The following is a 55,507-nucleotide window of genomic DNA, read 5'->3' on the forward strand; positions in this document are numbered from 1 at the left end:
GCTCGCCGGTGCGCCGGTTCACCTTGAGCTGGACGGCGCCGGTGAACGGCAGCCAGTAGAGGTCGCAATGGTCCTCGCGGGCGAGGTCGTCGAACCGCTCCAGCACCTCGTCCAGCGTCGACGGCTCCTCCGTCGCCCGCAGTGTGAACGCCGGCTCCACCCGCAGCGTGACGGCGGTGATGACGCCCAGGGCACCGAGACCGAGCCGGGCGGCCTGGAACAGCTCGCCGTCGTGGCCGGTGGACGCGCCCGACACGTCGACCAGCGAACCGTCCGGCAGGGCCAGCTGCACCGCCGTGACCTGGTCGGACAGCGACGCGGTGGCGCGGCCGCTGCCGTGCGTCCCGGTCGAGATGGCGCCGGAGACGGTCTGGACGGCGACGTCGCCCATGTTGGTCAGCCCGTAGCCGCGAGCCGCCAGCGCGGTGTTGAGCTCGTGCAGGCGAGTGCCGGCGGCGACGGTGGCCGTGGCGGACCCGTCGTCGCCGGCGGGGTCGAGCGAGATCAGGCCGCTGAGGCGGTCCAGCCGCACCTGGACACCGTCGGTGGCGGCGATCGGAGTGAAACTGTGGCCGGCACCGACCGGACGGACCCGCAGACCGTCGTGGGCGGCCCGCCTCAGGACCTCGGAGACGCCGGCGGCACTAGCCGGCCGCTCGACCCGGTGCGGCCGCGCCTCGACGGTCCGGGCCCAGTTCCGCCATGTCATGGGCGTTAGGCTCTCATGGTGAGCATCACCGATCCGTACGACGCCCTGCTGGTCGTCTCCTTCGGCGGCCCGGAGGGCCAGGACGACGTCATCCCGTTCCTCGAGAACGTCACCCGCGGCAAGGGCATCCCGCCGGAGCGGCTGGAAGAGGTCGGCGAGCACTACCGCGCATTCGGCGGTCGCAGCCCGATCAACGACCAGAACCGCGCGCTGATCGCCAACCTCGAGCACGAGCTGGCAGAACGGAACATCTCGCTGCCGGTCTACTGGGGCAACCGCAACTGGCACCCCTACCTCGCCGACGAGCTCGCCCGCATGCGCGACGACGGCGTCACTCGTGCCGCCGCGTTCATCACCAGCGCCTACGACTCCTACTCCGGCTGCAGGCAGTACCGCGAGGACCTGTGGCGTGCCGTCGAGGCGGTCGGGCCGGGCGCGCCGCGGATCGACCGGCTGCGGCACAGCTTCGACCACCCGGGCTTCATCACCGCGAACGCCGACGGCGTCGTGGGCGCTCTCGGCGACCTGCCGCCGTCGACGACGCAGCGCGCCCGCATCGTGTACGTCACCCACTCCATCCCGGTGACCATGGCCGAGACGTCCGGCCCGACCGGCGGAGCCTACGTCGCGCAGCACCTGGCGGTCGCCGACGCCGTCAGCGCCCAGGTGGCCGCCCGCACCGGCGTGACCCGCGAGTACGACCTCGTCTACTGCTCACGCAGCGGCCCGCCGTCCATGCCGTGGCTGGAGCCGGACGTCAACGACCACCTGGCGGCGCTGGCCGCCGACGGTGTCGACGCTGTGGTCCTGGCGCCCATCGGCTTCCTGTCCGACCACATGGAGGTCGCGTACGACCTCGACACCGAGGCGCTGGCGACGGCCAAGGACCTCGGCATGGCCGCCGCCCGGGCCGCGACCGCCGGCACGCACCCGGACTTCGTCGACACCGTCGTCGACCTGCTGCTGGAGCGGGCCGCGGTCGAGCGCGGCGAGTCGGTGGTGCGGGCCAGCATCGGCGCGCCCGGCCCGGCTCGCGACGTCTGCGCGCCCGGCTGCTGCCCCAACCCGCGCGCGGACATCCCCGCCCTGTGCGGCGAAGACACGCCCCCACTGCCGTGGGCCGCCACGAAATGATCACGTGCACCATGGGTCCTCCCGCTTCACCAGCCATGCGTTCCCCCGGAGGGTCGGGCAAGACCGGCGGTGAGAGGCGGCCGGAGGCTTCCTCGAATCGTCGGTGCGTCGCACGGATCAGGCTGACTCGGTCTGGTGCTTGTCCGACCCGACGATCCGGAGCTGCTGGTGAAGCGGGAGGACCCATGGTGACGTACTCCTCTGGAGGTTCTCTGTGACGACGGCCGATCCCGCCGACCTGCTCGCCCTGGCCGAGAAGACCGCCCGCGAAGCGGGACAGCTCGCCCGCGAGCGGCGCGAGGCGGTGGAGCGCATGGACGTCGCGAACACGAAGTCGACGCCCACCGACGTCGTGACGGAGTCCGACACCGCCGCCGAGGCGCTGATCCGCACCCGCATCCTCGACGCCCGCCCCGACGACGGCTTCCTCGGCGAGGAGGACGGTCACGTCGCCGGCACCTCGGGCGTCGACTGGGTGGTCGACCCGATCGACGGCACCGTGAACTACCTCTACGGCATCCCGCAGTACGCGGTGTCCATCGCGGCGCGCATCGACGACGTCGTGCGGGCCGGCGTGGTGCACAACCCGGCCAGCGGTGAGACGTGGACGGCCACGTCCGGCGGCGGGGCGTTCCTGGACGGCCGCCCGGTGCGGGCGTCGGCGTGCGCGGACCTGTCGCTGGCGCTGGTCGGGACCGGCTTCGGCTACGACGCCGACCGGCGGGCTCGGCAGGCGGCCGTGATCCTCGAGCTGGTCCCGGTGGTGCGCGACATCCGGCGGGCCGGCGCCGCCGCCCTGGACCTCTGCGCGGTCGGCACCGGCCGGCTGGACGCGTACTACGAGCGCGGGCTCAACCCGTGGGACCTGGCGGCCGGTGGCCTGGTGGCGGCCGAAGCGGGCGCCGTCGTCAGCGGCCTGCACGGCGAGGAGCCCGGCAACGCGATGACCCTGGCGGCGACGCCCGGGGTGGCCGCCGAGCTGCGGGCGCTGCTGGAGCGGCTCGGCGCCGACCGCGACGCCCCCTGACGGCGCGCTGAGCAGCCGGCCGGGCCCTGGCCGCACTCCAGGTGCGCGCTGCGTCAGGCCACCCCAGGCGTTCTCCCGCCCCACCAGGCATGCATGCGTGGTGCGGCGGGAGGACCCATGGTGGACGTGATCATTTCCCGGGCGGGCGAAGTGCGTCGCGCAGCGATACCTTGGCGCCCATGCGCAGGACGGCGCCCTCGTAGACCCGGGCGGCCAGCAGGACCAGGACCGCGATCAGCGCGAGCATCAGCGCCAGGGCCAGCCCGACCTCCCAGCCGGCGGCGTCGCCGCGGGCCATGCGGATGGGCATCACCAGGGCGCTGAACGGCGGCACGATGCTGGTCACGGACGCGATCGGGCTCTCGGGGCTCAGGAACGCGAAGAAGCTGGCGAAATACGACACCATCGTGAGCATCGTCACCGGTGTGGTGACGTTCTGCAGCTCCTCCTGCCGCGAGACGCGCGCGGCCGCGGCACCGGACAGGCACGCGTAGGCGGCATAGCCGAGCACGAACCAGCCCAACGACAGCAGGACCGGCGTCACCATGGGTCCGGTCAGCTCCACTGCGCCCAGTGCCGCCGCGAGACCGAGCCCCAGCCCGCCGATCAGCACCAGCTGGACCAGGCCCAGCAGGCCGATGCCGAGAATCTTGCCGGTGAGCAGCGCCCGAGCCGGGATCGCGGCCAGCATGACCTCGACCACCCGGCTGGACTTCTCCTCGACCACGCCCATCGCGACCCACATCGAATAGCCGACCAACTGGCCGAACAGCACCATCGAGCCGAAGAACGCGATGACGCCGCGCGCCTCCCGCTCCTCGGCATCCGGATCGAGGGTGACCGTCCGCAGGCTGGCGGAGCTCAGCGCCTCGGTGACCGCCGCCGGGTCCATACCGGCCTCGGCCAGCGCCCGGGTCCCTTCGACCTGGTTGTAGGCGTTCTCCAGAACCGCGCGCAGCGAGCTGTCGAGGGACCGGTCGACGTAGACGGAGTCGCCGTCCACGTAGGCGTCCAGGTCGCCGTCGCTGACGGCCTGCTCGGCGGCCGCGGCGTCCTCGACGTCGGTGAAGCCGACCTCGATGTCGGCGGTCTCGGCCTGCCGCTCGACGGCGCTGCGCAGCTCGCCGGAGTCGCCGACCAGCGCGACGTCGAAGCTGTCACCGCCGAAGTCCGCGAAGCGGGGGAGCAGCACGACCAGCCCGATGATGCCGACGGTGATGGCCGTGGAGATGAAGAACGAGCGCTCGCGGATGCGCTGGCTGAACTCGCGCCGGGCGACGAGTGTGCTGGCCTCGCGGAACGACAGTGCACGCGCCATCAGGCGGCCTCCTCCTCGGCCGGGTCGCCGTCGTCGGCGACCACCGAGCGGAACAGCTCGGCCAGCGACGGCCACACCGGGGTGAACTGGCGGACCGGGCCGAGGGCACGGGCCGCGTCGAGCAGGGCTTGGTCGTCGGTGCCGGCCGGCAGCTCGACGAGCACACCGCCGGCTGCGCTGCCGCGAGTGTCGTCGATGACACGGAGGCCGGGTAACTGCCCGGCCAAGGCGTCGACCCACCCGGGCGCTGTGTCGACCTGCAGCCGGTAGCGTCCGGCGGCGTCGCCGCGCAATGCCTCGACGGTGCCGTCGGCCACCATGCGGCCGGCCCGGATGATGCCGACGGCGTCGCACAGCCGCTCCACCAGGTCGAGCTGATGGCTGGAGAAGACGACGGCGGCACCGGCGTCGACCCGGGAGCGCAGCACCGCGGCCATGGCGTCGACGCCCATCGGGTCCAGGCCGCTGAACGGCTCGTCGAGCACCAGTACCGCCGGGTCGTGCACCAGAGCGGCCGCCAGCTGGACCCGCTGCTGGTTGCCCAGCGACAGCGACTCGACCCGATCGGAGGCGCGTTCGCTGAGGGCGAGCGACTCCAGCAGGTCCGTCGCGGCCGTCTCGGCTGTGAGACGCGCCACACCGTGCAGCTGGGCCAGGTAGACGAGATGCTCGTGGACGCGCATCTTCGGATAGAGGCCGCGCTCCTCCGGCATGTAACCGAACTCACGCCGGATGCCCGCGTCGAGTTCACGCCCGTTCCAGCGGACCACGCCGCCGTCGGGCTCGAGGACCCCGAGGACGATGCGCATCGCGGTGGTCTTGCCGGCACCGTTCGTGCCGACGAAGCCGTACATCTGCCCAGGTCGGACCGTAAACGAAAGGTTCTCGAGCGCGACGACGTCACCGTAGCGGCGGGAGATGCCGTCGATCTGGAGCATGCGGTTCCTCTCGTCTCCGGTGCTGGGCCGCTCCCAGCCTGCAGGGTGGAATCCTCGCAGGTCTCATCCTGTGGGACGGTGCTCCGGATCGGTCCTGAGGACGACCGGGCGCACGCTCGGAGGAGGTGCGGCGCAGCACACAGCGGACTCACCGGAGGGGTGCCGTGCGAAACGGGGTACCGATCAGGCAGAATCTGCCGCTCGGAGCGGGCACAACCTTGGGTCGCTGTGCGTTACACGACGGACCACTACGCGCCCAGTGAGGGGGATCGAACATGGCAACCGACTACGACGCGCCACGCAAGACCGACGAGGAAATGTCGGAGGACTCGCTGGAGGAGCTCAAGAATCGGCGGATGGACAAGGCGTCGGGCATCGTCGACGTCGACGAGTCCGACCTGAACGAGTCGATGGAGCTTCCTGGTGCGGACCTGTCGAACGAGGAGCTGGCGGTACGTGTGCTGCCGCGGCAGGCGGACGAGTTCACCTGCTCGCAGTGCTTCCTCGTGCATCACCGCAGCCAGCTGGCGAAGGAGAAGAACGGGCAATTGATCTGCCGCGACTGCGCAGCCTGAGTTGGCAGCTTGGGCGCGGTCGCGTTCGTGTGCAGTCATCTGCCGCGACCGCGCAGCCTGAGTTGACAGCGTGGGCGCGGTCGCGTTCGTGTGCAGTGATCTGCCGCGACCGCGCAGCCTGAGTTGCCCGCCTGATTGCCCCGTCAGTGGCCGGTGGTCTGACGCGCCGCCTCGAGCACGGCCTTGAGCCGCTCGGGGCGGCGCGTCGACACCAGCCAGTACGGCGTCGGGTCGGCGGGGTCATCGACCCCGATGCGGACGACGGCGGGCAGGTAGCCCCTGATCGTCAGGTACGCGCGCGGGTCGAGTTCCGGACCACGAGCCGCCCGAGCCGCCTCGCCGTCCAGCGCCTCCACGGTGCCGACGACCGACAGCGGCAGCCGCGCCCGTCCGACTGTCAGCGTCGTGTCGTCGACGCTGACAGCGGGTCTGCTGTAAGCGAACAGCACGCACGCCCCGATCACCAGCACGATGCCGCTGACCGGCGCCCCCACCTGCGGGCCGTAGGCGTAGTAATAGACGATCCACGCCGAGACGGCCAGGCCCAGCAGGTAGAGCCACCACCGCACCGGCGCGGTCAGGCGTTCGTGGTAACGAGTCACTCCAGCAGGGTGCCACGGATCGCGGCACGCGGACCGGTAGGGTCGACGTTCGTGATCGAACGGCATCCCGACGCGCCGGCGCCCGGCGCCCCGATCGCCTCGCACTACCGCATGTGCGTCGGCTGCGGACCGGACCACCCGACCGGGCTGCACGTGACCGTCACCGCCGGTGAGGGCCTGACGGTCTCCGGTCGCTTCACTGTCACCGACGACCACCAGGGCGCTCCCGGTCTCGCGCACGGAGGCATGCTGTCGCTGGCGTTCGACGAGGTTCTCGGCTCGTTGATCTGGCTCATCGGCAAACCCGCAGTCACCGGACACCTCGAGACGTCGTACCGCCGGCCGGTCCCCGTCGGCACCACCCTGTACATCGACGCCGTCGTCGACGGCGCGGAGGGCCGCAAGATCTACATGTCCGCAACCGGCCGCGAGAACGCCGCGGACGGGCCGGTGAGCGTCACCGCGTCCGCCATCTTCGTCGTCGTGCCGGCCACCCACTTCGTCGAGCACGGCCGCGCGGTGGCCGCGTCCGACCTGTCCGACGCGGCCGCCAGGGTCGCGGAGGTGAACCCGTGAGCGCAACTGCCGAGACACGCGACGACGGTGCGGCGGGAGCCCGCCCCGTGGACGTCCTGATCACCCGCCTGGACCCGGATGTGCCGCTGCCGGGCTACGCCCATCCCGGCGATGCCGGCGCCGACCTGGTGACCACCAGCGACGTGACCATTCCGCCGGGCGACCGGGCCATGGTCGGTACGGGCATCGCGATCGCGCTGCCGGCGGGTTACGCTGCATTCGTCCACCCGCGCTCCGGACTGGCGCATCGGCTCGGGGTGAGCATCATCAACACCCCGGGCACGGTCGATGCGGGGTACCGCGGCGAGATCAAGGTGGTGCTGGTCAACCACGACCTACGCGAACCGGCCGTGTTCGGGCGCGGCGACCGGGTCGCGCAGCTGGTCATCCAGCGGGTCGAGCGGGCCAGATTCCACGAGGTCGAGCGGCTACCCGGGTCGGCACGGGGCGACGGCGGGTACGGGTCGACGGGCACCTCGTCGGCCGCCAATGGGCCGGCGGACATGCCGGTCACGCAGGGGCCGGCGGAGACGCCGGCCACCGACGACGGAAGGAAGTAATCCAGGTGTTGGGACGGCGGCGCCGCGGCGGCGATGACGGCCAGGAGCTGGCCGAGCAGGCCGCGAATGACACGTCCGGCGGCGAGCCCGGCCAGGGTGCCGGAACGGACGCCGACGACGCGGGCGAGTCGCCCAAGGCCGACCGTACCGGCGGACCGTTCGACGAGTCCGAGGTGGATCTGGACGAGGCCCGGTCCGGCCGCATCGACCTCGGCGGCATGCTCGTCAAGGGCGCCGCGGGCATGAAGCTCCAGCTCCAGGTCGACCAGCGCACCGGCAACGCGACCAGCGCCGTGCTCACCGTCGGCGAGGCCGCGGTGCAGCTCATCGCGGTGGCCGCGCCGCGCAGCAGCGGCCTGTGGGGGCAGACCCGGCTGCAGATCGTCCAGGACGCCAAGCGCCGCGGAGGCCGCGCCGAGGAGGCGTCCGGGCCCTTCGGACCCGAGGTCCGGGTCGTGGTCCCGGTGCAGGCGCCCGACGGCAAGCAGCGGCTGCAGCCGTCGCGGGTGTCCGGCATCGACGGGCCGCGCTGGATGCTGCGCGCGACCTTCCTCGGCAAGGCCACCACGGACGCGGCAGTGTTCAGCCAGCTCGTCGAGCTCGTCCGGCAGACCGTCGTCATCCGCGGGTCGCAGCCGATGGCACCCGGCGACGTCATCGCGCTCAAGCCTCCGGCGGGCAGCCAGGCACCGGTGTCGCCGGACCAGCCGCTGCAAGCCTGACACTTGAGCTCACCGGCGCATTAGGCTCGATGTCGTGAGTGGGAACTCCGGGCGCAGAGGAATATGGGGCGCCATCACGCGGTGGGCCGCCTCCGACCAGGAGGTCGAGGCCGAGGAACTGCGCGACGACGCACGGGAGGCCGGCTGCCAGCCGCTGGCGAACGTCGACGACCGCACCACCGTCCGGGTGCGCGGGGTGCTGCAGTCGGTCACGCTGCAGCCTCGGCTCGGAACCCCGGCTCTGGAAGCCGACTTGTTCGACGGCTCCGGGTCGGTGACACTGGTCTGGCTCGGCCGCCGGCGCATCGCCGGCATCAGCTGCGGGCGCCGGCTCGTCGCCACCGGCCGGGTGGCCACCTTCGACGGACGCAGGGTCATGTACAACCCCCGATACGAGCTGCTGCCCGCAGGGCTGGAGTGAAGAGTTGAGTCAGAGCGAGTCCGGGCCCGAGGGCGACGCCCACCAGCACGTCGACGGGGCCGGGGGTGGCGCCGGCACCGGGACGAGCGCCAGCCCGGCCAGGCAGAGCTGGGTGCAGGCCATCACCGCCGACGAGCGGTTCCGCCCCCAGGACGCGCTCGGCCCCGCGGCCATGCTCGATGCCGGACTGCCGCTGGCCATCTTCACCGTCGTCTACACCGCGGCCGGCCGCGATCTGCAGCTGTCACTGTGGGTCGCGCTCGGCGCCGGGGTCCTCCTGGGCGTCGTGCGGCTGCTGCGCCGGGAGCGGCTGCAGAACGTCGTCGCCGGCTTCCTCGGCCTGGGCATCGCCGCGTTCCTGGCCAACCGCACCGGCCGGGCCGAGGACGTGTTCCTGCCCGGCCTGCTCATCAACGTCGGCTACGGCCTGGCCTTCCTCGTGTCGGTGCTGGCCCGCTGGCCGATGATCGGCGTGTTCGTCGGCTTCGCCACCAACCAGGGCACCGCCTGGCGACGCGACCTCGCGTTGGTGCGTGCGTTCACCCTGGCCACGCTGCTCTGGGTGGGCATGTTCGCCGTCCGGCTGGCCGTCCAGGCGCCGCTGTACTTCGCCGGTGAAGACCAGCTCGGCTGGCTCGCCGGGGCCCGGCTGGTCATGAGCTGGCCGCTGTTTCTGCTGGTCGCCTACGCATCATGGCTGATCGTGCGGCCCGCGTACCGGGCACACCAGGCGCGGCAGGCCGCGCCTGACCCCGCGGGGTGATCAACAGGGAGCCAGAAGCCCTGCGCCCGCCTGACCTGATCAACCTCAGGTCACGTCACCCGCCGCAGGGACGTACCGGGTGGGTTTCGTGGCCGGGTGCGACCACGCGGCGAGTGACGTGCGGTGAGGTGCGCACCCTGCCGGGGTGGCAGCGCCCTGAACGCTCAGGCGTCGTGCGGGGAGAGGAGGTTCTCCAGCTGCTTCTCTCGCTCCGGCGCGGCGACGAACAGCAACTCGTCGCCGGATTCAAGCGGCAGGTCGGGTAGCGGGGTGTGGACGTGCTTGCCGCGGATGATCGACACCAGCGACGTGTCGACGGGCCAGGCGACGTCGGCGACCGCGGTCCCGACGATGGGGGAGTCGACCGGCAGCGTCAGTTCGACCAGGTTCGCCTCGCCCTGGCGGAAGCTGAACAGGCGCACCAGGTCGCCGACGCTCACCGCCTCCTCGACCAGCGCGCTCATGATGCGCGGGGTGGACACGGAGACATCGACGCCCCAGCTCTCGTTGAACATCCACTCGTTGCGTGGGTGGTTGACCCGCGCCACCACCCGCGGCACCCCGAACTCCGTCTTGGCCAGCAGCGAGACGACGAGATTGACCTTGTCGTCGCCGGTGGCGGCGATGACGACGTTGCAGCGGTCCAGCGCCGCCTCCTCGAGCATGGACAGCTCGCACGCGTCCGCGAGCAGCCACTCGGCCTCAGGGACGCTGGCCGCCTTGATGGCCTTGGTCTCCTTGTCGATGAGCAGGACGTCGTGGCCGTTGGCCAGCAGCTCCGCGGCGATCGAGCGCCCGACGTTGCCGGCGCCGGCGATGGCTACCCGCATCAGTCCTCCACCTCCGGGGCGGTCGCGAAGACGTGGGTGACACGCGTGACCTCGTCGGAGCGCACCAGCACATGGACGAGGTCGCCATCCTGGATGACGGTGTCGGCCTGCGGAAGGATGCCGTCGCCGTAGCGGGTCAGGAACGCGACCCGGGCGTGGGCGGCCTCCTCGAGCTTCGCCACCGAGCTGCCGATCCAGCCGGTGGCGACCGGCAGCTCGGCCAGCTGGATGGTGCCGGTCGGGTCGACCCACTCGGTCTGTGCACCCTCCGGGAACAGCCGGCGCAGGATCTGGTCGGCGGTCCACCGCACCGTCGCGACAGTGGGGATGCCCAGTCGCTGATAGACCTCGGCGCGCCCAGGGTCATAGATGCGGGCGACCACGTTGTCGACTCCGAAGGTCTCGCGGGCCACCCGCGCCGCCAGGATGTTGGAGTTGTCGCCACTGCTGACCGCGACAAAGGCGCCGGCTCGTTCGATGCCCGCCTCGACGAGGACGTCCCGGTCGAAGCCGACTCCGGACACCGTCGAGCCCTCGAAGCCCGGCTGCAGCCGCCGGAACGCCTCGGGGTTCTGGTCGACGATGGCGACGGTGTGATCGTGCGACTCCAGGATGTGCGCGACGGTCGACCCGACCCTCCCGCAGCCCATGATGACGACGTGCACTGTGGTCCTCTCACGCGAGGTCAGGCGAGGCCGTACTCGCCGTGTCGCGGTCGACGTTACACGGCATGACTTCAAGGCATACCATTGCCGATCGTGCCGAAGCTCGGCGATATTTCGAAGCGACTGATCATCGGCCGGAAGCTGGCCAGTGATCGGATGGGCCATACGCTGCTGCCCAAGCGGCTGGCGCTCCCGGTCTTCGCCAGTGACCCGCTGTCCTCGGTCACCTATGCGACCCAGGAGATCCTGGTCATCCTGACCCTGGGCGGGCTGGCCTTCCTCCACTTCACGCCCTGGGTCGCCGCCGTCGTCGTGCTGCTGCTGGTCACGGTCGTGGCGTCGTATCGGCAGCTGGTACGTGCCTACCCGACCGGTGGTGGCGACTTCGAGGTCGCGAACACCAACCTGGGGCCCACCGCCGGCCTGGTCGTCGCCAGCGCGCTGCTCATCGACTACGTGCTGACGGTGGCGGTGTCGGTGTCGGCGGGTGTGGACAACCTGATCTCCGCGATACCGGAGCTGGCCGAGTACCGGGTGGGCATCGCGCTGGGCATCGTGGTGCTGCTGGCCGCGGTGAACCTGCGCGGCATCAAGGAGAGCGGCAAGGCGTTCGCGGTGCCGACATACCTGTTCGTCGTGGGCATCGGCGCGATGATCGTGTGGGGCCTGGGCAAGACGGCGTTCGGCGACGACCCGGTCGCCGAGTCGGCAGCGTACGACGTCGAGGCCGAGATGACGAACCTGGGCGGCATCGCGCTGATGTTGCTGGTGCTGCGGGCGTTCGCGTCCGGCTGTACGGCGTTGACCGGGGTCGAGGCGATCGCCAACGGGGTCCCCGCGTTCCGCAAACCCAAGGCGAAGAACGCCGCGACGACGCTGGCGATCATGGGCGCGCTGTCGATCACGATGTTCGCCGGTATCACCACGCTGGCGGTCATCGCGGACGTCCGGTACGTCGAGTACCCCTGCGACCTGGTCGGCTTCGACTGCACGCAGCCGCAGCCGACCGTGATCTCACAGCTGGCCGCGGCAGTCTTCGGCGGCGGGAGCATCCCGTTCTACTACGTCCAGGGCGCCGCCGCGCTGATCCTGATCCTCGCCGCGAACACCGCGTTCAACGGGTTCCCGCTCCTGGGGTCGATCCTGGCGCAGCATCGCTACGCGCCACGGCAGCTGCACACACGCGGGGACCGGCTGGTCTTCAGCAACGGCATCATCATGCTGGCGGTCATGGCCGGGGTGCTGATCGTGGTGTTCGACGCCTCGGTGACCCGGTTGATCCAGCTGTACATCGTGGGTGTGTTCACGGCGTTCACGTTCGGGCAGACCGGCATGGTGCGGCACTGGAACCGCCTCCTGGCCGCGGGGCCGACCAGCGTCGAACGCCGGTCCATCCTGCGCTCGCGGGTCATCAACGCCACCGGGGCGTCACTGACCGGCGTCGTGTTGGTGGTCGTGCTGGTCACGAAGTTCACCCACGGCGCCTGGCTCGTCGTGGCGATGATGCCGGTGCTCTTCCTGCTGATGCGCGGCATCCGGCAGCACTACGACACCACGGCCACGGAACTGGAGGTGGAGGACTGGCCGGCCGAGTCACTGCTGCCGTCGAGGGTGCACGCCGTCGTGCTGGTGTCGCGGCTGCACAAACCGACGGTTCGGGCCATCGCGTACGCCCGGGCGGCCAGGCCGGACATCATCGAGGCCATCACCGTCGAGGTCGACGCCGACGCCACCGCCGCGCTGCTGGACGAATGGGACCGGCACGACATCCCGGTGCCGCTGCGGGTGCTGGACTCGCCGTACCGCGAGATCGCCCGCCCGGTCGTGGAGTACGTCCGGGCCATCCGCCGCGCCAGCCCGCGCGACATCGTCACCGTCTATGTGCCGGAGTACGTGGTGGGCCGTTGGTGGGAACGGCTGCTGCACAACCAGAGCGTCTTCTGGCTCAAGGGCAGGCTGCTGTTCACCCCGGGCGTGATGGTGACGAGCGTGCCGTGGCAGTTGCGCTCGGCCGTCGGCGCCGGCCAGCCGAAGAACGCCCGGCAGGCGCCGGGCGACGTGCGACGAGGGGAGATCCGCCGGGGTGGTGGGTCGTCCTGACCGGTCGGCAGCGCAGAGTCCGGGGCACCTCCGCCGTCGGCACCGAGGTGGTGGTCGAGGTCGGCCCGGTCGCGCACGGCGGAAGTTGCGTGGCCCGGCACGAGGGACGAGCGGTCTTCGTCCGGCATGCCCTGCCCGGTGAGCGGGTCCGGATCCGGGTCACCGAAGGTGGTTCGGAGGACCGGTTCTGGCGGGCCGACGCCGTCGAGGTGCTGTCCGCGTCGCCGGACCGGGTGGAGCCGCCGTGCCCATGGGCCGGACCCGGGCGCTGCGGCGGCTGTGACTGGCAGCACGCGACGCGCCCGGCACAGCGCCGGCTCAAGGCCGCCGTCGTGGCCGAGCAACTGCGCCGGCTGGCCGGCATCGACCGCTCGGTCGAGGTCGAAGCGGTGCCGGTTCGATCGTCGGCCGCGGCCGAGGAGCGCACCCCGGCCGGCGACGACGACGGGCTCGGCTGGCGCACGCGGGTCACGTACGCGGTGGACCCGGCGACGGGCCGGGCCGGGTTGCGGGCGCACCGCTCGCACGCGGTGGTTCCGATCGACACCTGCCTGATCGCGCACCCGGAACTCCGGGCGGCGGGCGTGGAACAGCAGGAGTGGCCGGACGTGTCGGCCGTCGAGGTCGTGGTGTCGAACACCGGCGACCGCCAGGTCATCGCCGACGGCGTCGTGCGCAGCGGCCGTGGTCATGTGGTCGAGGAGGCGGCCGGGCGTCGCTGGCGGGTCAGCGGCGGCGGGTTCTGGCAGGTCCACCCCGGTGCGGCCGCCACGCTGGTCGCCGCCGTGCTCGATGGGTTGCGCCCGCAGCCGGGGGAGCGGGCCATGGACCTCTACAGCGGCGTCGGGCTGTTCGCCGGAGCGCTGGCCGAGGCGGTCGGGCCGAACGGGTCGGTGGTGGCCGTCGAGGGGTCGCGCCGGGCCGTCGCCGACGCGCGGCGCAACCTGCATGACGTCGGCTGGGTGAAGCTGGTCGAGGGGCGGGTCGACCGGGTGCTGGCCACTGACCCAGCGCAGCGCGGCCCGATCGACATCGTGGTGCTCGACCCGCCGCGCGACGGCGCGAAGTCCGCCGTCGTGCGGGCGATCGCCGAGCGCGCCCCGCGCGCCGTCGCCTACGTGGCCTGTGATCCCGCGGCGCTGGCCCGCGACCTCGCGACCTTCGCGCAACACGGCTACGAGCTGACCAGCCTGCGGGCGTTCGACCTGTTCCCGATGACGCACCACGCCGAATGCGTCGCCGTCCTGCATCCGCCGCGGCCGGAATGATCATCGTGCGGAGCTGATCGCGGACCGTCTCCGCGTGAACTATCCTTGACCGTGGCGACAACCGTACGGGTCAGGAGGAGGTGGGTACTGCCATGCGTAGTGAGCCTCCTAGTCATGCGCCGCAGGGCGCCACGGCCGTCGCGGGCAGATAAGGGCCGGCGGTCCGGGTCGTCCTGCGTCTCTAGACACCCCCGCACCGTCAGCCACACCGTTTGGGAGCGACGCCATGCCTCCTCGTCGTCAGCGCGCACTGCGTGTCATCCGCCCGGCCCTGCGCCGGCAGAGCCGAGTCGGCACCATGGCCGGCGATTTCGACCAGTCGGCCAGCGAACCTGAAACGACCGAGCCGCGTTCCAGCGTCGTCGACGCGGCGCTGTACCGCGACGGCAAGCGCATCAGCACACCCAGCTCCCTGGCCGAGACCTACCGGCAGTTGCGTGAGGACGCCGGCGCCATGGCGTGGATCGGCCTCTTCCGGCCCAGCGACGCGGAGCTGATGTCACTGGCCGACGAGTTCGACCTGCACCCGCTGTCCGTCGAGGACGCCATGGAGGCGCACCAGCGTCCCAAGCTGGAGCGCTACGGCGAAACGCTGTTCGTCGTACTGCGGGCGGCCCGTTACCTGGACGCGGTGGAGGAGGTCGACTTCGCCGAGTTGCACCTGTTCGTCGGGCCCGGCTTCGTCATCACCGTCCGGCACGGCGCCGCGCCCAACCTGTCCGCCGTGCGCCGGCGCATGGAGGACAGCCCTGACCTCCTGCGGCTCGGCCCAGAGGCCGTCCTCTACGCCGTGCTCGACGCCGTCGTCGACGGGTACGTCCCGGTGGTCGCCGGTGTGTCGAACGACGTGGACGAGATCGAGACCGAGGTGTTCGGCCGCGACCCGAGCGTCTCCCGGCGCATCTACGAGCTGTCCCGCGAGGTCCTGGAGTTCCAGCGCGCGACCCGGCCGCTCAGCGTCATGATGCGCGACCTCGAAGCCGGCTTCGACAAGTACTCCACCGACGAGGAGCTGCAGCGCTATCTGCGCGACGTCGCCGACCACGTCGTGGAGGTCACCGAGCGGGTGGACGGGTTCCGCCAGGTGCTGCAGGACATCCTGGCCGTCAATGCCACCTTGGTGACGCAGCAGCAGAACGAGGAGATGAAGGCGCTCACCGAGGCCAGCTACGAGCAGAACGAGGAGCTCAAGAAGATCTCCGCATGGGCGGCGATTCTCTTCGCCCCCACCCTCGTCGGCACCATCTACGGCATGAACTTCACCCACATGCCGGAGGTCGACTGGGTCTTCGGCTACCCGATGGCGATTCTGCTCATGGCGATGGTGTGCGCCGGCCTCTTCGTCGTCTTCCGCCGCCGCGGCTGGTTGTGAGGTCGGGCCGAGGCACGCCTCCCAGGCGAGGCCGTGGATGAATGCCGTGATTTGCTTGATGACATGCAGCTGAGGATCTTCACCGAACCCCAACAGGGCGCGAGCTACGACGACCTCTTGCGAGTGGCGCAGGCCACCGAGCGGCTCGGATTCGATGCCTTCTTCCGCTCCGACCACTATCTGGCCATGGGTAGCGGGTCCGGCCTGCCCGGGCCGACGGACGCCTGGACCACGCTGGCCGGGCTGGCCCGCGAGACTTCCCGCATCCGTTTGGGCACGCTGGTGTCGTCGGCGACGTTCCGGTACCCGGGTGTGCTGGCCATCCAGGCCGCCCAGGTCGACCAGATGTCCGGCGGCCGGGTCGAGCTGGGGCTCGGTGCGGGCTGGTTCGAGCGCGAGCACGCCGCCTACGGCATCCCCTTCCCGCCGAAGCGGTTCGGCCTGCTGGAAGAGCAGCTCTCCATCATCACCGGGCTGTGGTCCACACCGGAGGGGTCACGCTTCGACTTCGCCGGAGACCACTACACGCTGACCGATTCACCGGCACTGCCGAAGCCGGTGCAGCAGCCGATCCCCGTGATCATCGGCGGCAACGGCCCGCGCCGCACGCCGGCGCTGGCCGCGAAGTTCGCCGCCGAGTACAACACCTCGTTCCCGCCGAAGGACGAGATCGCCGGCAAGTTCGGCAACGTCCGCAAGGCCTGCGAGGACGCCAGCCGCGACCCTGATTCGCTGGTCTACTCCGCGGCACTGATCGCGGTCTGCGGCAGCGACGAGGCCGAGTTCGCTCGCCGCGCCGCCGTCGTGGGCCGTGAGCCCGAGGAACTGCGGCGCAACGGCCTGGCGGGCAGGCCGCAGGAGCTGGTCGACGGCATCAACGCGCTGAAGGAGCTGGGCGCCGGGCACGTGTACCTGCAGATCCTGGACCTGTCCGATCTAGACCACCTGGAGCTCATCGCGGCCGAGGTCGCACCGCACGTCTGACGGACGCCCCAGCCACACGCGGGCTGCTCGGCTCGGGCCCTCCGGCCCAGCGGCTCCACACCCGCCTCCGCCGCGTTGATCTTGGAGGAAACGCAGAATCCCCGGGCGAAATGTCCGATTGATTCCGCAGAAAGTCCAAGATCAACGCGGCTCGCGGGTGCCTGGAAGGGGCTGGGGCGGCCGTCCCGGTCACTCCACGGTGACGGACTTGGCGAGGTTGCGCGGCTTGTCCACGTCGTGACCGAGTTCGCGCGCGGCGTGGTAGGCCAGGAGCTGGAGCGGGATCGTCAGCAGGACCGGATCCAGCTCGGGCTCGCTCTTCGGCACCGTGACCACGTGCCGGGCCCGCACACCGAGGTCGACGCCGTCGTGCGTCACCACGCACAGCGGCCCGGACCTCGCGGTGATCTCATGCAGCGCGCCGAGGTTGCGGTCCAGCAACTCGTCGTCGGGCACGATCGCGACGGTGGGCAGGTGCGGGCCGACCAGCGCGAGCGGGCCGTGCTTGAGCTCGGAGGTCTGGTACGCCTCGGCGTGCCGGTAGGAGATCTCCTTGAACTTCTGGGCGCCCTCGCGGGCGACGGGATACCCCCGGGTCCGCCCGACGAAGAACAGGCTCGGCGCCGCGGCGAGGTCGGCGGCGATGCCGGCGAGGTGGTCCTCGTCGGCGAGGATCTTCTCGATCTGCTCCGGAAGCCGCTGCAGCGCGGTGAGCAGCCGCCGTCCGTCCGCCGGTGAGACGTCGCGGATCCGGCCCAAATGAATGCCGAGCAGCGCGAAGGCGATGTCCATGGTGGTCAGCGCCTTGGTGGAGGCGACCGCGATCTCGGGCCCGGCATGCAGGTAGATGCCGCCGTCGCACTCCCGGGCGATGCTCGACCCGACCACGTTCACCAGGCCGATGACGCGGCCGCCCTTGCGCTTGAGCTCCTGGACGGCCACCAGGGTGTCGTAGGTCTCGCCGGACTGGCTGACGGCGACGTAGAGGGTGTCCTTCTCGATGACCGGGTTGCGGTAGCGGAACTCGGACGCGGGTTCGGCGTCGGCGGGGATGCGGGCCAGTTCCTCGATGAACTGGGCGCCGATCTGGCCGGCGTAGTACGCCGAGCCGCAGCCGAGGATCTTGACCCGGCGGAACTCGCGTGCCTCTCGCGCGTCCATCTCCAGGCCGCCGAGCCGGACGGTGTGGAACCGCTCGTCCAGCCGTCCGCGCAGGCTGCGGCGGGCCGCCTCGGGCTGCTCCAGGATCTCCTTGCGCATGAAGTGCTCGTGCGCGCCCTTGTCGTACTCGCTGCTCGACCAGTCGACGGTGACGGCGGTCTTCGTCGTGCGGGCCTCCCGGGTGAACGTCTGGTAGCCGTCGGCCCGGACGGTGGCCAGCTCGCCGTCGTCGAGGTGGACCACCTGCCGGGTGTACCGGACCAGCGCGGCGGCGTCACTGGCGACATGCATCTCGCGCTCGCCGATCCCGAGGATGATCGGACTGCCGTTGCGGGCGACGACCAGCCGGTCCGGGTGCGCGAGGTGGGCGACGGCGATGCCGTACGTGCCGTCGACGGTGGCGAGTGCGGCGAGGACGGCGTCCTCGAGAGTCTCGGCGTCGGCGCGGGCGATGAGGTGGGCCAGCACCTCGGTGTCGGTGTCGGAGCCGAACGTGACGCCGTCGGCGGCCAGCTCGGCGCGCAGCGGGCCCGCGTTGTCGATGATGCCGTTGTGCACCACCGCGACGCGTCCGTCGGCACTGAGGTGCGGGTGTGCGTTGCGCTGCGACGGCACGCCATGGGTGGCCCAGCGGGTGTGACCGACGCCGACCTTCCCGCCGAACCGCTTCGGCAGCGTCGACTCCAGGTCACGCACCCGCCCGACGTCGCGGTGCACGCGCACGTGGTCGGGTGCGAGGACGGCGACTCCGGCGGAGTCGTAGCCGCGGTACTCCAGCCGGGCCAGCCCGTCGACGAGGATGGGCGCGGCCGGCTTGGCGCCGACGTAGCCGACGATTCCGCACATGGTGGTCTGTCCTCTCGGGTTCGCGTTCGTGGTCAGCCGTAGACCATGCGGCGCAGCTGACGGGCCGACAGCTGGGGCGCGCGGACCGGCCGGTGGGTCAGCTCGGCCTGGATGCGCTCGAAGATGTCGTCGTTCCTGCCGCCGCGCAGTCGCAGCTCCTGGTGGCGCCGCCGGACGTACTCGTCGACCGTCTCGGAGAAGTAGGCGGCGACGTCGGCGACGATCCGGCTCGCGTCGCCCGCCGGTAGTCCGGTGCTCCGGACGATCTGCTCCACCAGATCTTGGGTCATGGCGATACCCTGCCTGCGATACGCGGAATCGCCAAGAATCTGCCCGGAATCGGGCAGGAAACCACTTTCGCCGGCCCTTCATCCGCCCGTCTGGAGCAAGCCGGTCGCGTAGACGACGACCTGGGCGCGGTCGCACAGATCGAGCTTCATGAGGGCGCGCGCCAGGTAGAGGCTGGTGCGGCGGCGCGCGGATCTGCTGCTCGTGGCCGCCGCGGTGTTCGAGGGCGCGGTGAGCGGCATGTCCGGCGGGCCGGGGCGAGGGCGGGGGCTGTGTGCTCATATTTGCTGTGGGTACGGTCCGGACCGCGAACGTGACATCCTCGCGGAGAGTCGTGATATCTTGACCTCAAGAGACTTCCGGCGCGGGGCGGCGGGATCCGCAGCTCGGTGTTAGGCGACCCTCATCGCCCATCGGCTGCCGGCGTTGCGCGACGATGAACGGCATCACACGGACGCGAGAGGTTGGGGATCGAACGTGACCAGCAAGGACAGCTTCGGTGCGAAGGGGACACTCCAGGTCGGGGACGCCTCCTACGAGGTGTACCGGTTGGCGGCGGCCGGAGACGTTTCCCGGCTGCCGTACAGCCTGAAGATCCTGCTGGAGAACCTGCTGCGGACCGAGGACGGCGTCAACATCACCGCCGACCACGTCCGCGCCGTGGTCGACTGGGACGCGGAGGCGCAGCCGAACACCGAGATCCAGTTCACCCCCGCGCGCGTGGTCATGCAGGACTTCACCGGCGTTCCGTGCGTGGTCGACCTCGCCACCATGCGCGAGGCCATGAGCGCTCTCGGCGGTGACCCGTCGAAGATCAACCCGCTGGCGCCGGCCGAACTGGTCATCGACCACTCCGTCATCGCCGACGTGTTCGGCGCTCCCGACTCCTTCGCCCGCAACGTCGAGCTGGAGTACGGCCGCAACAAGGAGCGCTACCAGTTCCTGCGCTGGGGCCAGGGAGCGTTCGACGACTTCAAGGTCGTCCCGCCCGGCACCGGCATCGTCCACCAGGTCAACATCGAGCACCTGGCCCGCACTGTCATGGTCCGCGACGGTGTCGCCTACCCGGACACCTGCGTGGGCACCGACAGCCACACCACCATGGTGAACGGCCTGGGTGTGGTCGGCTGGGGCGTCGGCGGCATCGAGGCCGAGGCCGCCATGCTCGGCCAGCCGGTCAGCATGCTGATCCCGCGGGTGGTCGGCTTCAAGCTGTCCGGCTCGCTGCCGGAGGGCGCGACCGCCACCGACCTCGTCCTCACCATCACCGAGCAGCTGCGCAAGCACGGCGTCGTCGGCAAATTCGTCGAGTTCTACGGCCCCGGTGTCGCCGAGGTGCCGCTCGCCAACCGCGCCACCATCGGCAACATGAGCCCCGAGTACGGGTCCACCATCGCGGTCTTCCCGATCGACGAGGAAACCGTCCGCTACCTGCGCCTCACCGGCCGCAGCGACGAGCAGGTCGCCCTGGTCGAGGCGTACGCGAAGGAGCAGGGCCTCTGGCACGATCCGGCCCAAGAGCCCACCTACTCCGAATACCTCGAGCTCGACCTCGGCACCGTCGTCCCGTCCATCGCCGGCCCGAAGCGCCCGCAGGACCGCGTCTCGTTGACCGACAGCAAGACGGCGTTCCGCAAGGCGCTGCGTGACTACGTCGCGCACGAGGACGGTCCGCACACCGAGCTGGACGACGCGGTCGAGGACACCTTCCCCGCCAGCGACCCGGTGGCCGTGCATCCCGGCAACGGTGCCGAGGACACGCCCGCCGTGGCCTCCGCCGCCAGCACCGCGCAGGGCCGGCCGTCGGCGCCGATCAAGGTCACGCTCGACGACGGCACGGAGTGCGAGCTCGACCACGGCGCGGTCGCCATCGCCGCCATCACCAGCTGCACCAACACCTCCAATCCCTCGGTCATGATCGGCGCGGCGCTGCTGGCCAAGAAGGCCGTCGAGCGCGGGCTCAACCGCAAGCCGTGGGTCAAGACGACGCTGGCGCCCGGCTCGAAGGTGGTCATGGACTACTACGAGCGCGCCGGCCTCACCCCGTACCTGGAGAAGCTGGGCTTCCACCTGGTCGGATACGGCTGCACCACCTGCATCGGCAACTCCGGCCCGCTGCCGGAGTCGGTGTCGGCCGCGGTGGATGAGAACGACCTCGCCGTCGTCTCGGTGCTGTCGGGCAACCGCAACTTCGAGGGCCGCATCAACCCCGACGTGAAGATGAACTACCTCGCCTCGCCGCCGCTGGTCGTGGCGTACGCGCTCGCCGGCAGCATGGACGTCGACATCACCACCGAGCCGCTCGGTACCGACGCCCAGGGCGAGCCGGTCTACCTGCGCGACCTGTGGCCGTCGCCGGCGGAGATCGAAGAGGTCGTCGAGTCCGCGATCGCCAGCGAGATGTTCACCCGCGACTACGCCGACGTGTTCGCCGGCGACGACCAGTGGCGGGCGCTGCCGACGCCGGAGGGCGACACCTTCGCCTGGGACGCGTCGTCCACCTACGTCCGGAAGCCTCCGTACTTCGACGGCATGGGCGTTTCGCCGTCGCCGGTGAGTGACATCGCGGGCGCCCGGGTGCTCGCCAAGCTGGGCGACTCCGTCACCACTGACCACATCAGCCCGGCCGGTGCCATCAAGGCCGACTCGCCGGCCGGACAGTACCTCTCCGAGCACGGCGTGCAGCGGCGCGACTTCAACTCCTACGGGTCTCGCCGAGGCAACCACGAGGTGATGATCCGCGGCACGTTCGCCAACATCCGGCTGCGCAACCAGATCGCGCCCGGAACGGAGGGCGGCTTCACCCGCGACTTCACCCAGGCCGACGCCCCGGTGACCACCATCTACGACGCCTCGGTCGCCTACGCGAAGGCCGGGACACCGCTGGTGGTGCTGGCCGGCAAGGAGTACGGCTCCGGTTCCTCGCGCGACTGGGCGGCCAAGGGCACCGCGCTGCTGGGCGTGCGCGCCGTCATCGCCGAGTCGTACGAGCGCATCCACCGCTCCAACCTCATCGGTATGGGCGTGCTGCCGCTGCAGTTCCCGGAGGGCCAGAACGCCGAGTCGCTCGGCCTGACCGGTGAAGAGACGTTCGACATCAGCGGCGTCACCGTCCTGAACGACGGCTCGACCCCGGCGACGGTGCGGGTGCGGGCGGTGCGACCCGCGGCCTCGGCCGAGGCGAGCGGCACGGCCGACGAGGTCGAGTTCGACGCCGTCGTCCGCATCGACACCCCCGGCGAAGCGGACTACTACCGCCACGGCGGCATCATGCAGTACGTGCTGCGCAGCCTGCTGTAGCGAGCACCACCGCCCCGCTGTCCACAGCGTCATCGTCGCCGCCCCGGTTGTCCACAATCGGGGCGGCGACGCTTTTCCGGACCGGGTGGTGCCCGCACGCTGGGCACATGGTCGTCGATCGTGAGCCGCTGCCGGCGGATGTCCAGCGCCTCCTGCGCTCCGGCCACGGCGTCTTCCCCGTCCGTGAAGCCGAGCGCCTCCGGATCAGCCGCGGCCGCGTTGCCAGGCTGGCCCAGGCAGGAGTCCTGACCCGGTTGGCCGACGGCGCTTATGCCGACGCGTGGGAGTACGGCAGGGCGGGCGAGTGGACGGCGTTCGCGTTGAGGTCGCGGGCTTTCACCCTGGCCTGTGGGCCGGGAGCGGTCGCGGCAGCGTGGTCGGCGGGCGCGCTCCTGGACGTGCCGACCATCAGCAGCCCTCCGAGCCTGCCGCTGGCATTCGTCCCTCACGGCGTTCGCGCAGGCAGCAACAATGTGTACGGGTGCGTCCGGGCGGTCGACCTACCGCGGTCCCACTGTGCTTTCGCGGGCGGGTGCTGGTTGACGCCCCTGCCGCGGACCGTGGTTGACATCGCTCGGACATCATCGCGTGCTGACGCTCTGGTCGTTGCGGACGCCGCCCTCTCGACCCGGATGAGCGAGGTGGCATTGCGGACGGTTCTGGACTTCGAGGCGGGATGGCGAGGGGTTCGCGACGCCACCTGGGTGGTGGACCACGCCGATCCCTTCGCCCAGAGTCCACTGGAGACCCTCGGTCGCCTGACATTCATCGAATACGGTCTGCCGATGCCGATCTCGAACGCTTGGGTCGAGGTGGGCCGGGATCGCTATCGAGTCGATCATCTCCTTCCGGACCGGTGGTTGGCGTTCGAAGGTGACGCCTCGTTGAAGTACGACGGTCGTGACGACGCTGGGCGTGTCGTGGCCGAACAGCGAGAACGCGAGTGGCGGCTGCGTGACAGCGGCGTGGAGGTGGTCCGCTACGGCTGGGATCTCGCTCGCCACGACCGAGGTCGGCTTGCCGCTCGGTTTCGGCCGCACAGCGGAACTCAGCCGCAGCACGCGACCCAGACCCAGGACGTTACGGAAGGTCAGGGGGCTCGACGGGGTCGGGTGCGACGGTGTCGCGATCCCGGCCGCGCAGGGCAACGATGCCCGCCAGCATGACCAGCAGCGCGGCCGCGCACACCCACGCGCCGGCCTGAACATCGCCGACGGAGAACGCGATGGCGTCGTCGGCCGAAGACATCACCGCCCAGAGCACCAGGACCGCGACGCCGATCAGCCAGCCCAGGCTCAGCACGAACCGCGACAGCAGCAGTGCCCCAACGATGCCGAGCACCGCGACCACGGCCAGCGGCATCGCCATGGAGTTCCAGTAGGACGTCGGCTCACCGGTCGCGTCGGTCTGGAACAGCCGCTCCAGTCGGAACTGGGTGGCGTCGTCGCCGTCGTACCAGTTGAGGTAGGCGCTGGCGGTGACACCGAGGGCGCCGACGGCCGCGACGACTGCGGCACCCGCGCGCTGGCGTGTGATCATGTGGATCGCCTCCTCATCGAGGGTCCCTATGGATCACTCTGCCACGCGGGTGAGCCCGTGCGACGCGGATCGGACGATCAGGAGTCGCCGTCGAACATCGACAACGGCGCGTCGACCTCCTCGCGGCGCGGTCCCATGACCGCGACGCCCACCAGAAGGGTCACCAGCCCCGCCACGCACACCCACACGCCGTAGCGCACATCGGCCCAGGCTGGTGCGTTGTCGGTGGCGTCGCCGATGGCCCGCATCAAGCCCCAGAGGACGACCGTGGCCACGCCGATCATCCAGCCCAGCCCGATCAGCAACCGGAACCGGACCAGGGCGCCGAACGCTCCGAGCGCACCCACCACCGCGAGCGGAGCGGCGACCGACGCCCAGTACCCGGTGGCCATCGCCGGAGGCCCGGTCTCGACCAGGTGGCGAATGGGCAGCTCGCGGGGTGCGCGGTCGCCGTACCAGCTCAAGTAGGCGCTGCCGGCGCACAGCACGCTGCCGGCCGCGGCGATGATGGCGCCGATGGCTCGCCGGCTCATCCCACCGAGCCGGCCCGTCGCGCCGGCCCCGTCGGCTCCCGTCGGCACCTCGTCCTCGTGTTGCACAGCGGAAGGCTAGTGGCCGCTGCCGCGCACAACAACCTGCGACGCGGCGCGCACCTGGACGTGATCGCGAAGGCCGGGCCATCTAGACTCGACAGTCAGCACCGGCGCGACAGGAGGCGGCACGCGTGGGACTTCTCGACCGTATCGAACATCCGCGCGACCTGCGGGAGATGTCCGATGCCGATCTCGAGACCTTGGCCGCGGAGATCCGTGACCGGATCGTGTCCACGTGCGCGCCCAACGGCGGGCACCTCGGACCCAACCTCGGCGTGGTCGAGTTGACCATCGCCGCACACCGGGTGTTCGACTCACCGCGTGACCCCATCGTCTTCGACACTGGTCACCAGGCCTATGTGCACAAGATGATCACCGGCCGGCACGCCGACTTCGGGCGGCTCAAGCAGGCGGGTGGGCTGTCGGGTTACCCGAGCCGGGCGGAGAGCGAGCACGACTGGGTCGAGAACTCGCACGCCTCCACGGCGCTGTCCTACGCCGACGGCATGGCCAAGGCGTTCGCCGTGCGGGGCGAGCGCGACCGCACCGTCGTCGCGTTCATCGGCGACGGCGCGCTCACCGGCGGGATGGCCTGGGAGGCGTTGAACAACATCGCCGGCGGCCCGCAAACCGGTCCGGACCGGCGGCCACTGGTGATGGTCGTCAACGACAACGGCCGGTCCTATTCGCCCACGGTGGGCGGGCTCGCGCGGCACCTCTCGGGGTTGCGCACCGACCCCCGGTACGAAGAGGCCCTCGACGTCGTCAAACGCACCCTGGGCCGCACCGCGCTGGTCGGGCAGCCGCTGTACGAGGCACTGCACGGCATCAAGAAGGGCCTGAAGGACCTCATCGCGCCGCAGGGCATGTTCGAGGACCTCGGGCTGAAGTACATCGGCCCCGTCGACGGGCACGACCGCGCCGCCGTCGAGCAGGCGTTCACCCAGGCCAAGAAGTTCCGCGGGCCGGTGCTGGTGCACTGCCTGACCCAGAAGGGCTACGGCTACGACCCGGCCCTGCGCGACGAGGCCGACCAGATGCACAGCCCGGGCGCGTTCGACCCCGCCACCGGTGCGCCGGCCGGCGGCCCGGTGCGCGGCTGGACCGACGTGTTCAGCGACGCGCTGGTGCACGCGGGGCGGGAACGGCCCGACGTCGTCGCGATCACCGCCGCGATGCTGGGCCCCACCGGCCTCGAGCCGTTCGCCCGAGCGTTCCCCGACCGTTGCTTCGACGTCGGCATCGCCGAGCAGCATGCGGCCACCTCGGCCGCCGGCATGGCCATGATGGGCCTGCACCCGGTGGTCGCCGTCTATGCGACGTTCCTGAATCGCGCTTTCGACCAGGTCCTCATGGACTGCGCGTTGCACCGCGCCGGTGTCACGTTCGTGCTCGACCGCGCCGGCGTCACCGGCAGTGACGGGCCGTCGCACAACGGCATGTGGGACCTGTCGATCCTGCAGGTCGTGCCGGGGCTTCGGTTGGCCGCACCCCGCGACGGCGCCCAGCTCACCGAGCAGTTCGCTGAGGCACTCGACGTGGACGATGCCCCAACCGTGGTCCGCTTCCCCAAGGGGCCGGTCGGCCACGACATCCCGGCGTTGGAACGCCAGGGCGGTGTCGACGTGCTGGCCCGTTCACAGACGACGGATGTCCTGCTGGTCACGGTCGGCGCCATGGCCGGAATCGGCGTCGACGCCGCGAACCGGCTGGACGCACAGGGCGTCGGCGTCACCGTCGTCGACCCACGCTGGGTGAAGCCCGTCGACGACGCCCTCGTGTCGCTGGCCCGTCAGCACCGCCTGGTGGTCACGGTCGAGGACAACGGACGCGTCGGGGGCTTCGGCACCGTGCTCGCGCAGGCGCTACGCGACGCTGACGTCACCGTGCCGTTCCACGGCTACGGCCTGCCGCAGGAGTTCCTGCAACACGCCAAGCGTGGCGAAATCCTCGCCGCGGCGGGCCTGACCGCGCAGAATCTGGCACGCGAGGTCTCCGGCCTGGTGGCGGCGCTGGACAGTGCCGCGTCGCCCCACGATCGAACGACGGTGTGACGGTGCCCGACATTCCTCCCAGCCGGCCGCGGGACGACCCCGACTGGCTGCGCCCGGAGGCGATCATCGCCGGGCGGTTGCTGATCATCGGCTTGGCCCTGGCTGCCGCCATGTGGCTGGTACTGCAGGTGCAGTTCATCGCGACGGCGGTCGTGCTGGGCTTCGCCGAGGTGGCGCTGCTGTGGCCGCTGGCTCGCTGGTTGCGCAGCAAGCGGGTGCCGGCAGTGTTCGCGGCGCTGCTGTGCGTGCTGCTGTTCCTGGCGTTCTTCGCCGGGCTGCTGGTGTTCGTGATCACCGAGGTCGTCGACTCCTGGCCGCGGATGGTCAACGCGATCACGGGCTCGGTCAACGAGATCAACGCGTGGCTGGAGGACGGCCCGTTCGGCCTGGACACCCAGAATGTGCAGGACTTGCTCGACGAACTGGAGTCGCGGCTGGGTGACGTGCTCGGCGGAGTCACCAGTGCGGCGGTCGGGGGGTTGTCGTTGGTCGGCAACTTCGCCACCGTCATCCTGATCGCGACGTTCTTCGCGATCTTCGCGCTGACCAGCGGCGACAAGCTGTGGAAGCAGTTCGTGGGCGTGCTGCAGCCGCACCAGCGCGACCCCGCCGACGCCGCCTTCCGCGGGTCGATGCGCACCGTGGGCAACTGGTTCTACGCCTCCACCATCACCGGGCTGGTGGACGGCGTGCTGATCGGCGTCGGCCTGCTGATCCTCGACGTCCCGCTGGCGGTGCCGATCGGTGCCCTGACCTTCCTGATGGCCTACATCCCGCTGGTCGGTGCGACCCTGGCCGGCGCGGTCGCGGTGCTGGTGGCGCTGTTCTCCGGCGGGTTCACGACGGCGATCTGGGCGCTGGTCATCGTGGTGATCGTGCAGCAGATCGAGGGCAACGTGCTGTCGCCGCTGCTGATGTCGCGGGCGCTGAACTTCCACCCGGTCGTGACGCTGATCCTCACCACCGCGGCGGCGGCCGCGTTCGGCCTGATCGGACTGTTCCTGGCGGTGCCGGTCACGGGCGCCATCGCCGCCGCCGTCCTGGCCTGGAAGCGGACGGTCCGGGCCCAGCAGCTCGCCGCTGCCGCACCGCCGCCGGAGGACGAGCCCTCACCAGCGTGAGCGGTTCCTCCCCGGCGTGAGTGGTTCCTCACCGGCAAGCAACGGCAGCGGGCCGGCCTGTGACGTAAGCGAGCCGCGCCACCTCGATGAGGCGGCGCGGCTCGCGGTGTTCTCAGGACGAGCGGACGCTCGCCGTGCCCGGCGGGAGGAAACGCCGCCCGGTGGCGCGTTCGGCGACGCCACTGCGGTCCAGGTAGGGCGTGATGCCGCCGAGGTGGAACGGCCAGCCGGCGCCGAGCAGCAGGCACAGGTCGATGTCCTGTGCCTCGGCGACGACGCCCTCGTCCAGCATGAGGCGAATCTCCTGCGCGACGGCGGACAACGCCCGCTCCCGCACATCGTCGCTGGTCAGCACCGTGTCGCCCTGTTCGAACAGGGCGGCGGTGTCGTCGTCGAGGAACGGCTTGCCCTGCTGATCCCACGACCAGATGCCGGGTTTGCCGGCGGCGACCAGCCGGCGCAGGTTTTCCGACACACCGAATCGATCCGGGAAGGCATCGTGCAGTGTCTCGGCGACGTGCAGGGCGACGGCCGGACCGACCAGCTGCAACAGGACGAACGGCGACATCGGCAGCCCCAGCGGCGCCAGCGCGTTGTCGGCGACGTCGAGCGGGGTGCCTTCGTCGGCGGCGGCGGTGACTTCGCCCATGAGCCGGGTGAGTACGCGGTTGACGACGAACGCCGGCGCGTCCTTGACCAGGACGCACGACTTCTTCAGCGTCTTCCCGACCGCGAAGGCGGTGGCAAGGGTGGCGTCATCGGTGCGATCGGCCCGCACCACCTCGACCAGCGGCAGCACCGCGACCGGGTTGAAGAAGTGGAAGCCGACCGCCCGCTCCGGGTGCTGCAGCTTCGCGGCCATCTCGGTGACCGACAGCGACGACGTGTTCGTGGCCAGCACGCACTCCGGCGACACGACGGCCTCGAGTTCGGCGAACACCTGCTGCTTGACCTTCATCTCCTCGAAGACGGCCTCGATGACGAAGTCGGCGTCGGCGAAGACGGCCTTGTCGGTGGAGCCGGTCACGAGAGCGGTGAGGCGGTTGCGTTGGTCGGGCGAGATGCGTCCCTTGGCGAGCAGCTTGTCGATCTCGCCGTGCACGTGCTGGACGCCGCGCTCCACCCGTTCCTCGTCCAGGTCGGTGAGGACGACCGGCACCTCGAGGCGCCGGACGAACAGCAGCGCCAGCTGGCTGGCCATCAGCCCGGCACCGACGACGCCCACCTTCGTGACCGGCCGCGCCAGTGCCTTGTCCGGAGCACCGGCGGGACGCTTGGCCCGGCGCTGGGTGAGGTCGAAGGCGTAGACGCCGGAACGTAGCTCCTCGCTCATGATGAGGTCGCCCAGCGCCTCGTCCTCGGCGGCGAAGGCTTCGTCGCGGGTGGCGGTGCGCGCCGCGGCGATCAGCTCCAGCGCGCGGTACGGGGCCGGGGTGGCGCCGCGCAGCCGGCCGTCGGCGATGGCCCGCCCACGGGCGACCGCGGCGTCCCAGGTGGCTTCGGAGCGGTCCACCTCGGGCCGCTCGACCGTGACGTCGCCGCGTACCACCTGCGCGACCCACCGCAGCGACTGTTCGATGAAGTCGGCCGCGTCCAGCGCGACGTCGGCGATGCCGAGCTGCGCCAGCTGCGGCCCCTTGAGCATGCGGTTCTGGTTGAGTGCGTTCTCGATGATGACGGTGACCGCGGGATCGGGGCCGATGAGGTTCGGCAGCAGCCAGGCGCCGCCCCAGCCGGGGACGAGGCCGAGGAAGACCTCGGGCAGCGCGATGCCCTGTGCGGCCTTGGACACCGTCCGGTACGTACAGTGCAGCGCGATCTCCAGCCCGCCGCCCAGCGCCAGGCCGTTGATCAGGGCGAACGTCGGCACCGGGCCGTCGGCGAGTCTGCCGAACGCCCGATGGCCCAGCCGTCCCAGTTCGACGGCCTGCTCGCGCTCGGTGACCAGGGCCAGCCCTTTGAGGTCGGCGCCGGCGGCCAGGATGAACGGCTTGCCGGTGAGGGCGACGGCGACCACGCCCGGCTCGGCGTACGCGGCGTCGATGGCCCGCTCGAGGCCCAGCATCGTGGCCGGGCCGAGCGTGTTGGGCTTGGTGTGGTCGTGCCCGTTGTCCAGGGTGATGAGCGCGGCCTTGCCGGCGCCGAGCGGCAGGTCGACGAACCGCAGGTGCGCGGCGGTGACGACCTCGTCGGGGAAGACCGTGGCCAGGTCGGTGGTCATCAGGCAGCAGCCTCCTCGATGTACTCAGCGTGGTGCGGGTTCTCCCAGATCACGGTGCCGCCCATGCCGATGCCGATGCACATGGTGGTGATGCCGTAACGCACCTCCGGGTACTCGGCGAACTCGCGCGCGAGCTGGGTCATGAGCCGGACGCCGGACGAGGCCAGCGGGTGCCCGACGGCGATGGCGCCGCCGTACGGGTTGACCCGGGGGTCGTCGTCGGCGATGCCGAAGTGGTCGAGGAACGCCAGCACCTGCACGGCGAACGCCTCGTTGATTTCGAACAGCCCGATGTCGTCGATGGACAGACCGGCCTTGGCCAGCGCCTTCTCCGTCGCGGGGACCGGGCCGACACCCATGACCTCCGGCTCGACGCCGGCGAAGGCGTAGGAGACCAGCCGCATCTTCGGTGTGAGCTCGAGCTCGCGCGCGGCCTCGGCGCTTACCAGCAGCGCCGCGGTGGCGCCGTCGTTGAGGCCCGCGGCGTTACCGGCGGTGACCCGGCCATGTGGGCGGAACGGCGTCTTGAGAGCGGCGAGGTCGGCGACGGTGGTGCCCGGGCGTGGCGGCTCGTCGGCGGTGGCCAGGCCCCACCCGTTCTCGGCGCTGCGGGTGGCCACGGGCACGAGGTCGGGCTGGATCTTGCCGTCGGTGTAGGCCTGGGCCAGCCTGGCCTGGCTGGCCGCGGCGAACGCGTCGGCGCGGTCCTTCGTCAGGTGCGGGAAGCGGTCGTGCAGGTTCTCCGCCGTGGTGCCCATGACCAGCGCGGACGGATCGACGAGCTTCTCGGCGAGAATGCGCGGGTTGGGGTCGACGCCCTCACCCATCGGGTGCCGGCCCATGTGTTCGACGCCGCCGGCGATGACGACGTCGTACGCGCCGAACGCGATGCCACCGGCAGTGGTGGTGACCGCGGTCATGGCGCCGGCGCACATCCGGTCGATGGCGAAGCCCGGGACGCTGCGCGGCAGGCCGGCCAGGAGAGCGGCCGTCCGCCCGATGGTGAGGCCCTGGTCGCCGAGCTGGGTGGTGGCGGCGATGGCGACGTCGTCGACCCGCTCCGGCGGCAGGGCGGGGTTGCGCCGCAGCAGCTCACGGATGCAGTTGATGACGAGGTCGTCCGCGCGGGTCTCGTGGTACATGCCCTTGGGGCCCGCCTTGCCGAACGGGGTGCGTACCCCGTCGACGAACAGCACGTCGCGAACAGGCCTGGGTGGACGTGGCACAGCGGCCCTCCTCGATCTGGAAGCTACTCACGAGTAACAATACTCGGAACGACGATGTTACGCAGCGCCTCGCGGCGTGACAACGGGGACAGGCGGGCCTCGTGGTCGGCGACGAACCGCCGCACCCAGCCCGGGTCGGTCTTGGAATGCTCGCGCAGTGCCCAGCCGATGGCCTTGCGCAGGAAGAAGTCCCGATCGGCGGCGTTCGCGAGGACGGCATCGGTGAGCAGGTCGACGTCGAGACCGCCTTTCGCGCCGATCTGGCAGATGACCGACGCGCGGCGGCGCCAGCGGTCCGCGTCGCGGGCCCACTCGCGCATGACCGGGCCGACGACGTCGTGGTGCGCGCGCAACAGCGGGCCCACCGAGTGGATGGCGACGTCGTCGACGTGGTCCCACCAGGCGCCGCTGACGATCTGGTGCTCGAACAGGGGGAGGGCGTCGAGCTGGATGGCATAGGCGGCGTAGGGGCGCAACTGCGCGAGCTGGGTGGCGGCATAGCGCTCCTCCCGGTACGTCGCGTCGTCCCAGAGCGTCCGGACGGTGGCCCGCCAGCCGGCCGCGTCAGGGAGCGGATGATCGCGCAGGACCGGCCGCAGCGCCGCCGTGCGAGCCGGCTTGGGCACGCCGAGAAACGGCATCGACGACTTCAGGTAGGCGCGCATGGGCTCGGCCTTCGCCGGGTCGGCGACAGCACGCAGTGCGGCCCGGACCGCGTCGATGAGGGCAGTGTCGGCGGCGCTCATGGTCGCAACGCTAGGCGCTGGCGCCGACGACGGCACCCCGCCACCAGGCGTTCTGGCGCTCCACCAGGCATGCAATGCCCCGTGGAGCGGGTGCACCCCTGCCGGACGTGATCATTTTGGTCCGAGGCGGGTGTCCGCGGCGTGTCGCGGACCGGGTCGGCGCTAGGCTGAGCGCTTACATGAGCGGCTCTTACGATCTGATCGTGATCGGCGCCGGGCCCGCGGGGCTCGCCGCCGCGTGGCGTGCTGCCCAGCGGGGTATGAAAGTCGCCCTGCTGGAACGGGCCGACCACGTCGGCGGCATGGCCGCGTCGTTCGACGTCGGAGGCATCCGCGTCGACCAGGGCTCGCACCGGCTGGCTCCCAGCACGCCGGCGCCGCTCCTGGCCGACCTGCACGAGCTGCTCGGCGACGACCTCCAGCGCCGCCGCCGCACCAGCCGCATCCGCGTCGGCGACCAATGGGTCGCGTTGCCGCTGCGCGCCGACGAGGTGGCTCGCCGGCTGCCGCCGTCGCTGCTGGCGAAGGTGGCTCGCGACTCCACCGTGGCGAAGTTCCGCCGGCAGTCGGCCGACACCTACGGCGGCCTGGTGCGCAGCCGGGTCGGCCCGGCGCTGTACGAGTCGGTGTACGGACCACTGGCCGAGAAGCAGTGGGGCATGCCCGGCGACCGCATCAGCGCGGACCAAGCCCGCCGGCAGGCCGACCGTATGGGCACCTGGCGGGTGGCCGCCCGCGCGCTGGCGCGTACCCGCCGTGGCCGCGGCGGCGCCGGGACCGGCGGGTACCTCTATCCGCGCACCGGCTTCGGGCAGCTCGTCGAGGCGCTCGCGGACGCCGCTGTGGCAGCCGGGGTGGAGATCCGTTGTGAGGCCGAGGTCGACCGGGTCCGCGTCACCGAGGACGAGGTCGAGGTCAGCACGCAGGACGGCGACGTCATCACCGGCGGGCTGGTGTTCTCGACGCTGCCGCTGCCGGTGCTGGCGCGCATCTCCCGGCCGGCGCCGTCGCTGACCTCCATCGAGTCCTCGGCGCGGCTGCGGTATCGCGCGTTGCTGCTGGTGTACGTCGTGCATCAGGGCGGGCGCTGGATGCCGCACGACTCCCACGACATCCCCGACCCGCGTACGCCCGTGTTGCGCATCTCCGAACCCGCCAACTACCGCAACAATCCCGACGACCCCGCCGACCGGTCGGTGTTGTGCGCGGAGATCCCGTGCTCCATGACCGACGACGTGTGGGGACTGGACGACGAGTCGCTGGCCGACCTCGTCGACGAGACCCTCGGCCTGACCGGCCTGCCGAAGGTCAACCGGGTGCACGTCGAGACCCGCCGTATCGGGCAGGTACACCCGATCTACCGGGTGGGATACGAGCGCGACCTCATCGACGTCGACACGTGGGCACGCATGATCCGCCGGGTCGTGACGCTGGGCCGGCAGGGCCTGTTCGTCCTGGACAACATCGACCAGGCGCTGCTGATGGCCTATGACGCCGTCGACGCCATCCGCGACGACGGCCGGTTCGACCGGTACGCGTGGACGGTGGCGCGGGAACGGTTCGCCCACACCGGCCCGGACGCCTGAGCGTCGCCGCGGCCGTCGTTTCAGGCGCTCCGACCGAAGCCGTGGTGCTCACCGGCGAGGAGGGCGACCCGGCGGACCCGCACCGGTGCAGGCAGCTTCCCGCTCCACGCGGCAAGCATCCCTGGTGAGGCGAACACACCCATGGTGGACGTGATCATTTCGCTTCGACGGGCTGGGTGAACGCTTCGGCGACGGCCGCGGCGGTGAGCTCGATCTGCCACTCCCGAGCGCCGCGGGACCGGAACAGCTCGCCCACCGTCTCCGGGGTGATCGGGTCCGGCGGCGCCCACGCGGCCCGGCGCAGGGTGTCGGGCGTGAGCAGGTTCTCGACCGGCAGTTCGTGCTGCTCGGCGAGTTCGGCCACCCGGGCCCGGGCCGCGGCCAGCCGGACCGCGGCATCCGGTTGCCGCGACGCCCAGGCACGCGGCGGGGGAGGACCGTCGTACGGCGCGGTCTGCGGCGGCAGCTGGGTCTCGGGCAGCGCCCGTGCCTCGGCCACCGCGCCGAACCAGCGCGACAGCTCGCGGCGCTGCGACCGGCCCCGGTAGACGGGCATCGCGGCCATCGCCTCGGCACTGGTGGGCATGGTCATGGCAGCCTCGATGATGGCGGCGTCGGGCAGTACCCGGCCGGGAGAGAGGTCGCGCTGCTGGGCCAGCTGGTCGCGGGCCTGCCAGAGCTGCCGGACGACGGCGAGCCGGCGACGGTCGCGGACGCGATGCAGCCCGGAGGTGCGCCGCCACGGGTCGGCACGCGGCTCGTTCAGCGGCGCGGCCAGCACGGCGGCGAACTCTTCGTGCGCCCAGTCGAGTTTGCCGGCGGCGCGCAGCTGTTCCTCCAGCGCGTCGCGCAGTTCGATGAGCAGCTCGACGTCCAGGGCGGCGTAGCGCAGCCAGTCCTCCGGCAACGGCCGGGTGGACCAGTCGGCGGCGGAGTGCCCTTTCTCCAGCGTGTAGCCCAGGATGCTGTCGACCAGCGCGCCGAGGCCCACCCGCGGCAGCCCGAGCAGCCGGCCGGCCAGTTCGGTGTCGAACAGCCGGGCCGGGCGCATGCCGACCTCGTCGAGGCAGGGGAGATCCTGCGAGGCGGCGTGCAGCACCCACTCGGTGTCGGCCAGCGCGGCGCCGAGCTCGGAGAGGTCCGGTAGCGGGATCGGGTCGATCAGTGCCGTCCCGGCGCCCTTGCGGCGCAGCTGGATGAGATAGGCGCGATGCCCGTAGCGGTACCCGGACGCGCGTTCGGCGTCGACGGCGACGGGGCCGTCGCCGCCCGCGAAGGCGTCGATGGTGGTGCGGAGGGTCGCGTGGTCGACGACGACCTCAGGTAGGCCGTCGCGGGGTTCGAGCAGTGGGGTGGAGTCTTCGCCGGTCAACGGCTCCGCCTCCGGCGCGTGGAAGGAATGGCGACGACACCGGTCGGCAACGGCTCCAGGCCGGCCGCGGTGGTGAGGGCGTCGCCCCAGGCCAGGGCGTGCGGGGTGAGGTCGGGCTCGAGCGGCGTCCAGGACGCGCGGATCTCGATCTCGGCGCTGGCGAGCTCACCGGCCATGCCACCGAAGCCCTCCGACGCGACCCTGGTGACGGTGCCGCTGGCCGCGGTGTAGGGCGCCAGCCGGGCGCCGAGCGCGTCGATCATCCAGGTCCACCCGACCGCGAGGAGCAGCGGGTCGCTGCCCATCTCCGGCTCCAGGTTGGCCCGCAGGTACGTGACCAGCCGAAACTCTCCGTGCCAGGCCTCCTGGCCGGCAGGGTCGTAGAGCAGCACCAGGCGCCCGGTCGCGGTGGCGTCGTCGTCGGCCTCATCGACGACGACGTCAGCGCTCAGCGCGTGTGTATGCGGGGCCAGCCGCTTCGGGGCGGCCGTCTTCTCGAGGTGGACCTCGGGCCGGAACCGTGCGGCGTGCAACGATTCCACCGCACGTTCGAAGACAGCCGGCACCCCGGGCTGGATGCCCTCGGTGCTCCTTGCCACAATTGGCAGACTAGGCCCGTTTGACGGTCGCGTCAGGCAGGCACGCCCGGCATGCGACGATCAGTGATGTGACCGTGACCTTCGACGACAACTCGTCCAGCTCCTCGTCTTCCCCGTCCGATCCCGCCCAGAGCCTGTTCGCGCGCGCAGCTCGTGGCGAACGCACGAGCCGCCCACCAGTGTGGTTCATGCGCCAGGCCGGGCGGTCTCTGCCGGAGTACCGGCGGCTGCGCGAGGGGGTGCCCATGCTGGAGTCGTGCACCCGCCCGGACATGGTGACGGAAATCACGTTGCAGCCCGTGCGCCGTTACGGCGTGGACGCGGCCATCTTCTACTCCGACATCGTGGTCCCGCTGCGAGCGGTCGGCATCGACGTCGACGTCAAACCCGGAATCGGTCCGGTGGTCGCCAGCCCGATCCGCGCCGCGGCCGATCTCGAGCGGCTGCGCCCGCTGGAACCCGGCGACGTCACGTACATCGACGAGGCGGTTCGTTCCCTGGTCGGTGAACTCGGCGGCACCCCGCTGATCGGTTTCGCCGGCGCGCCGTTCACCCTCGCGTCCTACCTGGTCGAGGGCGGGCCGTCGAAGAACCACGAGGTCACCAAGGCGCTGATGCACAGCCACCCGGAACTGTGGCACGAGCTGCTGAGCCGGGTCGCGGCCATCTCCGCGGCGTTCCTCGACGTTCAGGTGCGGGCCGGCGCGACGGCGGTGCAGCTGTTCGACTCGTGGGCCGGCGCGCTGTCGGCCGCCGACTACGCGAAGTTCGTGCTGCCGCACAGCGCCACCGTGCTGGACAGCGTCATCGACGTGCCGCGCATCCACTTCGGCGTCGGGACATCGGAGTTCCTGCCGTTGATGGCCTCGGCCGGGGCCGACGTCGTCGGCGTCGACTGGCGGCTGCCGCTCGACGAAGCCGCCCTGCGGGTGCCCGGCAAACCGCTGCAGGGCAACCTCGACCCGGCCATCCTGGGCGCGGACTGGCCGGTCATCGAGCGCGAGGTCGACCGCATCGTCGCCGAGGGCCGCCGCGCACCTGCCCACATCTTCAACCTCGGCCACGGCGTGCTCCCCGGCACCGATCCCGGCGTGCTGGCCCGCGTGGTGGAGAAGGTTCAGACCGCCGGGGCGTCCGGCGCGGCCTGACCCTGGCCCCGTCGCCGGCGGAGGACAACATAGGCGGGCACCGCGATCATGGCCGCCACCACCGCGAAGGGCAGCACCGCGCCGATCACGGTCAAAGCGCCACCACCGACGGTGAGCAGCGCCTTCCAGCCGCCGGACAGGCCGGCGAGGAAGCCGCTGTCGTCGTCATCGGGGGGCGGCGCTTCGCCGGCGGCGTGCAGGCTGAGCGTCACCGTCGCCATCGCCGTCAACCCGGCCAGTTCTTCCTGCCGGCTCAGCAACGCGTCCAGGTCGGCCTCGCGGCGGGCCAGCTCCGACTCGATCTCCACCACCTCGGCCAGTGCCGTGGCCTCGGCCAGCAACGCCCGGATGCGGGCGATGCTGGCGCGCTGCGACTCGATGCGCGAGGCGGTATCGACGACCTCCTGGGTGACGTCCTCGGTGCCGCGGGAGCGGTCGGTGACCTCACCCAGCGTCTCCAGGTCGGAGACCGTGTCCTGGTGGCCGTCGGACGGCACTGAGAGGGTGAGCGTGGCGTGATCGTCGCCGCTGACCTGCTCATGGGCGACGAAGCCGCCGGCAGCGGTAACGATGCTCGCCGCCTGCGCGGCCGCCGCGGGCACGTCGTCGGCGACCACGGTCAGCTCGACGGTGTAGATGATCTGCCGGCCGGTGCGGACCTGGGCCGCCTGGAGCATGCCGCCAGCCTCGTCCGCGCCGGAGTCGGCGCTGTCGCCGGCGTTGTCGGCCGCTTCCTCGCCACCGGCGGGCGCCGCTCCATCGCCCGCCTCGGCCGCTGGAGCGTCGTCGGCGCCGCCGCTGGTGGCGCTGTCAGCACCGCCGCCGCTGCACGCGCCCAGCGCCAGGGCCGCCGCCAGAATCGTCCCGATCGAGCCCACTGCCGTTCGCCGTCGCATGCTGACCTCCGAACCGCTCGCCCGTCGCTGTCATGAGGTGGGACGGCAGCGGACGGCGCCGGGTTGCCGCCAGGCCGGTCACGATCGGGAAACGAGCAGGTCACGACGGCACCGGCGGGCCGGCGACGGGGTGGAGATCCCTGCTCGTGCCGTGGACCCGTGCGGGTGCGATGCTGGAGGACGTGACCAAGGTGCGGATCGGCGTCGTCGGCGGTGGCATCAGCGGGCTCGCGGCGGCATGGTTCCTGCGGCGGTCCTTCGGGCCCGACGCCCAGATCATCGTGTTCGAGAAGAAGCCCGACGTCGGCGGCCACCTGCGGGTCTCCGACGTCGCCGGCGTGCCGGTCGACGAGGGCGCAGAGTCGTTGCTGGCCCGGCGCCCCGAAGCGGTGGAACTGGCCACGGAGGCCGGCCTGGCCGGCGACATCGTGCATCCGGCGGCCGTAGGAGCGGGACTGTGGAGCGGGGACCGCATCCGGCCCATGCCCACGGGCACGGTCATGGGCGTGCCGGCCGACCCGGCACGACTGGCCGGCCTGCTGTCGTCGGCCGAGGTCGCCGCCGCCCGGGCCGCCGACGCAGAATCAGCCGGGCTGCCGCTGACGGAGGACGTCGCGATCGGCCGGCTGGTGCGCTCCCGGTTCGGGGCGGCCGTCGCCGACCGGCTGGTGGAACCGCTGCTCGGCGGGGTCTACGCGGGCCGGGCGGATGAGCTCTCCCTGGACGCGACCGTGCCGGCGCTGGCGGCGGCCGCCCGGACCCACACCTCGCTGGCGGCAGCCGTGGCGGCGGCCGGCGCGGCGGCTCGTCCGCCGGACTCCACGGCCGGCCGGGCACCGGTCTTCGCCGGGCTGCGCGGCGGCGTGGGCAGGCTGCCAGCCGCGGTCGCGGTGGCCGCCGAGGCCGACGTGCGGACCGGCGTGACGGTGCGTTCGCTGGAACGCCGCCCCGACGGCTGGCGGCTGATCACCGGCCCGGTGCCGGACCCGGTTGCCGTGGACGTCGACGCCGTCGTGGTGGCGACGCCTGCGAGCGCGGCGGCCCGGCTGTTGGGACCGGTGGTACCGGCCGCGGGAACGGAGCTGGCCGGCATCGAGTCCGCGAGCATGGCCATCGTGACGCTCGCGGTGCCGGCCGCGGGATTCGGCCAGCCGCCGTCGTCGTCGGGATTCCTGGTGCCGCCGGTCGACGGACGCGCCGTCAAGGCGGTGACGTACTCGTCGGTGAAGTGGCCCTGGCTGGGCTCGCGGACCGGTGACCTGGTCCTGCTGCGGGCATCGCTGGGCCGGCACCGGGAGGTCGCGCAACTGCAGCGCGACGACGACGAGCTGGTGGCGGCCGTCCGGGCCGACCTGCACGCCGCGGTCGGGTTCAGCGGCGAGATCGTGGACGCGCGGGTCACCCGGTGGGGCGGTGCGCTGCCGCAGTACGCCGTCGGGCACCTCGACCGGGTGGCCCGGGTGCGCGCCGCCGTCGCCGAGGTGCCGGGGCTGGCCGTCTGCGGCGCCGTGTACGACGGCGTCGGCGTCGCGGCCTGCGTCGGGTCGGCCCGCGACGCCGCGGCCAGGGTGGTCGCGGACCTGTCGGAGCGGCGTGTCAGGATCGACTCATGACCGACGCGCCCACCCCGTCCCGGCCCAAGGCACGGGAGCTCAACCAGGTGATCCGCTACACCATGTGGTCGGTGTTCCGGCTGCGTGCGCCGCTGGGTCCGGGCGACCGGTCCGGGCTGGCCGCCGAGGTGTCCGACCTGTTCGCCGAGCTCGCCGGCAAGGACGTCGTCGTGCGGGGTACGTACGACGTCGCCGGGCTGCGCGCCGACGCCGACGTCCTGGTGTGGTGGCACGCACCGGCCGTCGAGGAGCTGCAGGCCGCCTACCAGCGGTTCCGCTCCACGGTGCTGGGCCGCCAGCTCGACCCGGTGTGGTCGCAGGTTGCGTTGCACCGGCCGGCGGAGTTCAACAAGAGCCACATCCCGGCCTTCCTCGCCGACGAGGAACCGCGTGCTTACGTGTGCGTCTACCCGTTCGTGCGCTCCTACGAGTGGTACCTGCTGCCGGACGCCGAACGGCGCGGCATGCTCGCCGAACACGGCCAGATGGCCCGCGACTACCCGGACGTGCGTGCCAACACGGTCGCGTCGTTCGCGCTGGGCGACTACGAGTGGATGCTGGCCTTCGAGGCCGACGAGCTGCACCGCATCGTCGACCTCATGCGCCATCTGCGCGGGTCGACGGCGCGGCGGCACGTCCGCGAGGAGACGCCGTTCTACACCGGCCGGCGGCTCGAGGTCGCTGAACTCGTCGCAGGGCTGCCGTAGGGGCGGTCACTCGATCTGGATCTCGACCGGGCCGCCGTACAGCATGAGCTCGCCGATGGCGCGGTCGGACGTGCTGGCGGCGTTGCTGACCCGCAGCTCGACGTAGACGTCGTAACGGCCGGGTTGGAGTGGTTCGTGCCACGGCTGGGTGACGTCGGACGGAACGCACTGGCGCACGAACGAGTGCACGTCGTAGGTGGCGCTCTCGCCGGGGGCCAGGCTCAGCGGCTGGGCGACCGCACGTTGGGGACCTGGCTCGGTCACGACGGTGCCGTCGCGGGTGACCCAGCTGTCGGGGCCAGGGCTGGTCGAGCCGGTGATGTGCTCGTCGCCGGTGTTGGTGACCGTCGCGGTGCCGATCGGGCCCTCGTCCCCGGGATCCACCACCGGTTCGAGGTCGATCTCCAGATCCAGTGGGCCGTCGGGCGCGGGGTCGTGGGTGCGAAGCTGCGAGCCACAGCCCAGGGCGCTGAACGTGAGCTGTTCTGGATCCGGCGCGGGCGTGGCGACGACAGGCGGCGGTGTTGGGCCGTCGCCGGTGAGGAGGGCTGTACCGGCCACGGCGGCGCCCGTGACGGTGAGCACGGCGGCACCGCCGGTCGCGGCAAGCCGGGTCCGTCGGCGGCGGACGATCCGGTGGCGCACGCCGTCCAGGTCGAGCCGGCCGGCGCCGGGCGCGCTGTCCGCCCCTGCACCAGGTCCGCGGCGTCGGCGGCATTGCCGGTCAGCAGGTACGCGTACCGCAGCAGCGCCGGCCCGCGCGTCTCGGCCAGCTCGGTATAGACCCGCTCCCAGCTCGCCACCCCGTCACCTCCCGCCCTCACCTACTGAGACGAACGGCGCCGCCGATCGGTTGGGGGGCTGGGGGCGCGGTCGCCCGGTGATCGACAGGGCGTCACCACCTGCCCAGGGGTGGCAACCCTCTGTCGATCACCGAGGGTGGCGCGCCATCGGCAGGTGCGGGATGTGCCCGTCCAGGAACTCCGGCCCCGTGACCTCGTAGCCGTAGCGGCGGTAGAAGTCGGCCAGATGCGACTGGGCGGCCAGCACACTGGTGCGGGCACCGATGTGCTCGATCGCGGCGGCCATGAGCCGGCCCGCCAGGCCGAGCCCGCGAGCGTCGGCGGCCACGACGACCCGGCCGATCCGGGCCGTTCCGTCCGGGTCCTCCAGGACACGCAGGTAGGCCACCGGCTCGTCGTCGCGGGCCAGCCAGATGTGGGTCGCCTCGGGTTCGAGGTCGCGGCCGTCGAGTTCGGCGTACGGGTCGCCCTGCTCGACGACGAAGACGTCGACGCGCAGCCGCAGCAGGCGGTACAGCGTCGCCGCGTCCAGGTCGCGGAACGCAGCCACCCGGAGCGTGAGGTCGTCGGCGAGTGTCACGCCGCCCGCCGCTGCAACGCGATGCCGTTGATGCAGTAGCGCAGGTCGGTGGGGGTGGGGAAACCCTCGCCGGAGAACACGTGACCCAGGTGCGAGCCGCACCGGGCGCAGCGCACTTCGGTGCGGACGCTGCCGAAGCTGCGGTCCTCGATGTACTCGACGCGGTCCTCGGCGAGCGGGGCGTAGAACGACGGCCAGCCGCACTGGGCGTCGAACTTGGTGCCCGTGGCGAACAGTTCCGCGCCGCAGGCCCGGCACGAGTACACATAGGGCTGGTCGTCGGCGTGTTCCAGCGGGCTGGTGCCGGCCCGTTCGGTGCCGGCCTCACGCAGCACGTGGTACTCCTCGGGCGTCAGTTCCGCCCGCCACTCGGCATCGCTCTTGTCCACCTCATAAGGCATGACACCGAACCTAGTCGGGTCCGGCCGGAAAGGCGGCATGGCGTCGGAGATCAGGGGGAATCCTGACCATGGAACCCCTGATCTGGGAGGCGTCATGGACGTGCTGATCCTCATCGGGCGGATCCTGTTCGCTGTCGTCTTCGTCGGCAGCTCAGTGGCCCATCTCACCGACAAGGGGTCGATGGCCGGGTACGCCGAGAGCCGCGGTGTGCGGCCAGACGCCCCGTTCACGCTCACCGATCCGCTGTTCGACGTGTAGCGGTGCACCGTCCCCACGGGGCGGTCAGTCGAAGGTGGCGCGGCGGGAGGGCTGCACGCGCAGGGGCTCGCCGGGCATCTTCGGGTACTCCGGCGGGTACGGCATGTCGCCGAGGTCGTGGTCGCGTTCGTCGCGGGCGGCCAGTTCCAGCAGCGGCTCCAGGGAGTACGCGACCTCCGCCACCGCAGCGTGCGGGTCGCCGACCGAGGCGAACCGGGCCGGCATGGTGGTGATGTCGAAGTCCTCGGGCCGGGCGTCGTCGACCTCGTCCCAGCGCAGCGGCGCGGAGACCGTCGCGCGCGGCCGCGGCCGCACAGAGTAGGCCGAGGCGATGGTGCGGTCGCGGGCCATCTGGTTGAAGTCGATGAAGATGCGCTCGCCGCGTTCTTCCTTCCACCAGCTCATGGTGACGTGGTCGGGCATGCGCCGTTCCAGCTCGCGCCCGAACGCGATGACCGCGCGCCGGGCCTGCACGAAGTCCCACTCGGGCCGCACCGGCACGTACAGGTGCAGGCCGCGACCGCCGGACGTCTTCGGGAAACCCTCCATGCCCAGGTCGTGCAGGAGCGCCCGGGCCTCGTGGGCGACCTTGATGGCGTCGGCGTAGTCGGTGCCCGGCTGCGGGTCGAGGTCGATGCGCAGCTGGTCGGGATGATCGACGTCGCCGCGGCGCACCGGCCACGGGTGGAACGTCAGCGTGCCCAGGTTGGCGGCCCAGGCGACGACGGCCACCTCGGTGGGGCAGACCTCGTCGGCGGTGCGTCCGCTCGGGAACGTCACCTGCGAGGTCTCGACCCACGACGGCGCACCCTTCGGCACCCGCTTCTGGTAGAAGGCGTCGCCGCGGTTGTCCTGCCGGGTGGAGAGCCGAGCGCCTTCGAAGACGCCGGCCGGCCAGCGCTCCAGGGTGGTGGGCCGGTCGCGCAGCGCGCCCAGGATGCCGTCGCCCACGGCGAGGAAATACTTGACGACGTCGCGCTTGGTGAGCCCACGCTCGGGAAAGTACACCTTGCTGGGGCTGGACACCCGGACAGTGCGGCCGCCGGCCTCGATCTCGATGGCTTCCTTCATGCGGTGTCGTTGTCGATGCGGTGGTTGTGCTCCTGCGCGGCCTCGGCCTCCCAGTCCGGTTCGCCGCGGGCCAGCAGGTGGAGCACCGGCACCTGGAGCCGGCGGCGGGCCCGCGCGGTCCAGTCGACGTGGAACAGCTCGGCGATCACGTGCGGCCGGGTGAGGATGATGACCTCGGCGGCGCCACACTCCTGCACCAGGGTGCACAGGCGATCCAGCGGATCGGTCGCGGTGACCTCGCCGCCGGCCTGGGCGCCGACACCGGCGAACGCGCGCAGCGATTCGGCCAGCGCCTGCTTGCTCGCCTCGCGGATCTCCTCGTGCACCCGCTCCAGGTCAGCCTCGTCGACGTACATGGCGGCGGTGCCCATGACCTCGCTCGCCGCGAGGGAGCCGATGGTGGATTCGACCCGGCTGGCGGCATCCTCGACAGGGATCAGGACGTGGTAATGCACCGGCTCAGGGGTATCGGTGTGGAGCGCGACGATCTGCCGGGCATCCCACTCGCCGACAGGCTCTTCGACCAGTACCACGATGTTGTACGACATGGCCCACCTCCACGGGTCGGCGCCGGGCTCGGCGTCGGCATGGTCCGGCACCATACAGGGCTGCCTCCATTGTCCCTCAGACCCGGCAGCATAGGCGAGACCGACGTCCGGTGCGGGCCGGACGCGCCAGCGTTGACCGGCCGGCGGGGGCCGCAGGCGCCGCCCGGTGCGCGCCGGCCGCGCGACGCTTCACCGGCCGCGGCCAGGGGTTCAGACGCGGCCGGTGGCAAGGACGTCGGCGAGGTCGAACTTCACCGGCTCCTCCAGTTGGGCGTACGTACACGATCGCGGCTCGCGGTCGGGCCGCCAGCGCACGAACTGCGCCGTGTGCCGGAACCGCACGCCTTCCATGTGGTCGTACCGCACCTCGACCACCCGCTCGGGGCGCAGTGGCACGAACGAGAGGTCCTTGCCAGCACTCCAGCGGCTGTACTCGGCGTTGCGCGGGGTGCGGGTGCCTTCCTCCTGCTTCGCCCACGACCAGGGGTGGTCGTCGAACGAGGTGACCAGCGGCTGCAGCTCCTCGAAGAGCTCCTGGCGCCGTGCCATGGGAAACGCCCCGATGACCCCGACGCTGGCCAGGACGCCGTCGTCGTCGTACAGGCCCAGAAGCAGCGAGCCGATGCGGTCCGGGCCGCTCTTGTGCACCCGATAGCCGGCGACCACACAGTCGGCGGTGCGCTCGTGCTTGATCTTGAACATGACCCGCTTGTCGGGCTGGTAGGTGCCGTCCAACGGTTTGGCGATGACGCCGTCGAGCCCGGCGCCCTCGAACTGATGGAACCACTGCTCGGCCAGCGCCTTGTCGGTGGTGGCGGCGGTGACGTGGACGGGGGCATCGGCGCTGGCCAGCGCGTCGACGAGGGCGGCGCGCCGCTCGCGGAACGGCCGGCCGGTGTAGTCGGTGTCGTCGAGCGCCAGCAGGTCGAACGCGACGAACCGGGCGGGGGTGGTCTCGGACAGCATGGTCACCCGGCTGACGGCGGGGTGGATGCGCTGCTGCAGCAGTTCGAAGTCGAGGCGGTCGCCGGACGGGCCGATGAGCACGATCTCGCCGTCGATGACGCACCGCGGCGGCAACTGCGCGCGGAAGGCCTCGACCAGCTCCGGGAAGTAGCGTGTCATGGGCCGCTCGTTGCGGCTGCCGATCTCGACCTTGTCGCCGTCGCGGAAGATGACCGAGCGGAAGCCGTCCCACTTCGGCTCGAAGCTGAGATCGCCGTCGGGGATGCCCTTGACGGGCTTGGCCAGCATGGGCGCCACGGGCGGCAGGACCGGGAGTCGCATGCGGCTCAGTCTGGCACGCCGTTCCGACAGGGCAAGCCGCCATGCGGGCTTCTCCCGCTCCACCGGGCAAGCATGGGTGGTGGAGCGGGAACACCCCAACAGCCACGTGATCATGTGAGGGTCAGTCGCGCCGCGCCAGCCACCGCGACAACAGCGTGCCGCCGTCCTCCAGCAGGTGCCCGAGCGTCCAGTCGCTCTCCAGCGCCTGCGGGGTCTCGACCAGACGCGCCGACCGCCCGCCGACCATGGCCGGGGTCATCGTGTAGCACAGCTCGTCCAGGCAACCGGCGGCCACGAGGTGCCCGAGCAGGTACGGACCACCCTCGCAGAGGACGCGGGTGAGGCCCCGGTCGGTGAGTTCCCGCAGCGCCGTGTGCACGTCCACCGAGGTGTCGCCGGCGACGACGACGTCGGCGACCTCGGCGAGCGCGGTGCGCCGCTCAGCCGGTGCGGCGTCCACGGTGAGGATGATGGTGCGGTGCGTCGCCTCGGTGAACAGCGCAGCCGCGGGGTCCAGGTCCAGCCGGGCGCTGACGACGGCGATCGGCCGGGCGGCGGGTCCGTACTTCTCGGCGCGCACGGTGCCGGCGCCGGCCAGCACGACGTCGGACAGCCGCCGCAGCAGGGACAGGACGACGCGGTCCGGTGGGCTGGACACCGTCGCCGACCGGCCGTTGGGGCCCTGCGTCGCGCCGTCGAGGCTGGTGACCATGTTGGCGCGCACCCAGGAGGCCGTGCCGGAGAGCGCAGGGTAGGCGTAGGCCGCCTCGAGGTCGACGGGTCCAGGGGCCTGGGGCGGATAGAGCTGCTGCACACCAGAACCCTACGATCGAGGCCATGCCGCAGCGCCTCGCCGACCGCCGGCCGGACGTCCCCGTGTCGCGGCTCATCGCCGACATGGTGCCGCCGCCCCGGTTCGACGCCGTCCGGTTCGAGACCTATCGGGCCGACCCAGCGGTGCCCAGCCAGGCGGCCGCGGTGGAGGTGGCCCGGGCGTTCGCGGCCTCCGTGGGCAGCACCGCGGGGCGGACTCGCGGCTGGCTGCGGCGGCGCGCCTCGTCGCCGGCGTCCGCACCGGCCGTCACCGGGCTGTACTTCGACGGCGGCTTCGGGGTCGGCAAGACGCACCTGCTGGCGTCGCTGTGGCACGCCGCGGAGCTCCCGGCGGAGCAGAAGCTGTTCTGCACGTTCGTCGAGCTGACGAATCTGGCCGGGGCGCTCGGCTTCGCCCCGGCCGTCAGCGCGTTGAGCGCGCACCGGCTGGTCTGCGTCGACGAGTTCGAGCTGGACGACCCCGGCGACACCGTCCTCGTGTCCACCATGCTCGGCCGGCTCGCCGAACAGGGTGTCCGGCTCGCCGCCACCAGTAACACGCTGCCCGACCAGCTGGGGGAGGGCCGGTTCGCCGCGGCGGACTTCCTGCGCGAGATCCAGCGCCTGGCCGACCGCTTCCAGGTGGTGCGGGTCGAGGGTGAGGACTACCGGCACCGCGGCCTGCCACGCGCGCCCGACCCGGTCGCCGATGCCGTCGTCACTTCCAGCGCCACCGGCGACGACGTCACGCTCGACGACTTCGACGCGCTCACCGCCCACCTCGCCACCGTGCACCCCTCGCGGTACGGGCCGTTGCTCGACGGCGTCCGGCGCGTGCACGTGCGCGGGGTCCGGACCGTCGACGACCAGGCGACGGCGCTGCGACTGGTGGTACTGGCCGACCGGCTCTACGACCTCGACGTACCCGTCGTCGCCGGCGGGGTGGCCCTGGACCGGCTGTTCACGCCGGAGCTGCTGGCCGGCGGCTACCGCAAGAAGTACGTCCGGGCGATCAGCCGGCTCACCGCGCTCAGCCGGGACGGCGCGGCATCAGCCGGGTGATCGACAGGGCGTCACTACCCCTCCACGGACAGCAACCCCCTGTCGATCACCGGCGGGAGCGGCGCCGTGTGCACCAGGATCAGCCGCTGCGTCGGCCGGGTGACGGCGACGTAGAGGTCGGTGGCGCCGCGCGCGGACTCCACCAGGAGCTCCGCGGGCTCCACCACGACCACCACGTCGAACTCCAGCCCCTTGGCCTGGCTCACGGTCAGCACCGTGACCGGCGCGTCGAGGGCGTCGGCGCTGGTGGCCTGTGACACGGCGTCCGGCAGCGCGTCCGCCAGACCGGCGTGCACCGTGTCGAGCCGGGCGGCCGGGACGATGACCGCTACCCGACCCGGCCCGATGGCGTCGATCTCGGCCCGTGCCAGGTCGGCCAGCCGGGGGAGCAGGTCGTCCGCGCCCACGCGTACCGACCGCGGCCGTTCCCCGGTGGAGCGCACCGAGGTGGGCGGGTGCAGGTCCGGGGCGATCGACGCCAGCACGCTGGCAGCCAGGTCCATGACCTCGCTCGGTGTGCGGTAGTTGACCGTCAGCGTCTCCTGTCGCCACCGGCCCGGCACGTGCGGTTCGAGCACGTCCGCCCACGAGCGGGCGCCCGCGGCAGCCCCGGTCTGGGCGATGTCGCCGACGACGGTCATGGAACGGCCCGGGGCCCGGCGCATGACCATCCGCCAGGCCATCGGGGACAGTTCCTGTGCCTCGTCGACGATGACGTGCCCGTACGACCAGGTGCGGTCGGCGCCGGCACGTTCGGCGACGCTGCGACGGGCCTCACCACTGCGGTAGCGGGCCGCCACCACCTCCGGGTCGACCGGGACGTCCAGGTCCAGCTCGTCGAGCAGTTCGCGGGCGTACTGGACCTCGGCCTCCTCACGCAGCCGGGCCAGCCGGGCGGCCTCGTCCGGGTCGTCGACCTCGCCCAGCAGTTCGGCCGCCTCGTCGAGCAACGGAACGTCGGCCGTGGTCCAGGCCGCGCCGTCACGGTCCTCGGTGCGCAGGAGCAGCGCCCGCTCGGCGTCGGTGAGCGCGCCCGCGGCGGCGTCGAGCCGGCGCTGCGAGCCGAACAGGTCGGCGAGCAGCCGCTGCGGCGTCAAGGCCGGCCAGAGCTCGTCCAGCAGCGCGGCGATCGCAGGCTCATCGGCGAGGTCCCTGCGGATCTCGGCGAGATCGTCGTCGTCCAGGGAGTCCCCCAGCAGCCGGGCCTGCTCGGTGGCGAGGTGATTGAGCAGCTCACGGACGAAGACACTGCGCGCGATGTTGTGCGGGCGCCGGGATCGCCGGGCCCGGGTGCGCGCGGCCCGGACCGCCGGCGGCTCGAGGGTCAGCTCCAGCCGGTCGACCTTCAGCTCCACCGGGCCGTCCAGGAGGCGCTGCCGGTCGCGCACCGCGGCGGCGATGACCTCGGCCATCCGCGGGTCACCCTTCACGACGGCGACGGCATCCGGCTCGCCCTCGCCGTCGGCCTCGACCCCGGGTACCAGTTCGCCGACGGTGGACAACACCACGCCGGTTTCGCCCAGCGACGGCAGCACCTGGTCGATGTAGTGCAGGAACGTCCGGTTCGGGCCGACCACCAGGACGCCGTTCGAGCTGAGCCGGTCGCGATGGGTGTAGAGCAGGTAGGCCGCGCGGTGCAGCGCCGCCACCGTCTTGCCGGTACCCGGGCCGCCCTGGACCACCAGCACGCCGGCCAGGGGCGAGCGGATGATGCGGTCCTGCTCGGCCTGGATGGTGGCGACGATGTCGGACATGCGGCCGGTGCGGTGCGCCGTCAGGGACGCCAGCAGCGCGGCCTCGCCGCGTAGCGTGCCCTGACCGCCGGCCGGCATCGCATCCAGGTCGAACACCTCGTCGTCGACCGACAGCACGGTACGCAGCTTCGTCTGGATGTGCCGGCGGCGCACCACATCGCCGTGGTCGGCGGCGGTGGCACGGTAGAACGGTTCGGCGGCCGGAGCGCGCCAGTCGATCAGCAGCTGCTCGTATTCGTCGTCGGACAGGCCGATGCGGCCGATGTACGACGTCGGCCCGTCGCGGAAGTCGAGCCGGCCGAAGCACAGCCCGCGGTCCACGCTGCCCAGCCGTTCCAGCCGTTCCAGATCCCGCGCCACGAACGCCTCGCGGTCCCATACCGCCTGGTGTGTGCCGCCGCGTTCGCGGTACAGCGTGGCGAGCCGTTCGGCGAGCCGGGCCCGGAGTTCGTCGAGCCGTTCGTACAGCCGGGAAATGTACGGCTGTTCTTCAGCCACCGCGTCGTCGCGCCGCGCCGGTTCCTGTGCCGTGCCGTCACCCGAAAGGCGATTTGACAGATTCGCTTCCGTATTCATAGGCTGGATGACGTTCCCTTTCCTGGGCCCACATTCGACTCCCGTTGAGTCGCATCGACTTCCGCCGAATCGCTGATTATAGCGCTACTCTCCGGCCGCATTCGTTCTCGGTTAGAGTTGCCCGATGACGCAGGCTTCCTGGTCGCAGCTGCTCCGCCCGCCGGCCGGCCCGGTCGACCTCACCGCCGTCGACCCGCGCGCCACTCCCGGCTTCACGGGGAAGAAGGCCGACGGGCAGGCGGCGCTGCTGGCGCTCGAGCCCACCATCACCGACCTGCAGGAGCGGCTCTACGCCCACGGCCGCACCGACGGTCAGCGTCGATTGCTGCTGGTCACCCAGGGTATGGACACCTCCGGCAAGGGCGGCACCATGCGCAAGACGGTGGGCCTGATGGACCCGCAGGGCGTGGTCATCAAGGCATTCGGCGCGCCGACCGACACCGAGAAGCGGCGCGGGTTCCTGTGGCGCATTCGCCAAGCGCTCCCACCTGGCGGAAAGGTGGGCGTGTTCGACCGCAGCCACTACGAGGACGTCCTGGTGGCGCGGGTGCGCTCGCTGGCCTCGAAGGCCACGATCGAGCGGCGGTACGACGCCATCAACGAGTTCGAGCAGGAGTTGGCGGAGTCCGGCTGTGTCGTCGTCAAGGTCATGCTGCACATTTCTCGCGATGAACAGAAGGCGCGCCTGGCCGAGCGGTTGGACAACCCCACCAAGTACTGGAAATACAATCCCAAGGACATCGACGACCGCAAACTCTGGGACGACTTCCAACACGCTTACGAGATCGCGCTGGAGCGGTGCAACACCGACACGGCGCCATGGCATGTCATCCCCGCGGACCGCAAGTGGTACCGCAACCTGGCGGTCGCCCACCTGCTCGTCGAGCACCTGGAGGGCATGGGGCTCAGCTGGCCCCCGGCCGACTTCGACATCGAGGCCGAGAAGGCCCGTCTCGCCGTGTCCTGAGCCGGTTCGCGAGCCGCCGCCTACTCCCAGGGGAGTAGCCGGCAGCGCGTCGGCTACTCGAACCTGCGTACGTGGGGGCCGTCCCCGAGCGGACGACCTCCGCGAGCGAGACGACGAGGATCACTGCCGTGAACGCGGTCATCACCGAAGGTCGCCCGGCCGGCCCGGCCGGAGCGGACGTGGGTACGAGCATGGTCCCGGGCGTTGACACGTCCACCCTCACCGCCGAGCTACGCGAGCGCAGTGCCACCGTCATCGGTGCTGAGCTCCGGCGGCTGGCCGGCCGGGCACAGGGTCTGAGCGAGCGCGACCTGGAGGTGGTGGAAGCGGCGCTGGCCGAGCTCACCGAACGCCTGATCCTGGCGCCGCTGCGTGCGCTCCCGGGCCGGGCCGATCAGGTACGACAACTCTTCGGCCTCGAGGCCGGATCATGACGGCCCATCAGGCGGCGGGATGGTGGATCGATCGGGCAGCCTGCCGTGACGCCGACCCCGACCTCTTCTTCCCGCTCGGAGCCTCTGAGCACTCGCCGGTGCAGGTCGAGGCTGCCGCCGCCGTCTGCGCGGGATGCCCCGTCACCGCGCAGTGCCTGACCTGGGCACTGGACACCGGTCAGGACCACGGCATCTGGGCCGGGACGACGCCGGAAGAGCGCCGGACGATGCGCCGGGCGCTCAGCCGCCGGTGACCGCCAGCGCCGCGACGTCGCCGACGACGACGACGGCCGGCGGCCGGACGCCCACCTCCGCGGCCCGTCGGGCGAGCTGCGACAGCGGGGCGGTCGTGACCCGCTGACGGGGGCCGAAGCCGTCCTCGACCAGTGCGGCCGGCGTCGCCGGGTCCATGCCGTGCGCGATGAGCTGCGCGGTCGTGTCCGCCAGCAGGCTGACGCCCATGAGGAACACGAGCGTCCCCTCGGTGCCGGCCAGGTTGGCCCAGTCGAGGCCCTCGTGTCCGGACACGACGGTGAACTGCTTGGCCAGGCCGCGGTGGGTCACCGGGATGCCAGCCGCGCCCGGCACGGCGATCGCGCTGGTGACGCCGGGAACCACGGTGACGTCGACGCCGGCGGCCCGGCAGGCGGCGGCTTCCTCGCCGCCGCGGCCGAGCACGAACGGGTCGCCGCCCTTGAGCCGGACGACGCGGCGGCCGGCCTGCGCGTGCTCGACGAGCAGCCGGTTGATCTGGTCCTGCGGGATCGGATGGTGGCCCGGCGTCTTGCCCACGTCGATGACCTGGACGTCGTCGTCGAGCTCGTCGAGCAGTGAGCGCGGCGCCAGCCGGTCGACGACGACGACGTCGGCTTCGGCCAGCAGCTGCCGGCCGCGGGTGGTGATGAGGCCCGAGTCGCCCGGGCCACCACCGACCAGCGCCACCGATCCGCGCAGCGGTGGCCGGGCCGGCCGCGTCGGCAGCTCGCCGGTCTCCAAGGCGGTCTGGACAGCGGTGCGCAGCCGGGCAGCCCGGCGCGGGTCGCCGCCGGTGCTGACCGCGACGATCACCTCGCCGACGCGGGCCACCGCCGGGGTCCACGCGGCCGAGCGGCCGGAGTCGTCGGCACGGACGCACCAGACCCGCTGGGCGTCGGCGGCCGCCGCGACGGCGTCGTCGACGTGCGCGTCCCCGGTCGCGGTGTGCACCAGCCAAGCGCCGTCCAGGTCGCCCTCGGCGTAGTCGCGCGGCGCCCACGACGCCCGCCGTTCCGCGATGAGCTCGGCCAGCGACTCGCAGACGAACGGCGCGACGACATGCAGGTCGGCGCCGGCGGCCGCGAGCGGACGGGCCCGCCGCGCCGCGACCGGCCCGCCGCCCACCACGACGACGCGCCGGCCCGTGACGTCGAGCAGCAGCGGATACCGGGCCGCGTCCCGGCTCATCAGATGTTGATCCCGCACTCGGTCTTCGACCGGCCCGCCCAGCGGCCGGCGCGGGCGTCCTCACCCGGCGCGACCGGCCGGGTGCACGGCTCGCAGCCGATGGACAGGAAGCCCAGCTCACGCAGCGGGTTGATCAGGATGTCGTGCTCGGCGACATACGCGTCGACCTGCTCGTCGGTCCAGGTGGCCAGCGGGTTCACCTTGACCTTGCCGCGCTTGGGGTCCCAGGCGACGACAGGGGTGTCGGCGCGGGTCGGCGACTCCGACCGGCGGACGCCACCGGCCCACGCGTCGTACGGCTTCAGCGCCCGGTCCAGGGGCCACACCTTGCGGATGGCGCAGCACAGGTCCGCGTCGATCTCGTACAGCTTGCCGTACTCCGCCTCGTGCTCAGGGACGCGCAGTGGGTGGGTGATGGTCTCGACCTCGACGTCGTACGTCGCCGCGATGGCGTCGCGGGTCCCGATGGTCTCGGCGAAGTGATAGCCGGTGTCCAGGAACAGCACCTTGATCCCCGGCACCGCCGTCGACGCGACGTGCGACAGCACTCCGTCGGCCATGGAGGCGGTGATGGCGAAGCGTTCGCCGAACGTCTCGTGCGCCCACCGGACGATCTCGCCGGCCGGAGCGTCTTCCAGGTTGCGTGCGGCGTCCAGAGCCAGTGCTTCCAGGGAGTTCGTCGGGCAGAGGGTCATCCTGCGCTCCTTCTGGTCGAGAGGCCGAGCAGCTTCACCGAGAAAACCCGCAGACAGGACCGGCACTCCCACGCGCCGTGCTCCACCGGCCGGCTGCGGCCCTCGGCTGAGGTGCTCACCTCGGCCCAAGGATGCAGATCCTCGTCGGAGCAGTAGGGGCAGTGCATGATCGCGGCCCTGGTCTCGCTCATCGTCATCGCCTCACTGCAGCGCCGAGTCGTCGGCCCGGGCCACCCACTGGGCGAACCGCTCACCGTCAGCGCGCTCGTCGACGAACCGCCGCACCACCCGCTCCACGTACTCGGGCAGCTCCGCGGCCGTGACCTTGTGGCCGCGCAGCTTGCGGCCGAACCCGGCGTCGAGTCCGAGGCCGCCGCCCAGGTGCACCTGGAAGCCTTCCTCGCCCTTGACGATCTGACCCTTCAACCCGATGTCGGCGACCTGGATGCGCGCGCACGAGTTCGGGCAGCCGTTGACGTGCAGCGAAATGGGCACGTCGATCTTGTCGGCGACGTCGGCCAGCCGGGTCTCCAGCGCTGTGACCGTGTCCGCCGCGAGCCCCTTCGTCTCGACGATGGCCAGCTTGCAGTACTCCAGGCCGGTGCAGGCCATGGTGTAACGGCGGAACGTGCTGGGGCGGGCGGCCAGGCCGATCGCGTCCAGTTCCGTGATCAGGGACTCGACCTGGTCGCCGTCGACATCCAGGATGACGAGCTTCTGGTGCGGCGTCGTGCGGATTCGCCCCGAGCCGTGCGCGGCGACCGCGTCGGCCAGCTTGGAGAGGATCGAACCGGACACCCGGCCCACCATCGGGGCCACCCCGATGTAGAAGCGGCCGTCCTTCTGCTCGTGGACGCCGACGTGGTCGTACGGCTCGACGTGCTCGGGCGGCGGCGGACCGTCCACGAGCCGACGTCCCAGGTACTCCTGTTCGAGGACCTCCCGGAACCTTTCGGCACCCCAGTCGTCGAGCAGGAACTTCAGTCGGGCCCGGTGCCGCAGCCGCCGGTAGCCGTAGTCGCGGAAGATGCCGACCACACCGGCCCACACCTCCGGGACCTCCTCCAACGGCACCCATGCGCCGAGCCGCACCGCGAGCTTCGGGTTCGTCGACAGCCCGCCACCGACCCACAGATCCAGGCCGGGACCGTGGTCCGGGTGGTTCACACCGACGAACGCGATGTCGTTGGCCTCGTGGACGATGTCCGGCAGGCCGCTGACGGCCGACTTGAACTTCCGCGGCAGGTTCGAGAACTCCGGCGAGCCGATGTAGCGGCGCTGGATCTCGTCGATGGCCCAGGTGGGATCGAGGACCTCGGCGGCGGAGATGCCGGCGACGGGGGAGCCCAGGATGACGCGCGGGGTGTCGCCGCACGCCTCCGTCGTGGACAGCCCGACCGCCTCCAGCTTCTCCCAGATGACGGGCACGTCCTCGACCCGGATCCAGTGCAGCTGGATGTTCTGCCGATCGGTGACGTCAGCGGTGTCGCGGCCGTACGTCGTCGAGATCTCGGCGATGGTGCGCAGCTGCTCCACCGACAGCGCGCCACCGTCGATGCGCACCCGCAGCATGAAGTACTCGTCGTCCAGCTCGTGCGGCTCCAGCACCGCCGTCTTGCCGCCCGGAATGCCGGGACGACGCTGCGTGTACAGCCCCCACCAGCGGAAACGGCCCCGTAGATCCTGCGGATCGATGCTGGCGAAACCACGCTTGCTGTAGACGTTCTCGATGCGGGCCCGGACGTTGAGCCCGTCGTCGTCCTTCTTGACCCGCTCGTTCGGGTTGAGCGGCTCAAGGTGGCCGAGGGCCCACTGCCCCTGGCCGCGAGGGCGCTTCTGGGTCGGCGTCTGGGTCGGAGGCATTCGCAGGCAGTCCTCGATGGAGTCGGGGACGCACGGTTCGCGCGGGTAGCGCTGCAGGTCATCGGCGACCTGGAGGATGCCGGCGCGACCGCGCGCCCGGCGGGGAAACCGGAGGGCGGTCTAGAGCGCCTGACAGAGCATGCTGTCCATGCGGCCGTAGTCGACGTGGCGTCGACTCACCAGCAGCAGCGGCAGGGCGGACAACATGTCGGTCATCGTGGCACGCGGCCGCGCTGATGACGAACCAGTCGTCCATGATGCGGACACCTGTGTCTCACATGCAGAGAAGTCCTACCAGTCCTATAGGCATTTCGGCCGGCCTGGAAATGATCACGTCCACCATGGGTGTTCCCGCTCCACCAGGAATGCTTGCCCCGGGACGTGTGAAGACGCCTGTGGGCGGGCGACGGTGATCGGCGCGCCGCGGTCCGGCGGGAATCCGGGCAAAACCTAGGATCGGCGGATGCAGCGATCGCTCCGCGTCACCGTCCTCCTCGCCGCCGGCGTCCTGTCCGGCTCCCTCGTCCTCTCCGGATGCGGCGAACAGCTCGATCAAGGACTGAACAACGTCGCCGCCAGCGCCCTCGAGGATGCCGTCAACCGGCAGCTCTCCGACGCCGGCATCACCCTCGAAGACGGGCCCGACTGCAGCACGGACCTCGCCCGCGACGGCGCGTCCCTGTCCGGCGACGCGACTTGCGATGCGGTCGCCGTGGACGGGCGGGCGGTGCGTGCGGAGTTCGACGGGACGCTGTCCAGCTCCGGCTGCAGCGGCTCCCTGGCCGTGTACGTCGACGACGCCGCGATCGCCCAGATCGACCAGATCCCGGACTGCTCCGTCTCGATGTGACGTCCGACGCCCGGCGCCGGCCTTCACCCGCGCCGGGCGGTTCCGCGTGCGCCGGGCGGTTCCGCGTGCGCCGGGCGGCCCACCAGGCGTACTCCCACTACGGGAGGCAAGCATTCCTGGTGGAGCGGGTACACGCATGGTCCACGTGATCATTTCGGACCGGCAGGCGCGGATCACTCGGAGGCGTGGCCGGTCGCCGGCTCGACGGGGCGCTGGTCGGTCTGGTGCTGGCAGTCACACCAGCTGCGGCCCTTCTGGTGGGCGGGGCAGTCGTCGTGCCGGTTCTGGGCGCAGGCGGTGCAGATCATGGTGCCTCCGGGGTGGCTCGGCGGATGATCGCGACCGTGTCGACGGCGTCCGGAAGCGTGCCGTACACCCCGTGGCGGCCGTCCAGGCGGCTGCCACAGAAGGCGTCCGCGACGGCGGCCGGCGCGTATCGGACGAGCAGACTGGCCTGCAGAAGCGCTGCCATGCGGCCGGCCAGCTCCCTCGCACGGCCCGGCGACGGTGCCGCTGCCAGC

The 55,507-nt window shown here is 71.6% G+C and carries 56 protein-coding genes (2 of these 56 cut by a window edge); 25 read left to right on the forward strand and 31 right to left on the reverse strand.

The window, feature by feature from the left end; translation table 11 throughout:
- Nucleotides 1-709 carry the 5' portion of a D-arabinono-1,4-lactone oxidase gene (locus JIAGA_RS0112625; protein WP_026875942.1) on the reverse strand. Its footprint begins 602 nt before the window's first position, so only the first 709 of its 1,311 coding nucleotides appear in the window; it begins with the start codon at nucleotides 707-709; its stop codon lies beyond the left edge, outside the window.
- A 15-nt stretch (nucleotides 710-724) separates the two neighbouring features.
- Between JIAGA_RS0112625 and JIAGA_RS0112630 the strand changes: the two genes are divergently transcribed.
- A complete protein-coding gene (locus JIAGA_RS0112630) occupies nucleotides 725-1,843 on the forward strand; it encodes a ferrochelatase (protein WP_026875943.1) in 1,119 nt (372 codons plus the stop codon).
- 214 nt (nucleotides 1,844-2,057) lie between these two features.
- Nucleotides 2,058-2,870: an inositol monophosphatase family protein gene (locus JIAGA_RS0112635; protein WP_026875944.1), complete on the forward strand. Its 813-nt coding sequence runs from the start codon at nucleotides 2,058-2,060 to the stop codon at nucleotides 2,868-2,870.
- A 130-nt stretch (nucleotides 2,871-3,000) separates the two neighbouring features.
- Here the strand turns inward: JIAGA_RS0112635 and JIAGA_RS0112640 are convergent, their stop codons facing one another.
- Together JIAGA_RS0112640 and JIAGA_RS0112645 are read right to left on the reverse strand one after the other, a co-directional pair.
- Nucleotides 3,001-4,188 carry an ABC transporter permease gene (locus JIAGA_RS0112640; RefSeq protein ID WP_051426022.1) on the reverse strand — a complete coding sequence of 396 codons (1,188 nt, stop codon included), beginning with the start codon at nucleotides 4,186-4,188 and terminating at the stop codon, nucleotides 3,001-3,003.
- A complete protein-coding gene (locus JIAGA_RS0112645; protein ID WP_026875946.1) occupies nucleotides 4,188-5,126 on the reverse strand; it encodes an ABC transporter ATP-binding protein in 939 nt (312 codons plus the stop codon). Before JIAGA_RS0112645 ends, JIAGA_RS0112640 begins: the two co-directional genes overlap by 1 nt.
- Before the next feature lie 275 nt (nucleotides 5,127-5,401).
- Between JIAGA_RS0112645 and JIAGA_RS0112650 the strand changes: the two genes are divergently transcribed.
- Nucleotides 5,402-5,701, forward strand: coding sequence for a DUF4193 domain-containing protein (locus JIAGA_RS0112650; RefSeq protein WP_026875947.1), 300 nt, complete (start codon nucleotides 5,402-5,404; stop codon nucleotides 5,699-5,701).
- 143 nt (nucleotides 5,702-5,844) lie between these two features.
- On the opposite strand, the gene JIAGA_RS0112655 is transcribed toward JIAGA_RS0112650, so the two are convergent.
- The gene (locus JIAGA_RS0112655; protein ID WP_026875948.1) at nucleotides 5,845-6,303 is read right to left on the reverse strand and encodes a DUF3093 domain-containing protein; all 459 of its coding nucleotides are present in this window, start codon (nucleotides 6,301-6,303) and stop codon (nucleotides 5,845-5,847) included.
- A 51-nt stretch (nucleotides 6,304-6,354) separates the two neighbouring features.
- On the opposite strand from JIAGA_RS0112655, the gene JIAGA_RS0112660 reads away from it, so the two are divergent.
- From JIAGA_RS0112660 to JIAGA_RS29460, 5 genes are read left to right on the forward strand one after another with little or no spacing between them, the layout of a single operon-like run.
- Nucleotides 6,355-6,879 carry a PaaI family thioesterase gene (locus JIAGA_RS0112660; RefSeq protein WP_211239635.1) on the forward strand — a complete coding sequence of 175 codons (525 nt, stop codon included), beginning with the start codon at nucleotides 6,355-6,357 and terminating at the stop codon, nucleotides 6,877-6,879.
- Nucleotides 6,876-7,439 (forward strand): dUTP diphosphatase, encoded by a 564-nt coding sequence (dut, locus tag JIAGA_RS29450; RefSeq protein ID WP_084469647.1) that lies wholly within the window; start codon nucleotides 6,876-6,878, stop codon nucleotides 7,437-7,439. Before JIAGA_RS0112660 ends, dut begins: the two co-directional genes overlap by 4 nt.
- A gap of 5 nt (nucleotides 7,440-7,444) precedes the next feature.
- Entirely contained in the window at nucleotides 7,445-8,161 is a 717-nt protein-coding gene (locus JIAGA_RS29455; RefSeq protein WP_051426023.1) for a DUF3710 domain-containing protein, read from the forward strand.
- Nucleotides 8,162-8,195: 34 nt separating this feature from the next.
- A complete protein-coding gene (locus JIAGA_RS0112675; protein ID WP_245597175.1) occupies nucleotides 8,196-8,582 on the forward strand; it encodes an OB-fold nucleic acid binding domain-containing protein in 387 nt (128 codons plus the stop codon).
- 4 nt (nucleotides 8,583-8,586) lie between these two features.
- Nucleotides 8,587-9,345: a DUF3159 domain-containing protein gene (locus JIAGA_RS29460; RefSeq protein ID WP_051426024.1), complete on the forward strand. Its 759-nt coding sequence runs from the start codon at nucleotides 8,587-8,589 to the stop codon at nucleotides 9,343-9,345.
- A gap of 164 nt (nucleotides 9,346-9,509) precedes the next feature.
- Here the strand turns inward: JIAGA_RS29460 and JIAGA_RS0112685 are convergent, their stop codons facing one another.
- Both JIAGA_RS0112685 and JIAGA_RS0112690 read right to left on the reverse strand, forming a co-directional pair.
- Entirely contained in the window at nucleotides 9,510-10,175 is a 666-nt protein-coding gene (locus JIAGA_RS0112685) for a potassium channel family protein (protein ID WP_026875951.1), read from the reverse strand.
- Entirely contained in the window at nucleotides 10,175-10,840 is a 666-nt protein-coding gene (locus JIAGA_RS0112690; RefSeq protein ID WP_026875952.1) for a potassium channel family protein, read from the reverse strand. The genes JIAGA_RS0112685 and JIAGA_RS0112690 overlap by 1 nt, the downstream gene beginning before the upstream one ends.
- A 93-nt stretch (nucleotides 10,841-10,933) precedes the next feature.
- On the opposite strand from JIAGA_RS0112690, the gene JIAGA_RS35640 reads away from it, so the two are divergent.
- From JIAGA_RS35640 to JIAGA_RS0112710, 4 genes are all read left to right on the forward strand, one after another.
- Nucleotides 10,934-12,940: an APC family permease gene (locus JIAGA_RS35640; RefSeq protein WP_035814116.1), complete on the forward strand. Its 2,007-nt coding sequence runs from the start codon at nucleotides 10,934-10,936 to the stop codon at nucleotides 12,938-12,940.
- The gene (locus JIAGA_RS0112700) at nucleotides 12,937-14,208 is read left to right on the forward strand and encodes a TRAM domain-containing protein (protein WP_035814118.1); all 1,272 of its coding nucleotides are present in this window, start codon (nucleotides 12,937-12,939) and stop codon (nucleotides 14,206-14,208) included. The genes JIAGA_RS35640 and JIAGA_RS0112700 overlap by 4 nt, the downstream gene beginning before the upstream one ends.
- A 298-nt stretch (nucleotides 14,209-14,506) precedes the next feature.
- A complete protein-coding gene (locus JIAGA_RS29465; protein WP_051426025.1) occupies nucleotides 14,507-15,580 on the forward strand; it encodes a CorA family divalent cation transporter in 1,074 nt (357 codons plus the stop codon).
- A 63-nt stretch (nucleotides 15,581-15,643) separates the two neighbouring features.
- A complete protein-coding gene (locus JIAGA_RS0112710) occupies nucleotides 15,644-16,564 on the forward strand; it encodes an LLM class F420-dependent oxidoreductase (protein WP_026875955.1) in 921 nt (306 codons plus the stop codon).
- A gap of 189 nt (nucleotides 16,565-16,753) precedes the next feature.
- On the opposite strand, the gene glmS is transcribed toward JIAGA_RS0112710, so the two are convergent.
- Nucleotides 16,754-18,571: a glutamine--fructose-6-phosphate transaminase (isomerizing) gene (gene glmS / locus JIAGA_RS0112715; RefSeq protein ID WP_026875956.1), complete on the reverse strand. Its 1,818-nt coding sequence runs from the start codon at nucleotides 18,569-18,571 to the stop codon at nucleotides 16,754-16,756.
- Nucleotides 18,572-18,603: 32 nt separating this feature from the next.
- Nucleotides 18,604-18,861 (reverse strand): hypothetical protein, encoded by a 258-nt coding sequence (locus tag JIAGA_RS0112720; RefSeq protein WP_035812483.1) that lies wholly within the window; start codon nucleotides 18,859-18,861, stop codon nucleotides 18,604-18,606.
- 475 nt (nucleotides 18,862-19,336) lie between these two features.
- On the opposite strand from JIAGA_RS0112720, the gene JIAGA_RS0112730 reads away from it, so the two are divergent.
- Nucleotides 19,337-22,159, forward strand: a complete 2,823-nt coding sequence (locus tag JIAGA_RS0112730) for an aconitate hydratase (protein WP_026875958.1) — start codon at nucleotides 19,337-19,339, stop codon at nucleotides 22,157-22,159.
- Nucleotides 22,160-22,740: 581 nt separating this feature from the next.
- Here the strand turns inward: JIAGA_RS0112730 and JIAGA_RS35645 are convergent.
- From JIAGA_RS35645 to JIAGA_RS0112740, 3 genes are all read right to left on the reverse strand, one after another.
- Entirely contained in the window at nucleotides 22,741-23,220 is a 480-nt protein-coding gene (locus tag JIAGA_RS35645) for a hypothetical protein (protein WP_245597177.1), read from the reverse strand.
- A 19-nt stretch (nucleotides 23,221-23,239) separates the two neighbouring features.
- Nucleotides 23,240-23,698 (reverse strand): hypothetical protein, encoded by a 459-nt coding sequence (locus JIAGA_RS0112735; protein ID WP_026875959.1) that lies wholly within the window; start codon nucleotides 23,696-23,698, stop codon nucleotides 23,240-23,242.
- A 77-nt stretch (nucleotides 23,699-23,775) separates the two neighbouring features.
- On the reverse strand, nucleotides 23,776-24,297 hold the full coding sequence (locus tag JIAGA_RS0112740) for a hypothetical protein (RefSeq protein ID WP_026875960.1): 522 nt from the start codon (nucleotides 24,295-24,297) through the stop codon (nucleotides 23,776-23,778).
- Between the two features lie 125 nt (nucleotides 24,298-24,422).
- Here JIAGA_RS0112740 and dxs point away from each other — a divergent pair, with 125 nt between their 5' ends.
- Both dxs and JIAGA_RS0112750 read left to right on the forward strand, forming a co-directional pair.
- Nucleotides 24,423-26,345 carry a 1-deoxy-D-xylulose-5-phosphate synthase gene (gene dxs / locus JIAGA_RS0112745; protein WP_026875961.1) on the forward strand — a complete coding sequence of 641 codons (1,923 nt, stop codon included), beginning with the start codon at nucleotides 24,423-24,425 and terminating at the stop codon, nucleotides 26,343-26,345.
- 2 nt (nucleotides 26,346-26,347) lie between these two features.
- Entirely contained in the window at nucleotides 26,348-27,466 is a 1,119-nt protein-coding gene (locus JIAGA_RS0112750) for an AI-2E family transporter (protein WP_157553103.1), read from the forward strand.
- Between the two features lie 112 nt (nucleotides 27,467-27,578).
- Here JIAGA_RS0112750 and JIAGA_RS0112755 read toward each other — a convergent pair whose 3' ends face one another.
- The 3 genes from JIAGA_RS0112755 to JIAGA_RS0112765 are packed head-to-tail and all read right to left on the reverse strand — an operon-like array spanning nucleotide 27,579 to nucleotide 31,659.
- Entirely contained in the window at nucleotides 27,579-29,687 is a 2,109-nt protein-coding gene (locus JIAGA_RS0112755) for a 3-hydroxyacyl-CoA dehydrogenase NAD-binding domain-containing protein (protein ID WP_026875963.1), read from the reverse strand.
- Nucleotides 29,687-30,913 carry a thiolase family protein gene (locus JIAGA_RS0112760; protein ID WP_026875964.1) on the reverse strand — a complete coding sequence of 409 codons (1,227 nt, stop codon included), beginning with the start codon at nucleotides 30,911-30,913 and terminating at the stop codon, nucleotides 29,687-29,689. The genes JIAGA_RS0112755 and JIAGA_RS0112760 overlap by 1 nt, the downstream gene beginning before the upstream one ends.
- A gap of 23 nt (nucleotides 30,914-30,936) precedes the next feature.
- The gene (locus JIAGA_RS0112765) at nucleotides 30,937-31,659 is read right to left on the reverse strand and encodes a DNA alkylation repair protein (RefSeq protein ID WP_026875965.1); all 723 of its coding nucleotides are present in this window, start codon (nucleotides 31,657-31,659) and stop codon (nucleotides 30,937-30,939) included.
- Between the two features lie 179 nt (nucleotides 31,660-31,838).
- Here JIAGA_RS0112765 and JIAGA_RS0112770 point away from each other — a divergent pair, with 179 nt between their 5' ends.
- Nucleotides 31,839-33,245, forward strand: a complete 1,407-nt coding sequence (locus JIAGA_RS0112770; RefSeq protein WP_026875966.1) for a protoporphyrinogen/coproporphyrinogen oxidase — start codon at nucleotides 31,839-31,841, stop codon at nucleotides 33,243-33,245.
- A 154-nt stretch (nucleotides 33,246-33,399) separates the two neighbouring features.
- Here JIAGA_RS0112770 and JIAGA_RS29470 read toward each other — a convergent pair whose 3' ends face one another.
- On the reverse strand, nucleotides 33,400-34,617 hold the full coding sequence (locus tag JIAGA_RS29470; protein WP_211239637.1) for a ribonuclease D: 1,218 nt from the start codon (nucleotides 34,615-34,617) through the stop codon (nucleotides 33,400-33,402).
- On the reverse strand, nucleotides 34,614-35,216 hold the full coding sequence (locus JIAGA_RS0112785; protein WP_211239638.1) for a DUF3000 domain-containing protein: 603 nt from the start codon (nucleotides 35,214-35,216) through the stop codon (nucleotides 34,614-34,616). Before JIAGA_RS0112785 ends, JIAGA_RS29470 begins: the two co-directional genes overlap by 4 nt.
- A gap of 74 nt (nucleotides 35,217-35,290) precedes the next feature.
- Between JIAGA_RS0112785 and hemE the strand changes: the two genes are divergently transcribed.
- Nucleotides 35,291-36,364: a uroporphyrinogen decarboxylase gene (gene hemE, locus JIAGA_RS0112790; RefSeq protein WP_026875968.1), complete on the forward strand. Its 1,074-nt coding sequence runs from the start codon at nucleotides 35,291-35,293 to the stop codon at nucleotides 36,362-36,364.
- On the opposite strand, the gene JIAGA_RS29475 is transcribed toward hemE, so the two are convergent.
- The gene (locus JIAGA_RS29475; RefSeq protein ID WP_084469651.1) at nucleotides 36,334-37,260 is read right to left on the reverse strand and encodes a DUF4349 domain-containing protein; all 927 of its coding nucleotides are present in this window, start codon (nucleotides 37,258-37,260) and stop codon (nucleotides 36,334-36,336) included. The genes hemE and JIAGA_RS29475 overlap by 31 nt on opposite strands.
- 170 nt (nucleotides 37,261-37,430) lie before the next feature.
- On the opposite strand from JIAGA_RS29475, the gene hemG reads away from it, so the two are divergent.
- Together hemG and hemQ are read left to right on the forward strand one after the other, a co-directional pair.
- Nucleotides 37,431-38,873, forward strand: a complete 1,443-nt coding sequence (hemG, locus tag JIAGA_RS0112800) for a protoporphyrinogen oxidase (protein ID WP_035812488.1) — start codon at nucleotides 37,431-37,433, stop codon at nucleotides 38,871-38,873.
- A complete protein-coding gene (gene hemQ, locus JIAGA_RS0112805; RefSeq protein WP_026875970.1) occupies nucleotides 38,870-39,580 on the forward strand; it encodes a hydrogen peroxide-dependent heme synthase in 711 nt (236 codons plus the stop codon). The genes hemG and hemQ overlap by 4 nt, the downstream gene beginning before the upstream one ends.
- A gap of 6 nt (nucleotides 39,581-39,586) precedes the next feature.
- Here hemQ and JIAGA_RS0112810 read toward each other — a convergent pair whose 3' ends face one another.
- The 3 genes from JIAGA_RS0112810 to msrB form a co-directional block, all read right to left on the reverse strand.
- Entirely contained in the window at nucleotides 39,587-40,165 is a 579-nt protein-coding gene (locus tag JIAGA_RS0112810; protein ID WP_157553109.1) for a hypothetical protein, read from the reverse strand.
- A gap of 345 nt (nucleotides 40,166-40,510) precedes the next feature.
- Nucleotides 40,511-40,963, reverse strand: coding sequence for a GNAT family N-acetyltransferase (locus JIAGA_RS0112820; RefSeq protein ID WP_026875972.1), 453 nt, complete (start codon nucleotides 40,961-40,963; stop codon nucleotides 40,511-40,513).
- Complete coding sequence (msrB, locus tag JIAGA_RS0112825) at nucleotides 40,960-41,364, reverse strand: peptide-methionine (R)-S-oxide reductase MsrB (protein WP_026875973.1); 405 nt, start codon at nucleotides 41,362-41,364, stop codon at nucleotides 40,960-40,962. Before msrB ends, JIAGA_RS0112820 begins: the two co-directional genes overlap by 4 nt.
- A 94-nt stretch (nucleotides 41,365-41,458) precedes the next feature.
- On the opposite strand from msrB, the gene JIAGA_RS34545 reads away from it, so the two are divergent.
- Nucleotides 41,459-41,623 carry a hypothetical protein gene (locus JIAGA_RS34545; RefSeq protein ID WP_157553112.1) on the forward strand — a complete coding sequence of 55 codons (165 nt, stop codon included), beginning with the start codon at nucleotides 41,459-41,461 and terminating at the stop codon, nucleotides 41,621-41,623.
- A gap of 24 nt (nucleotides 41,624-41,647) precedes the next feature.
- Here JIAGA_RS34545 and ligD read toward each other — a convergent pair whose 3' ends face one another.
- From ligD to JIAGA_RS0112850, 4 genes are all read right to left on the reverse strand, one after another.
- Nucleotides 41,648-42,694: a non-homologous end-joining DNA ligase gene (ligD, locus tag JIAGA_RS0112835; RefSeq protein ID WP_026875974.1), complete on the reverse strand. Its 1,047-nt coding sequence runs from the start codon at nucleotides 42,692-42,694 to the stop codon at nucleotides 41,648-41,650.
- Nucleotides 42,691-43,296 carry a hypothetical protein gene (locus JIAGA_RS29485; protein WP_051426026.1) on the reverse strand — a complete coding sequence of 202 codons (606 nt, stop codon included), beginning with the start codon at nucleotides 43,294-43,296 and terminating at the stop codon, nucleotides 42,691-42,693. The genes ligD and JIAGA_RS29485 overlap by 4 nt, the downstream gene beginning before the upstream one ends.
- A 156-nt stretch (nucleotides 43,297-43,452) precedes the next feature.
- A complete protein-coding gene (locus tag JIAGA_RS0112845; protein WP_026875975.1) occupies nucleotides 43,453-44,529 on the reverse strand; it encodes an ATP-dependent DNA ligase in 1,077 nt (358 codons plus the stop codon).
- Nucleotides 44,530-44,650: 121 nt separating this feature from the next.
- Complete coding sequence (locus JIAGA_RS0112850) at nucleotides 44,651-45,343, reverse strand: dihydrofolate reductase family protein (RefSeq protein WP_026875976.1); 693 nt, start codon at nucleotides 45,341-45,343, stop codon at nucleotides 44,651-44,653.
- 23 nt (nucleotides 45,344-45,366) lie between these two features.
- Here JIAGA_RS0112850 and zapE point away from each other — a divergent pair, with 23 nt between their 5' ends.
- The gene (gene zapE, locus JIAGA_RS29490; protein ID WP_035812490.1) at nucleotides 45,367-46,404 is read left to right on the forward strand and encodes a cell division protein ZapE; all 1,038 of its coding nucleotides are present in this window, start codon (nucleotides 45,367-45,369) and stop codon (nucleotides 46,402-46,404) included.
- Nucleotides 46,405-46,418: 14 nt separating this feature from the next.
- Here the strand turns inward: zapE and JIAGA_RS0112860 are convergent, their stop codons facing one another.
- Nucleotides 46,419-48,734, reverse strand: a complete 2,316-nt coding sequence (locus JIAGA_RS0112860; protein WP_084469652.1) for an AAA family ATPase — start codon at nucleotides 48,732-48,734, stop codon at nucleotides 46,419-46,421.
- A 124-nt stretch (nucleotides 48,735-48,858) separates the two neighbouring features.
- Between JIAGA_RS0112860 and JIAGA_RS0112865 the strand changes: the two genes are divergently transcribed.
- From JIAGA_RS0112865 to JIAGA_RS0112875, 3 genes are all read left to right on the forward strand, one after another.
- Nucleotides 48,859-49,701, forward strand: a complete 843-nt coding sequence (locus tag JIAGA_RS0112865; protein ID WP_026875978.1) for a PPK2 family polyphosphate kinase — start codon at nucleotides 48,859-48,861, stop codon at nucleotides 49,699-49,701.
- Nucleotides 49,702-49,829: 128 nt separating this feature from the next.
- Nucleotides 49,830-50,135, forward strand: coding sequence for a hypothetical protein (locus JIAGA_RS0112870; RefSeq protein WP_026875979.1), 306 nt, complete (start codon nucleotides 49,830-49,832; stop codon nucleotides 50,133-50,135).
- Nucleotides 50,132-50,389 carry a WhiB family transcriptional regulator gene (locus JIAGA_RS0112875; RefSeq protein WP_051426027.1) on the forward strand — a complete coding sequence of 86 codons (258 nt, stop codon included), beginning with the start codon at nucleotides 50,132-50,134 and terminating at the stop codon, nucleotides 50,387-50,389. The genes JIAGA_RS0112870 and JIAGA_RS0112875 overlap by 4 nt, the downstream gene beginning before the upstream one ends.
- Here JIAGA_RS0112875 and cobA read toward each other — a convergent pair.
- From cobA to JIAGA_RS0112895, 4 genes are read right to left on the reverse strand one after another with little or no spacing between them, the layout of a single operon-like run.
- Complete coding sequence (gene cobA / locus JIAGA_RS0112880; RefSeq protein WP_026875981.1) at nucleotides 50,376-51,578, reverse strand: uroporphyrinogen-III C-methyltransferase; 1,203 nt, start codon at nucleotides 51,576-51,578, stop codon at nucleotides 50,376-50,378. The two genes, JIAGA_RS0112875 and cobA, sit on opposite strands and share 14 nt — an antisense overlap.
- Entirely contained in the window at nucleotides 51,578-52,273 is a 696-nt protein-coding gene (locus JIAGA_RS0112885) for a phosphoadenylyl-sulfate reductase (RefSeq protein WP_026875982.1), read from the reverse strand. The genes cobA and JIAGA_RS0112885 overlap by 1 nt, the downstream gene beginning before the upstream one ends.
- Complete coding sequence (locus JIAGA_RS0112890) at nucleotides 52,270-52,464, reverse strand: hypothetical protein (RefSeq protein WP_026875983.1); 195 nt, start codon at nucleotides 52,462-52,464, stop codon at nucleotides 52,270-52,272. The genes JIAGA_RS0112885 and JIAGA_RS0112890 overlap by 4 nt, the downstream gene beginning before the upstream one ends.
- A 10-nt stretch (nucleotides 52,465-52,474) precedes the next feature.
- Nucleotides 52,475-54,136 carry a nitrite/sulfite reductase gene (locus JIAGA_RS0112895; protein ID WP_026875984.1) on the reverse strand — a complete coding sequence of 554 codons (1,662 nt, stop codon included), beginning with the start codon at nucleotides 54,134-54,136 and terminating at the stop codon, nucleotides 52,475-52,477.
- Between the two features lie 463 nt (nucleotides 54,137-54,599).
- On the opposite strand from JIAGA_RS0112895, the gene JIAGA_RS0112905 reads away from it, so the two are divergent.
- Entirely contained in the window at nucleotides 54,600-54,986 is a 387-nt protein-coding gene (locus JIAGA_RS0112905; RefSeq protein ID WP_026875985.1) for an LPS-assembly lipoprotein LptE, read from the forward strand.
- Between the two features lie 173 nt (nucleotides 54,987-55,159).
- On the opposite strand, the gene JIAGA_RS35935 is transcribed toward JIAGA_RS0112905, so the two are convergent.
- Both JIAGA_RS35935 and JIAGA_RS0112915 read right to left on the reverse strand, forming a co-directional pair.
- Nucleotides 55,160-55,294 (reverse strand): hypothetical protein, encoded by a 135-nt coding sequence (locus tag JIAGA_RS35935; RefSeq protein WP_281172692.1) that lies wholly within the window; start codon nucleotides 55,292-55,294, stop codon nucleotides 55,160-55,162.
- Nucleotides 55,291-55,507 carry the 3' end of an acyl-CoA dehydrogenase family protein gene (locus tag JIAGA_RS0112915; protein ID WP_026875986.1) on the reverse strand. The gene runs 1,406 nt beyond the window's last position, so only the last 217 of its 1,623 coding nucleotides appear in the window; its start codon lies off the right edge, out of view — the gene reads right to left on this strand; its stop codon occupies nucleotides 55,291-55,293. Before JIAGA_RS0112915 ends, JIAGA_RS35935 begins: the two co-directional genes overlap by 4 nt.

It is taken from the genome of Jiangella gansuensis DSM 44835 (assembly GCF_000515395.1).
GTDB classification, from domain to species: domain Bacteria; phylum Actinomycetota; class Actinomycetes; order Jiangellales; family Jiangellaceae; genus Jiangella; species Jiangella gansuensis.

Excerpts from the sequence above, each read along its gene's own strand:
- JIAGA_RS0112630 (WP_026875943.1), top strand. The coding sequence starts at position 725 with ATGGTGAGCATCACCGATCCGTACGACGCCCTGCTGGTCGTCTCCTTC.
- JIAGA_RS0112640 (WP_051426022.1), bottom strand. The coding sequence starts at position 4,188 with ATGGCGCGTGCACTGTCGTTCCGCGAGGCCAGCACACTCGTCGCCCGG.
- JIAGA_RS0112645 (WP_026875946.1), bottom strand. The coding sequence starts at position 5,126 with ATGCTCCAGATCGACGGCATCTCCCGCCGCTACGGTGACGTCGTCGCG.
- JIAGA_RS0112650 (WP_026875947.1), top strand. The coding sequence starts at position 5,402 with ATGGCAACCGACTACGACGCGCCACGCAAGACCGACGAGGAAATGTCG.
- JIAGA_RS0112685 (WP_026875951.1), bottom strand. The coding sequence starts at position 10,175 with ATGCGGGTAGCCATCGCCGGCGCCGGCAACGTCGGGCGCTCGATCGCC.
- JIAGA_RS29465 (WP_051426025.1), top strand. The coding sequence starts at position 14,507 with ATGGCCGGCGATTTCGACCAGTCGGCCAGCGAACCTGAAACGACCGAG.
- JIAGA_RS0112710 (WP_026875955.1), top strand. The coding sequence starts at position 15,644 with ATGCAGCTGAGGATCTTCACCGAACCCCAACAGGGCGCGAGCTACGAC.
- glmS (WP_026875956.1), bottom strand. The coding sequence starts at position 18,571 with ATGTGCGGAATCGTCGGCTACGTCGGCGCCAAGCCGGCCGCGCCCATC.
- JIAGA_RS0112720 (WP_035812483.1), bottom strand. The coding sequence starts at position 18,861 with ATGACCCAAGATCTGGTGGAGCAGATCGTCCGGAGCACCGGACTACCG.
- JIAGA_RS0112735 (WP_026875959.1), bottom strand. The coding sequence starts at position 23,698 with ATGATCACACGCCAGCGCGCGGGTGCCGCAGTCGTCGCGGCCGTCGGC.
- JIAGA_RS0112755 (WP_026875963.1), bottom strand. The coding sequence starts at position 29,687 with ATGACCACCGACCTGGCCACGGTCTTCCCCGACGAGGTCGTCACCGCC.
- JIAGA_RS0112765 (WP_026875965.1), bottom strand. The coding sequence starts at position 31,659 with ATGAGCGCCGCCGACACTGCCCTCATCGACGCGGTCCGGGCCGCACTG.
- JIAGA_RS0112770 (WP_026875966.1), top strand. The coding sequence starts at position 31,839 with ATGAGCGGCTCTTACGATCTGATCGTGATCGGCGCCGGGCCCGCGGGG.
- JIAGA_RS29475 (WP_084469651.1), bottom strand. The coding sequence starts at position 37,260 with ATGCGACGGCGAACGGCAGTGGGCTCGATCGGGACGATTCTGGCGGCG.
- hemG (WP_035812488.1), top strand. The coding sequence starts at position 37,431 with ATGCTGGAGGACGTGACCAAGGTGCGGATCGGCGTCGTCGGCGGTGGC.
- hemQ (WP_026875970.1), top strand. The coding sequence starts at position 38,870 with ATGACCGACGCGCCCACCCCGTCCCGGCCCAAGGCACGGGAGCTCAAC.
- msrB (WP_026875973.1), bottom strand. The coding sequence starts at position 41,364 with ATGCCTTATGAGGTGGACAAGAGCGATGCCGAGTGGCGGGCGGAACTG.
- JIAGA_RS34545 (WP_157553112.1), top strand. The coding sequence starts at position 41,459 with ATGGACGTGCTGATCCTCATCGGGCGGATCCTGTTCGCTGTCGTCTTC.
- ligD (WP_026875974.1), bottom strand. The coding sequence starts at position 42,694 with ATGAAGGAAGCCATCGAGATCGAGGCCGGCGGCCGCACTGTCCGGGTG.
- JIAGA_RS29485 (WP_051426026.1), bottom strand. The coding sequence starts at position 43,296 with ATGGTGCCGGACCATGCCGACGCCGAGCCCGGCGCCGACCCGTGGAGG.
- JIAGA_RS0112845 (WP_026875975.1), bottom strand. The coding sequence starts at position 44,529 with ATGCGACTCCCGGTCCTGCCGCCCGTGGCGCCCATGCTGGCCAAGCCC.
- zapE (WP_035812490.1), top strand. The coding sequence starts at position 45,367 with ATGCCGCAGCGCCTCGCCGACCGCCGGCCGGACGTCCCCGTGTCGCGG.
- JIAGA_RS0112860 (WP_084469652.1), bottom strand. The coding sequence starts at position 48,734 with ATGAATACGGAAGCGAATCTGTCAAATCGCCTTTCGGGTGACGGCACG.
- JIAGA_RS0112865 (WP_026875978.1), top strand. The coding sequence starts at position 48,859 with ATGACGCAGGCTTCCTGGTCGCAGCTGCTCCGCCCGCCGGCCGGCCCG.
- JIAGA_RS0112875 (WP_051426027.1), top strand. The coding sequence starts at position 50,132 with ATGACGGCCCATCAGGCGGCGGGATGGTGGATCGATCGGGCAGCCTGC.
- cobA (WP_026875981.1), bottom strand. The coding sequence starts at position 51,578 with ATGAGCCGGGACGCGGCCCGGTATCCGCTGCTGCTCGACGTCACGGGC.
- JIAGA_RS0112885 (WP_026875982.1), bottom strand. The coding sequence starts at position 52,273 with ATGACCCTCTGCCCGACGAACTCCCTGGAAGCACTGGCTCTGGACGCC.
- JIAGA_RS0112890 (WP_026875983.1), bottom strand. The coding sequence starts at position 52,464 with ATGAGCGAGACCAGGGCCGCGATCATGCACTGCCCCTACTGCTCCGAC.
- JIAGA_RS0112895 (WP_026875984.1), bottom strand. The coding sequence starts at position 54,136 with ATGCCTCCGACCCAGACGCCGACCCAGAAGCGCCCTCGCGGCCAGGGG.
- JIAGA_RS0112905 (WP_026875985.1), top strand. The coding sequence starts at position 54,600 with ATGCAGCGATCGCTCCGCGTCACCGTCCTCCTCGCCGCCGGCGTCCTG.
- JIAGA_RS35935 (WP_281172692.1), bottom strand. The coding sequence starts at position 55,294 with ATGATCTGCACCGCCTGCGCCCAGAACCGGCACGACGACTGCCCCGCC.